Genomic DNA, 57,165 nt, shown 5'->3' with positions numbered 1-57,165 from the left:
GCAGGAATTATTGCAGGATTTCGTCACTGCATGCCCTAATACACTGATTATTAATGTGTATTTATGGGCTTCTATGGGGAAATGGAGCTGGCGAGAGGAATCGAACCCCCGACCGGCTGATTACAAATCAGCTGCTCTACCTACTGAGCTACGCCAGCGTCGCGTGGGGTGCGGAGTGTAGACAAAGGCCGGCCGGACTTCAATAAGTTCGCTTCCAACCGGGTTCGTCGCGAGGGTGGCTCTTGGTGGTTTACTCGGTGCCAAGGGAGGGAGTACCAACAGCCTGGGCGCGGATGACTGAACAAATGAAGTACTCCACGGGCCACGGGCGCCGAATCATATTTTCACCCACTTTGTTACACAGTTGTAACATTCCCGGTCTATATTGCGCCTCGAGGATTAGCATCCGACAGGAGCTTGCGAATAATTATGGATATCATCTCGAACCACGGCATGCTCTTGCTGTCTCTTGCCTGCATCTTTGGTCTGTTCATGGCATGGGGTATCGGCGCCAACGATGTAGCCAATGCAATGGGGACCTCAGTCGGCGCGCGGGCGCTCACGCTCAAGCAGGCAATCCTGGTCGCCGCCATATTCGAGTTTCTCGGTGCTTACCTGGCCGGCGGAGAGGTTACATCGACTATCCGCAAGGGTATCGTCGACCCCTCACTGCTGACCGAAAGCCCGGAGCTCCTGGTGTACGGGATGCTGGCGGCGCTGCTCGCTGCGGCGACCTGGCTCGCCATTGCCAGCGCGCAAGGGTGGCCCGTCTCCACGACCCACTCCATTGTCGGTGCCATCGTTGGCTTTGCCGCTGTGGGCATCTCCGTCGACGCAGTTGCCTGGGGCAAAGTAGGGACGATAGCAGCGAGCTGGGTGGTATCTCCCCTGCTTTCGGGAACCATTGCCTTTTTCCTGTTCATATCGGTCAAACAACTGATTCTTGACCACAAGGATGCGTTTGCCCGAGCGCAGAAATACATACCGATTTACATGTGGCTGGTCGGCTTCATGATCAGCATGGTGACCCTTTTAAAAGGGCTGAAGCATGTGGGCATAGAAGTCGACGCCGGCATGGGCTCCAAGTTTGCCAACGCCGCCCTACTCTCCCTGGTGGCGGGCGCGGTAGTGGCGGTATTCGGTGCCTTCATGCTGCGCCGCGTCAAGGTGCTGCCCGGTGATATCAACAGTACGCAAAACGTTGAGCGTGTATTCGGCATCCTCATGGTGTTCACCGCCTGCGCCATGGCCTTTGCCCACGGATCCAACGATGTAGCCAATGCCGTAGGGCCGCTGGCCGCGATCGTCAGCATTACCCAGTCCGGCGGCGAGGTCATGGCCAAATCGGCGCTGCCCTGGTGGGTGCTGGTCATCGGCGCAGTCGGCATTGTCGCGGGTCTTGCCACCTACGGGTGGCGGGTGATCCAGACGGTGGGTCGCAAGATCACCGAACTCACACCGAGCCGCGGCTTTGCCGCAGAGCTGGCAGCAGCCTCTACCGTGGTGCTGGCCTCCGCCACTGGTCTCCCCATTTCCACCACCCATACATTGGTGGGCGCTGTGCTGGGGGTTGGTCTGGCGCGGGGCGTTGAAGCGGTGCATCTGCCGACGGTAGGCGCCATCGTGACCTCGTGGCTGGTCACTCTGCCAGCGGGTGCAACGCTATCCGTGATATTCTTTTTCATTCTGAGGGCGTTGTTTGGCTGAAGGCCCCTCGAGCGCGTTTAGCGGTGGGAGGCTCAGTGGTTTGGCGTCCAGAGGCTCGGTAGTGTCGTCGTCCTGACTTGGCAATGCACTCCACTTTCGAGCACAACAACAGGGAGCCAAAGAATGGAAGTGAAAACGGCGATAACCGAGGTCATCAGCAGCTCACCCATGCCAATGCTGGAGGAGCACGTAAAGACCTGCGCCCAGTGCGCGGCCAAACTACCCGCATTTTTCGAAGCAGCCCAGGCGGGGAAGTGGAAGCTCGCCGAAAAAATACAGGGCGAAATTGCGGATCTTGAGAGCCTTGCTGACGAACTGAAACGGCATACCCGTAACAGTATGCCTCGAGGTATATGGATGTCCGTGTCTCGCCCCGACATCCTCGAACTCGTCAGGGTACAGGACAAAATCGCCAACAGGGCCAAAGACGTAGTCGGGCTGTCTATTGGCAGAGAACTGGCCTTTCCATCCGCGCTCAGCAAGGCGCTGGCAAAATACATTGACACCATTGTCGCCAGCGTCGATGCCGCGGTCGAAGTGGTTTCAGCAACCCGCGAGTTGTCCCGGACAGCATTCGGGCCGCGGCAGATAAAAGCCATTTCCAGCAAGTCGGCGGCAGTCGAGAAGCTGGAGCGAAAATCCGACGACCTGCAGAGCCGTCTTCGCGCAAAACTGCGGCGACACGAGGACAAACTGTCACCGGTGGATGCGATCTTTCTTTACCAGCTTCTGTCACAGATAGGACAGATCGCCGATAGTGCCGAGGGGGTAGTGCACCGGGCACAGATTATCGCCAACAGTTGAAACGGCCGCCAAGCACACCTAAGCGGTCCCCCATAAATTCCCCCGGAAAATGCTCCAACAAACCGGCTTAGTGCCCTGTCGATGTTCGCAGCTATAGAAAAAAAGGGCCGCGTAAACTAAGGTTGCCGAAAAATTCTAAACGGACACCTGCTGATGACTCACCCATGGCGCATGATCGCCGGCTGGCTGCTTAGCCTCTGCGCGTCACTTTATCTACCTACCGCCTTCGCAGCAGACAAAGAGCTGCTGGACATTCTGCTTGGGAATGGAGTTATCACCGAGGAGCAGCACGCCCGTTTGCTGGGCAAGGCATCGTTAAGCAGTGACGACATATTGACCCCTGCGGAGACGTCTGTCGCCGAAACCAGCGAGCCAGGGATTGTTGTTGTCGTCGAGGAGGAGGTGCTGGACGATAAGATTCGCAGCTCCGTGGATGCAGAGATCGCCCGGGTCATGTCCGAGGAATCGCCTGTGGTGGCTGACTACGGATCTAAAGGCTTTGGCTTTGCGACCCGGGACGGCAATTTCGCCACCAACCTTCAGTGGCGCGCGCAGTTTCGCTACAACACCCCTTTCAACTCGGATCCACGTCAGCTTGACGATTTTACTGATGAAAAGACATCCAGCTTCGAGCCGCGACGCCTGCGGATGAAGATTGGTGGACACGGGTTTCGGCCCTGGATCAAGTACTACTTCGAAGTCGATTTACAGCCTGCACGGGATGTCGATGCCGACGCGATATCATCGGGCGCGCGTGTCATCGACTGGCGTATCGACCTTGCCAAGTGGGAGTGGGGTGGCATTCGTCTGGGACAATGGAAAGTTGACCTCAACCGGGAGCGGGTCGACTCCTCCGGCAGGCAACAATTTGTTGAGCGCTCGATCGTCAATCGCGTCTTTACCATCGACCGCCAGGTGGGATTGCAGCTGCGAGGCCGGCTTTTTAACGGCACAGCTGCAGACCTTAACTACTACGCCGGCGTATTCAATGGCGAAGGCCGCGGCGTCAAAAACAGCAACGAGGATCACCTTTACATGGGACGCCTGCAATGGAATTTCCTCGGTCGCGAACTCGCCTGGCGTCAGACCGACGTCGAGTTTACCGAGCACCCAACCGGATCATTCGCCATTGCGGGCTTTACTAACGAGGGCGCCTGCACCCGCTGGTCATCGTCGGGCTGCGGTAACCTCGATGGATTTTTACAACCCGCCGTCGCCGAACCTGACCAGTATCGAATCAAACAAGGTGTTCAGGAATTTGCCTTTAAATACCGAGGCTTCTCGTTCCAGCAAGAATGGCACCGAAAATTCATCACCGATCGCGTGGAAAAAACGCAAAGTGATCTCACCGGCGCCTATATGCAGGTCGGCTACTTCCCGCACTACCTGATCGATGCATTCCCAGCACCCCTTGAGCTGGCTGCAAGGTACGCCTACGTGGAAGAGCCCAATAAGTCTGATCGGTTGTTCTATAACGAGCGTGAAGAAATCACTCTGGGCGCCAACTGGTTCTTTAACGGGCACCGCAACAAGCTCACCCTGGACGCATCTCACCTCATCGTGGACGATGGTTTGCTGAACGTCAGGGATTCTGAGAATCGAGTGCGGTTGCAGTGGGATGTCTCGTTCTGAGAGTGGACTTGCGATACGAAGAGAGGCAATCGCCAGCAAACTGGCTTGCAAGGCGCGTTGAGCACAGTGTTTGAATGGGGTTAGCGAGAGTAAGCGACCCCGACCGGCTGATTAAAAGCCGGCTGCTCTTCCTATTGAGCTCGGCCGGCGAACTCGGTGATCTCGGTGCTTTGCCACAGCTTCGATTAAAGCCTGAGACCCCGGCGGAGCTGCGCGACAAAAACTGGCCGGCCATTCAGGAAATGACCGAGGCACTCGGCGGCTGAGCCACTTATCCTATTTTACTGACCGCCCAATATTCGAGACCATCGAGCACAAGGTTCTCCCGCAACTCGGCGACAACGCCGAGCGCCATCATGGCCCTGGCGTCACCACCGGTAATCAGCGCCCGATACTCCGGGTAATCCGCAACAACCGCGTTCACTGACGCACAGGCGGCAAGCCAGGCGCCCGATGCAACACAGGCGCCGGTCGCGTCGCCCGGGGCGGTCGAGGGCGCTGGAAGCTGTTCGTAGCGGACCTTGCCCGTTCGCTCGATCAAAGTTTCGCACATCATACGAACACCGGGGAGAATAAAGCCTCCGATATGGAGCCCGTCTCTCGCGACCACGTCTATAGTGATCGCTGAGCCGGCATCGATGACCACTACCGGTGAGCCAACAACCCGCGCGGCGCCAATCATGGCCATCCAGCGATCAACGCCCAGTGACTCCGGCTTCGCATAGGCATTGGTAATCCCCAAGGCTTTTGCCACGCTGCGTGCACAGTACACCGCGATTGAAAAATGGCGCTCCAAAGCCCCTACCAGGGCAGCATCGAAGGCTTCGCCTGCTACGGAAGAGAGAACTATGGCCGACGGCGCAGGCGCGGGTTTCAATGACTCGATCAGCGCATCCGCCTGCGCCGAACATCGATTTACGCCGGTTTCACCGACAAACCGCCATTTGACAGTGGAGTTGCCCACATCGAGCAGCAGGACGGGCGGGCTGCTCATTGACGCCGCACCGAAACATCGCCCGAGTAAACGGTCTTTCGCCCCTGGTGGGTGTCCACCAGGAGGCCACCGGTCTCATCCACCCCGCAAGCCGCTCCCTGTATCTGCATGGCACCCGATACCAGAACCTGGGCATTGCTCAGGTAATCCAATTGGCTCCAGGGGTCACGCCAGCGGGTAAACCCCCCAGTGGGATACTCCGTCAGCAACGGGTCAGCTGAGACAACACGCAAACTGCAAGGTTATTCGCGAAATGATGAACTCACTGTGGCGCTCAAGCGCGGTCCAGTCCTGGGTTATTGCGTTTGATGAAGCCCCTCGCATCGCAACATTAATACCGATACCGATAACGGCTGCGCAAGGACCTGAGGCGTCCCCCGCCGTTTCTATCAGTACCCCGCCCACCTTATGACCGGCGAGGTACACGTCATTGGGCCATTTCAGTGATACATCGACACCGCAACACTCCCTGATACCGCCAGCCACCGCCACACCGACGGCCAGGCTGAGACCGGCCATCGCTTCGACCCCGGCATCAAAACACCAGCCTATGGATAAATAAAGATTTTGCGCCATCGGGCTTACCCAACTACGGCCGCGGCGACCTCGCCCTCCCAGCTGTTGTTCGGCGAGAAAAACCTTGCCATGTATTGTCAAGGGATCGTCCGCCATAAACGCTCGTCGCAGGAGCACTTCGTTGGTACTACCGACCTCGGGTACAACCTCGATACCCAGTGACAGTGAATAGCGCTGCTCGAGTTCGCGTTGGATAGTTTGGGCCGAGAGCAACTCTAGTGGAGCGACGAGGGTGACCTGAGACTTCTCGATACGTATATCAAAGCCCTGCGCCTTGAGCGCGTCGATAGCCTGGTCGATGCAGCTGACATCACATCCGTGCGTATCAGCCAGTGCATCTGCAGACTGAGAGATACCACTACTTAAGGACTCCAGTAATGACAATGGCTTTATAGGCACGGACGACATAGGCTGATGTTCGGGGCAGACCAAAATAGATACAGTTGCAATGGCGACAACCGCTTTTAAATTTTAACGAGTGTATACCACCCGCTCCTCATTATGAGCCACACTCATTCGACGCGCGCTGTAAAAGGAAATTCTCAATCGATGTCGAGAAAGGCTCGAACCGCCGCCACATTATTCGCTCTGCTCGCCGGGGGCCTTCATATTGGGGCACTCTGGTTTGAGCCACTTGCAACACCAACCCTTCTGGGGGCTGGCCGCGGGGTGGTGTTCATACTTCTTTTCCTGGGATTAATGGGCACCTCGAGATTGAGTCTGGTGGCAACCTCATTATTTTGCTGCACGGCTCTGATTGATGCGCTTTCCCTGCAATTTGACTTGGCAACAGGAGTTGAGCTGTGTTTACTGGCGTCCGTATTGATTGCACTTTTACGCAATGACATCACGATTCGCGAGGGATAACGTTGCTAGGTCTGGATCCGCTCATTATTGTCACTGCCCTGCTTTGCGGCATGCTGAGTCGGGCCGCAGGCCTACCCGCTCTGGTGGGATATCTGGCTGCCGGTTTTGTACTCCACGAGTTCAGCCTCGAATCGGGGGCCCTGCTCGAGCATTTGGCCGATGTGGGCATCACCCTGATGCTCTTCACTATCGGCCTCAAACTGGATGCGAGGAAATTGCTGCAAACCAAGGTTTGGGGCACCACAGTCATACATATGGCCGTGACCCATTTGGTAATGCTCGGCCTCCTACTCGGCGCGTCGGCGCTAATTCCAGGGCTACAGATCTCATTGACGGCGGCTTTGGTGATCGCTTTCGCCCTCACCTTCTCCAGTACGGTATTTGTGATCCAAACACTGCAGGAACGGGGAGAGTCGACCTCTGCACACGCCAATCTGGCCATCGGCATTCTTATTGTTCAGGATCTTGTCGCCGTCGTCTTCCTCGCTTTCAGCACTAGCAAAGCCCCCCAGCTCGAAGCCCTCTGGTTACTGCTAATTATCCCGGCGAGACCATTGATACTGAAGCTACTGTCCGTGGCAGGTTACGGTGAACTGCTGACGCTTTCCGGCCTGGCGCTGGCACTGGGCGCGGCACAGTTGTCGGATGCCGTGGGTATCAAAGGAGACCTGGGTGCACTGCTGTTCGGTGCCATCCTCGCCGGCCACCCAAAAGCGAAGGACATGGCCAAAAATCTGATTCAGTTCAAGGATTTGTTCCTGGTCGGCTTTTTTCTCAGTATCGGCCTCGCCGGCTGGCCATCGACTACCCTGATCTTTATTGCCGTTATTCTGGGATTGTTGGCCACGCTCAAGCCGCTGCTGTATTTCCTGCTGATGACACGCTTTCACACCAGCGCTCGCGTCGCAGTACTGGCATCGGGCTCGCTGGCCAATTACAGCGAGTTCGGATTGATTGTGGTCGCTGTAGCGGCCACCGTGGGCTGGGTTGATCCACAGTGGAGCGGCGCAATTTCCATCGCCATTGCTGTCAGTTTTGTCGTCGCTGCACCGCTCTCAACCGCAAGCCATCGTTTTTACCAGACCTACCGCGATCGATTATTCCGGTTTCAGTCAGACGAGCTGATGGCAAGTATGGAGCCCATCAGTGATACCCGCATCATCATTCTCGGCATGGGCCGCGTAGGTACCGGTGCCTACGAATCGTTGGCACCCAGGTTTGGCCCTTCGGTACTCGGTGTCGAGAGCGGAGCCGCCCAGGTAGCCGTTCACAAGTCGGAAAACAGGCGCGTGATACGTGCTGACGCGTCTGATCCTGATTTCTGGCAACGTATTGATATAAATAATGTCCAACTTGTCATGCTCGCACTCACCAACCACCCCGAAAACATGCTGGTGGCAGGATTGCTGCGCTCCCTTAACTACAGTGGCGAGCTCGCCGCGGTGGTGCGCTACGCAGACCATGAGGTCGAAATGTCCGAACACGGCATTTCGGCATTCAACCTCTACGGACAAGCGGGGGCCGGTTTCGCGGCGCATGCTTCCGAATTGATCAACGGATCTGCAGAGACGACCGCTTGAGCCCCACAAACTCAAGTTCACTCGAGACGCCGCTGGGCCCCCTCGTGATCGAAGCCACGGATGAAAGCGTTATTGCCATCCACTGGCCCGATCCAGACCGAATTCTTCGCAACACGACCTACCCCGAAGACCACTGCCTCCCTCAGGCACTGCGCGAGCTGGCCCGGTATTTCTCGGGAAAACCCATTGCGTTTGAAGTACCACTGCAGCCCGAGGGCACCCCCTTCCAGCGCGAGGTCTGGGCCGCGCTACTGACCATCAGGCGCGGAGAGACTCGCAGCTACGCCGATATTGCGGCTCAGATCGGACGTGTCAATGCAGCGCGGGCCGTGGGCCTTGCGATTGCGAAAAACCCTATCCCGATTATGATTCCCTGCCACCGGGTAGTGGGCAGCAATGGCAAGCTAACCGGTTTCTCAGGGGGGCTGGATCGAAAGCAATGGTTATTGGAACTGGAGCAGGATTCAGGCGTTTAGGCGTTTAGGCGTTTAGGCGTTTAGGCGTTTAGGCGTTTAGGCGTTTAGGCGTTTAGGCGTTTAGGTCCGGAATCATTTCATCCTTGAGCCGCTCGATCTCATCCTTGAGCTTTAATTTTTCTTTTTTTAGACGCTGGATCAGCAGCTGATTCTGGTAGGGATGGGACTGGATCTCAATAATCTTGATGTCCAGTGCCTTGTGACGGGATTGGAGACTCGTCAGGCGCATCCCGGGTGTCATCGGCTCATTGGCAGCACGCCTGTCGTTATTTGGCTCGATGTCACTCATGACCAATTTCCCTGAAGTCAGTCCGCAATCTACTCTCCGGACTTCGGGCTGACAAGCCGGTTGCCGTGCTCATCGGCCAACACAGAAAGATAGTCGACTGTAGGGTCCGCCACGGCGATAAAGTCATCGACCAACAACGTATCGCGACAGTTGTAACGCAGTGGTTCACCCGCATAGGTGGTGACCGCCCCCCCCGCCGCCGAGACCAGCGCGTCACCGGCAGCAACATCCCATTCATAGCAGGGCGAGGTCCTTGGGTAGACATCGCCGTCTCCGTCGAGCATACGGCAAAACTTCAATGCGCTGCCGGCGTTTTCCCGGCTGACTGGGGTACCGAGGGGCTCCAGCTGGGTCATCATCAGCGACACACGACCAGGATGGTGTCGGGCACTTGCCAATAAGGTAACTCCCGAATTCGAGCCAAAGTCTGTCAACTTCAGGGTGGTCGGATTGCGAAGGCCCTCCGCCGATCGGAACCGCCAGGCGCCAACACCCGGGATACCGAGATACCACAAGCGCTGCATGGGTACTGAAATCAGCCCCAGCACAGGGCGCTCCTCGTCGACCAGGGCCAGATTGATCGTGAACTCACCGGTTCTGGCAATAAACTCCTTGGTCCCATCCAAGGGATCGAGCACCCATAAACGTTGCCACTGCCGTCGCTGCTCCAGTTCTGCAGCGGTGGACTCCTCAGAGAGCACCGGTATCGATGGGGTCAAGGCCGCCAATGCCTCCACCCAACACTCATGGGAGGCATGATCGGCCGCCGTTACCGGACTGTCGTCCGCCTTCTGCGACACATCCACAGCGTCGGGGTTGCTATAGTAGGATCGCAGCAGTTCGTCGGCGCGATGGCACGTATCAAACACCTTTTCAACGAAAGCGTCGATTGAGGCTAAGTCCGTTGTGTCACTGACCAGCTCAGCCAGGCGATGGGCGCTGTAACTATTATTGTCCAACATGGTTGAGAGGTTACCACTTGTATGTCGTTAGCAGTCGAACCCTGTCGCTCGGTATCCGCGGTGTTCTGGGACAGCATCGAGACCGTTCTGCTCGATATGGATGGCACCTTGCTGGATCTGAGCTTCGACAATGACTTCTGGGGTCGAGCGATTCCTGAGCACTACGCAACAATCCATCACATCAGCCACGAGGAAGCGGCAAGCCGACTAAACTCTATTTTTGCCGCCGAATCGGGAAGACTCAACTGGTACTGTCTCGACTTCTGGTCTGCCACCCTGGGTTTTGATGTCGCTCAGCTGAAACGAACACTGGCACACGGCATCGCCTGGCGGCCCGAGGCCGAACGGTTTCTCAAGCAGCTAAGCGCCAGTCACTGCGACGTCGTTCTCATTACCAACGCCCATCCAGAGACGCTGAAGATCAAGCTGGAGCGAGTCATGCTGACCCCCTGGTTTGACCGCGTCGTCAGTTCGCATGAGTATGGTGTTCCCAAGGAAAACAATGTGTTCTGGCAGCGGCTTCAGGAAAATCATGCCTTTAATCCCACCAAAACCCTCTTTATCGACGACTCCGAGCCCGTGCTGGACGCGGCCCATGATTACGGCATCCAACACCTGATCAGCTTGCGGCAACCGGACAGTCGGCAGCCACCGAAGACCGACACCCGATACCCCGCCATTCTGCATTTTGACGAAATCAGCAAGGGGCTGCCCGCACTGTGAGACTATTCGCGCATGGATAAACTCCGCCTCGACAAATGGCTCTGGGCTGCACGCTTTTTTAAAACCCGGTCACTGGCAAAAACCGCTATCGAAGCGGGTAAGGTTCATATTGATGGCCAGCGAGTCAAGGTATCGAAGGAAATCGATGTGGGTACCGAGCTCGACGTTCGGCAAGGCTGGGATGAGCGCACGGTTGTCGTCAAAAAACTCAGCGATCAACGCCAGGGGGCACCCATGGCACAAACCCTTTACGAAGAAACCGAAGATAGTGTGGCCCGTCGGCTGCGGGCCATGGAAGCGCGGCGGGCCGCCGGAGCCCTGGCACGGCCCACCCACAAACCGGACAAGCACCAGCGCCGGCAGCTCGATAAGCTACGCAAACAGTTTGAGGAATCCTGAGCCGAGTTGATCAGGGGACATAGGTAGACAGGCTAATCGCATTACGCCCCCGCTGCTTGCTCTCGTATAGCGCTTTATCCACCGCAGAGATCAACGCCTCCCCCCGCGTCTCGAGATTCGGCACGCAGGAGAGAACCCCCTGGCTAACGGTAACAAACTCGGCGGTTAACGATGTCTTGTGGGGGATCTGAAGTGCGTTGAATCGCTCGCGGATCATTTCAGCACTATTCAACGCCTTGTTTTGTGTTGAACCCGGCAGCACCAGAATAAACTCTTCGCCACCCATTCTCGCCGCCATTTCACCCGCTCGGGACGTCACTGACATCAACACCTCGGCAAGCTGCTGCAGCACCTCATCGCCATCGGGATGACCATAGGTGTCGTTGTATAACTTGAAGTGGTCAACATCGATCATAACCAGTCCGATTGGCACGCCTGAACGTTTTGAACGCGCAAGCTCAACATCCAGAAGTCGATTGACCGCGCGTCGGTTACGCAACCCGGTAAGTTCGTCAACCGTCGCCATCTCCGAGAGCTGCTTTCGGGCTTCCTGCAACTGGAGGTTGCGAACCCTGAGGCTCGCCGTCAGATCCGAGAGATCCTGTGCCATTGCAGTTCGCTCGAGATTAACCTTGACCAATTCGGCAAAAGATCGACTCATCCACCCGCCGATAAGAGAGAGAATAACCGCCAGCCCGGTCATGACGGCGGCGATTATCAGGTTGTAAGGCCGTGCGTCGTAGTGAAAGGCGAGCCAGGACGCCATGGGCACCAGCGTCGAGAATAGGTAGGCCAGATAAAGCTGAAGAACGATCGTCATCACGGAAACCGCCACTATGGCGATGAAGGCGGCGATGAGGACAGCAACGTAAAACCATTGGTCGGGTAAGTAGCCGTCCAACCAGAATATCGCCCCGCTCCACAGCATTCCGGTAACCAGCGCCCCGACGGTCATCTCCCACAACAGGCGCACCGGATACCTGTGAGCCCAGTCCTTGTGCTGAGCCTGGGTCATACGCAGGGTCCGGACCAGCAGCACCGCCACCATCGTACCGGCAGCCGTCAGAATCAGATTCTGGGGCAACTGGAACCAGAGCAGCGCCATCATGGCGGCCACACCGATCAAATGCACGCCGACCGACGAAAAGCGTGCGTTTCTTACCTGAAGATCGAGCTTTGCCGCCAGAAGCGCTTTATCTTCAATTTTTCGCTGATATAGCATGATGCTAATGTAACCCAGTGGCGGGGAATTGGGACAATACGTTGTGCGCCAAGGCGAAAAAATGCGGGGTGATCGACGGTTTTTTACTCCGGTATGGCCTATGCTTGCACCATTAGCAGCTACCCAAGACACCGCCTAGCCATGCCCAAGAACAGCCCGCTACTGCTGCTGACCTTATTCTGTATTGTGCTGATTCCCCTGCTTTTTTTCCTGCGCGCCGATATGCTGCTTCGACCCTCCTTGAACGACAGTTGTGACCCACTTCGAAATGCGCTGGAGCGGAGTGACAACGGCGAGCACATCAAACCCGACTCCACGCTGGTTCTGGGCGCGAATGCCGCGATTCGCTGGCGTAGGCCTCCAGACTCCGTCAACGGTGTGGCGCTTTTGATTCGCGGTATAGCGGGGCTCCATCCCCAGCAGATAGGCCTGTGTTATGCGCGCCTGATTGCTCATTACCACCCCCAAAATGTGGTCATTCTTACCGATCCGCGGTGGGCAGATGACCGCATCGACACTATGGCTAATGCCCTCGAGGGGATTGTCGCCGCGCGGGATTCCCTGGGCCGTTCAGACCGGATTTTTGCCCTGTCGTTTCTACTTACCCCCGCCAATCAGCAGGATGATCAACGAATTCAAACTCAAAATGTGGCGCTAAATCACGTTGCTGACGCATCCACGGGGGTGGAAATACTGGACATTAATGATTCGCTCCGAGGTTCAGGGGGCAATCCGGCGCCGCGGTTTTTCTGGCCCGATGGCCAGACTCTCAATAAGGCGGGTTACGAGTACCTGAGCGCTGCCATCGAAAACGCAATTTCTGCAGCGCCAATGCCACCGAATGAGTTATCATCTTCCCATGCAAGACCAGCTTCCAACGACAACACCTGACACGCCGCTGCTCGAAGCCCTGGAATCCCAGCAGTTGGATATACGCCAACTGACGGAGCCTCAGCTTTTGTCTCTGGCCGATGAAGTAAGGCGATTCCTTCTCTTCACAGTCAGTCAAACCGGCGGTCACTTTGGCGCAGGACTAGGGGTCGTAGAACTCACGATAGCCCTGCACCATGTCTTGAATACTCCCCACGACCGGATCGTCTGGGACGTGGGGCATCAAACCTATCCACACAAAATTCTCACCGGGCGGCGTGCTCAGATGCATACCATGCGCCAGGCTGGGGGTTTGTCGGGGTTTCCCAAGCGCAGTGAAAGCCCGTTCGATACGTTTGGAGTCGGCCATTCATCAACCAGCGTCTCCGCCGGTATGGGTATGGCGCTTGCCGCCACGCAGCAGGGGATCAAACGACGCACGGTAGCTGTGATCGGTGATGGTGCGATTACCGGCGGGATGGCCTTTGAAGCCCTGGCACACGCCGGGCACGTTCGCCCCAACCTGCTGATTGTGCTCAACGACAACCAGATGTCGATCGGTCACAATACCGGCGGTCTGGCGACCTACTTCGCCAAGATATGGGCCAGTCGAGCGTATATTTCCTTGCGCGAGGGCTCCAAGAAGCTGCTCGAAAATGTCCGTACCGCATGGGAAGTCGCCAAGCGAACCGAGGAACACATGAAGAGCATGGTGGCACCCGGGACGCTATTCGAAGAACTGGGTTTCAATTACATCGGGCCACTGGATGGCCACGACCTGCCCCAGCTGGTTCAGGCGCTGGGCAATATGACCGAGCTTTCCGGTCCGCAGCTTCTGCATATCCGCACGGTCAAGGGCAAGGGGTACTCCCCCGCCGAGGCAGATCCGGTCGGTTATCACGCGTTGAACAAGCTTGAGAAATCCGATCCTTCGGTGCCACCGAAACCACCGATGCCCAAACCACCCAAGTATCAGGACGTGTTTGGTCAGTGGCTCTGTGATATAGCCGCTGTTGATCCCCTGTTAATCGGCATTACCCCGGCCATGTGCGAGGGGTCCGGCATGGTGACATTTGCTCGCGACTTCCCCGACCGTTACTACGATGTAGCCATTGCCGAACAGCACGCAGTAACACTCGCTGCGGGAATGGCCTGTGATGGGCTCAAGCCGGTAGTCGCGATTTACTCTACGTTTCTTCAGCGCGCCTATGATCAACTGATTCACGATGTCGCCTTGCAGGAGCTCGATGTCACCTTTGCGCTGGACAGGGCGGGACTTGTTGGTCAGGACGGCGCCACGCATCACGGCGTGTTCGACTTAAGCTACCTGCGGTGTGTTCCCAATATGATCATTGCCGCACCCGCCGATGAAAATGAATGCCGACAGCTGCTGTATACCGCCTACCAGCATCCCGGAGCCGCTGCCGTACGTTATCCTCGTGGCAACGGTATTGGCGTGCCGATTGAATCAGAAATGAGTGTCTTACCGGTGGGTAAGGGTCGTCGTGTCCGCGAGGGCGAAGCTATCGCGATCGTCAATTTTGGCGTCTTGCTGCCCGAGGCCTTAGTCGCGGCCGAACAACTGAATGCAACCGTAGTCGATATGCGCTGGGTCAAACCATTGGACGAAGCGCTTCTTGAAGCGCTGGCCTCGACGCATGAATTACTGATTACGGTTGAGGAAAATATGATTGCGGGCGGTGCTGGAAGCGGCGTCGCCGAATGGCTCGCCGCCAACGGATTACAATGCCGAATAAAACATGTTGGCATCGGCGACGAATTTATCGAACAGGCCAGTCAACAGCAGAACCGCGATATGGCCGGGCTTAATGCAGCGGCAATCCTCGACGCCGCGGCACCAACTGCCCCGGTGGCGGCAGCGGCTGACAACCCGTCGCTGCAGGCTATCCATTAATCAGACGCCATTGTCATGACCCGCAAAAGCAAAGATCCGGCACCCACCTCGATGCCCCTGCAGGAACAGATGGACCAGCTATCGACGCTTGTCGAGAAACTCGAGGACCCGTCGTTGCCACTGGAGGACGCGCTGGCGCTGTATGAGCAGGGCGTGAAAATGGCCAACGAGGCCCAAACCGCTCTCGAAGCAGCCGAGCAGCGAATCGCCGTAATCAGCAACGATGACCAGGTGCAACCACTGGAAGAATGAGCGCCGGCGAACCTCACTCAATACCGTGCCCTGATCCCCAACTCGCAGCCGCCGCGGAATATGTGCTCGCCAATCCGGGCAAGCAATTGCGTGCGAAGTTGGTCAGGGAAACAGCGGCGATGCTGGGTAGCGCCGATCCGAACTGCGGCGTCGAAACCGTGGCAACCGCCATCGAGCTCCTGCACAGCTATTCACTGGTCCACGACGACCTCCCGGCGATGGATAATGATGACCTGCGTCGAGGCCGCCCCACCGTCCATCGCGCATTTGATGAAGCGACAGCCATTCTGGTGGGCGACGGGTTTCAGGCGCGCGCTTTTGAGATCATCGCCCGCGACAGTTCGCTTTCTGCCGAGCAACGGGTGGAGCTGTTTGCCCTGCTGAGTCAGGCCGTGGGCTTTGAAGGCATGGTTGGTGGGCAGGCGCTGGATATGGCCGCCGAGCATCAGCAGTGCGGCATCGCCGAGCTCACCCGACTGCACCGTCTGAAGACTGGCGCGCTGATACAAGCCGCAGTTGTCGGCGGCGCAATTGTCGCTGGCGCCAATAGAGAGACCCTCGATCGACTCGCGACCTTTGCGATGAATCTCGGACTCGCGTTTCAGGTGATTGACGATGTGCTCGACGTGACGGCCTGCAGCGACGACCTGGGTAAAACGGCAGGGAAAGACGCTATTTCGGGCAAGTCAACCTATGTCACTTGCCTCGGGATTGATGGCGCGAAAGCGGAAGCCGCGCGATTACTCAATGAAGCCGTAGACGCTCTGGAGCCCTTTGGTGAAAGCGCACTGGCGCTGCGCGATGTAGCGCTGAGCATGGTCGAACGCTCAAAGTAATATCAAACGCAGCAAGCCATAGTATCAATGGCTTAGCACCACCAACGGAATCCCCACTGCGGTCAACAGCGCGCCCGCCATCAGGCCGGCGGCGACATCATCAAGCATGACGCCCCATCCGCCTTTCAGGTGTCGATCGAGCCAACCCACCGGCCATGGCTTGGCGATATCAAACAGTCGAAACGCGAGCAGCCCACCCAGAATAATCACGGGTACTGGCAAACCGCCCTGTAACAGGTACCAGGGCAGCCCCAGCGCAATCCATTGCCCGACAAACTCATCGAAAACAATAGCGCCGTGATCGGATACACCCAATCGCTGGCCCGCCTGCTGGCACCACCAGACACCCAGCAGGGAGGCAATCAGGATAAACACGCAAAAGCTGGCTGCATCGGACTGGATCAGAAACCAGCCCGGTAGCAGTGCCACCACACTGCCCACCGTCCCCGGTGCGACCGGCGACAGACCAGAACCAAAGCCGATTGCCATAAACAGGGACGGCGAACGAAATACTTCAGCGGGTATTACACCCGTGGCGTCAATTGAAGTGTGCATAGCCACCCGCACCCGACGTGGGGCGATCTATCTGCACGCCCTGGCCCACAACCACCTCACCGATCACTGCCAGCCCATCGGGTATCTGACAGCCCGCGGGGACCGTGCACAACAACTCGTAATCATCACCTCCCCCGAGGGCCCATTCAAATAGGCGGGCCTCCGACGGCGCGGCGCGGCGAAGGGCATCAGACAAGGGAATCGCCGTTGAATCAATCGTTAAGGCCACTCCGCTGGCAGCGGCAATATGCTCGGCATCAGCAAGCAGTCCATCGGAGATATCAATCGCGGCCGAGCCATGGGCGCGCAAAAATGACAGCCACTCAAAGCGCGCGATGGGCCGATTAAACCGCGACAACAGCCACTCGACATCCTCGGCTTCCGGGAGCCGGTCTCCGGACAATTCACCGCGTTGTAATGCGAGGGCGGCCGCCGCATCCCCAAGCGTACCCGTGACGCACAATCGATCGCCGGGACGCGCGCCCCCGCGGGTAACCGCGGCATCGCGTGGGACGCTGCCATGTACCGTTATGGTTATCGTCAATGGTCCCTGAGTTGTATCTCCGCCCATAAGCGGAAGGGCGAGATCGCGAACTGCGGCAGCCAGGCCCTGGGAAAATCCGTGCAACCAGAGCTCATCCGCCTCGGGAAGCGTCAGCGCCAGCGTCATTCCCAGCGGACTTGCGCCCATGGCAGCGAGGTCGCTGGCAGCCGCAGCAACCGCGCGATAGGCAATGTCTTCGGGTAGTGTCTCTGGAAAGAAGTGAACATACTCTACCTGTGTGTCAGTGGATACCACACACTGCTCACCCTCGGGAACATCGAACACGGCGGCATCATCGCCGATGCCGAGGGCAATCCGATCCCCCCCACCCAGCGACGCGAAGTACCGACCAATCAGCTCAAATTCGGCCGTCGCCATTAATGCTCTGCAGCAATCTCGATGGAGCGCAGGTCCTGCGCCAACTTATCGAGCACGCCATTGACGTAGCGGAAACTGTCGGTAGCACCAAATTTTTTCGCCAGTGCTACCGCTTCGTTGATAGCAACCTTGTAGGGGACGTCGATACGGTCGCGAAGCTCAAAGGCGCCGAGTCGAAGCAGGTTGCGTTCTACTGGATCGAGCTCGCTGATCGAGCGATCGAGTAACGGCACCAGCGACTCATCCAGTGAGTCGGCGGTGCGCACGATGCCGGTCAATAATTCGTGGAAGTATTCGCCGTCGACATGGCTGAAGTCGTTGTCGACGCGAAATTCCGCCTCAATTTCTGTGAGGTCGTTCCGATTCATTGTCCACTGGTAAAGCGCTTGCAGCGCATAATGTCGCGCTTTTCTGCGCCGTGCTGCCAGGGTATTGATCGGATTCGGCATGCCTCAAGCCTTTAACGAGGTCATAAGGTTGACCATTTCCAGCGCCGTAGTCGCCGCTTCGGCTCCCTTGTTTCCTGCCTTGGTGCCCGAGCGCTCTACCGCTTGCTCAATGGAGTCCACCGTGAGAACGCCAAATGCAATGGGCTTCCCGGTATCCATGGATACCTGCGCCACGCCCTTGGTGCATTCACCGGCGACGTATTCGAAATGGGGAGTGCCTCCACGAATCACGGCGCCAAGTGCAATGATGGCATCGCAATCAATATGGGCCGCCGCCTGTTGGCAGGCCATGGGAATTTCAAACGCACCGGGCACCCGGATAATGTGCATCTGGGAATCACTGATGCCGTGGCGGCGCAGGGTGTCGATGGCACCGTCGAGAAGGTGCTCCACGACAAAGCTGTTCCACCGTGCAACCACAATGGCATAGTTGCCGCCGTTACCCTGAAGTGTACCTTCCGTCGTTTTAATTCCTTCGCTGCTCATCAAAGCCTCCTCGCAATAACTAGTGATCCATGCCGGGATTGACGAAATCCACGACCTCAAGACCAAATCCGGACAGCGCATTGTACTTGACCGGGGCGCTCAGTAGTTGAATCTGACCAACACCGAGATCACGGAGGATTTGTGCGCCGAGTCCCACCGAGGCATAGCCATCCGCCGACTGCAGTTGGTCCCCGCCTCCATTACCCAGCAGTCGATCGACACCTGCCAATAGCTCATCAGGGGTTTCTGGCCGACTGATCAACACCAGAACCGCCCGCTCAGCACCGGCCAGCTTTTGCAAACTGTCGTCGAACCGCCACGATGCCCGATCGCTCAGGGTGGTGCCCACCAGATCGCGCAGGGTGGAGGTCACGTGCACACGCACCACGGTGGGATCCTGTTCACGGATCTCACCCCGACTGAGGGCCAAATGCACCCGGCCCTGGGTATGTTCGCGGTATACCGTGAGCTGCATGGCGCCGTGGGCGGTGTCAATGCTGCCCTCGCGGATTCTCTCAACGGTGCATTCATTGGCGAGCCGAAAATGCACCAGATCAGAGACCCGGCCGACCTTGAGCCCGTGCTCACTCGCGAAATCCAGCAATGTATTACCCTCAGCGACCTCCCCCCGGGGATCGAGTACCTCAGCGAACACGGCTGCAGGCATCAAACCCGCGCAGGCCGCAAGATCGGTGGTCGCCTCCGCGCTGTCGACCCGATTCAGCACGCCGCCCTCGACCGCCGCGATGGGGAAAATATGCCCCGGCTGAACCAGATCGGATGGGGTCGCATCCTGCGCGACTGCCACGCGCACAGTGCGTGCACGATCGACTGCCGATATGCCCGTATCAATGCCAGTGGACGCCTCGATAGAGAGCGTAAAGGGCTGGGCTTCCTCATCCCCCTCAACCATCAGGGGAAGACTGAGCTGCTGACACCGAGCTGCTGTGAGTCCGAGACAAACAAGGCCCCTGGCCTTGCGCGCCATAAAGGTGATGTGTTCGGGAGTGCACAACTCTGCCGCAGCGACCACCAAACCCTTTGCGCTACCGGCGCTATTATCGATCTGCAATAAAACCGGGCGACCGTAGCGCAGCTCACTGAAAAGCTCCTCTGACGAAACAATACGTGAGTCATTCATTCAGATAACCCGCCTCTTTGAGTGATGAAAGGGACAATCCTTGCGTCACGGGGGTATCACGATCCATCAGAAGTCGTTCCAGATAACGCGCGATCACATCGACTTCGAGGTTAACGCGGCTGCCCGGTTGATACTCACCAAACACCGTTTCCTGCAGTGTCTGCGGGATAATATTGAGCTCAAAGCGGCCCCCGTGGACGGCATTGACCGTCAAGCTGGTGCCATCGACACAAATGCTGCCCTTGTGGGCGATATACCGAGCCAGATCGGGTGGCGCTTCAACCGAGTAACGCCAGGAGCGCGCATCCTGATCCACAGCGACGACCTCGCCAACGCCATCCACATGGCCACTGACAATATGTCCGCCCAGCCGTGACGCCGGGGTCAGGGAGCGCTCCAGATTCACCCGATTTCCGGGCTTCTTATCGCCGAGGGTGGTGAAATTCAGCGTCTCTACCGAGACATCGGCCCAATAACCATCTCCGGGCAATTCGGTGACCGTAAGACAGGTCCCGCTGGTGCAAATACTGTCGCCCAACTGCACATCAGACAGATCCAGCTTACCCGTGCGGATACGCAACCGAAGGTCGCCGCCCCTCGGTTCCATCGCCGCAATCTCGCCTACCGCCTCTATAATTCCTGTAAACACGTTGTCTCCATTAACTGATCACCCGCGCCGTAATGCGAAGGTCATTACCGACGGGGGTAACATCCTGGTACTCAAGCGCCACCGCCTCGGCCAACCGATCGATAGACAGCGCCGCAAGCGGCCGTGCGGTGTCACCAAGCAGCTTTGGCGCCTGATAGAGAACCACTTCGTCAACCAGCCCTGCTTTGAGAAAAGCCGCCGCCAATGTGGGCCCCACTTCCAGGAGCACTTCATTGATACCGCGCGCACCCAGTTGCATCAGAACTGCCGATAGGTCCAGGCGACCGTCGTGCCCAGTGGCGTTACTCGCGACCTCAACCTCCCCGGCATAGTCCGGGGCATCGACATCGGGAGCAGTAATAATCAGGGTCGGAGCTCCCGTTGACGTGATGCGCGCGTCCCCGGGAGTTCGGCCGGCACTATCGAGCACGACACGCAGTGGCGGCTTGACCACCGCCCGCCGACGCGCATCCTCGTCCAGAGAAAGTGACTCCGACCGCACCGTCAACGCACAGTCGTCGGCCAGTACGGTACCGATTCCCGTGACAATGGCACAACTCTCTGCCCGAAGACGCTGAACGTCAGAGCGCGCCTCAACGCCCGTGATCCACTGGCTCTCGCCGGAGGCCATGGCGGTTCGACCATCGAGGGAAGCCGCCATTTTGAGCCTTACCCTCCCCCAGCCGCGCTGCATGCGCATCAAAAACCCCGCCATCAGGTCGCTGGCCTGTACCGCCAGAACACCGACAGAAACCTCAATACCCGCCGCGCGTAGCCGATCAATACCCCGCCCATCCACCGCGGGATAAGGGTCGCCTACCGCGACCACCACGCGGGTAAGACCCGCATCGATAAGCGCATCCGCACAGGGGCCGGTTCGCCCGGTGTGAGCACAGGGCTCCAGGGTCACATAGGCGGTAGCGCCGCTGGGATCGGCAGTCGCATGCTCAAGGGCTTCAATTTCCGCATGATTTCCGCCCGCAGGCTGGGTAAAGCCTTCACCGATAACCTTACCCTCATGCACCAGTACACAACCCACATGCGGGTTTGGTGTTGCCCAGAAGCGCGCCTCACCGGCGAGCGCCAGTGCACGCGCCATGTAAATCTCGTCGGCACTGGTGTTCACGGGTTGTCGGTTTCTGCAGGCTCGGATTCGAGCCGCTCGATGGCGTCGCGAAATTCAGACAGGTCCTGAAAGCTGCGATAAACCGATGCAAAGCGGACATAGGCCACCTGATCAAGACGCTTCAGCGCCGACATCACCAACTCACCGAGCTCACGGGATGGAATTTCCCGCTCCCCGGTTGCGCGCAGTTCATGCTTGATCTGATCGATCCGGGCTTCGATTTCTTCAACCGGCACCGGCCGCTTTTCCAGCGCGCGGGCAAATCCTGATCGCAGCTTGACCTCGTCAAAAGGCTCGCGAATACCGTTTTGCTTAATAACCCGAGGCATTACCAGCTCGGCTAGTTCGTAGGTTGTGAATCGCTCCTTACAACCGAGGCATTCGCGCCGGCGACGCACCTGGCCGCCCTCGGCAACCAGACGCGAATCGATAACCTTGGTGTCATCAGCCGAGCAGAAGGGACAATGCATGGCAGTCTACCGCTCGAACCGGACCTCAGGCACCGTAAACCGGGAAGCGACTACAGACCTCGAGTACCTTTCCCTGAACCTCGGCGATCACTGTTTCTGCGTTGCCTTCCTCGAGTGCTGCCAAGACATCGCACATCCAGTGGGTGAGTGCAGCAGTCTCGACCTCACCGAACCCACGGGTGGTAATGGCCGGCGTGCCCAATCGCAGACCCGAGGTCACAAAGGGCGATCGCGGATCATTGGGAACGGCGTTTTTATTCACAGTGATATTGGCATGACCGAGAGCCGCATCGGCATCTTTGCCAGTGTAAGGCTTGCCAATCAGGTCGAGAAGCATCAGATGGTTATCGGTGCCGCCGGAAACAATCCGATGCCCCCGCTCGATAAAGGTAGCTGCCATTACCCGCGCGTTATCGATGACCTGCTTTTGGTAATCGACGAACTCGGGCTCCATGGCCTCCTTGAACGCCACCGCCTTACCGGCTATCGCGTGCATTAACGGACCGCCCTGGGCTCCCGGAAATATCGCTGAATTAAACTTCTTCTCCAGCGCCTCGTTGGCTCGAGCGAGGATTATGCCGGAGCGCGGACCGCGAAGGGTTTTATGGGTCGTGGAGGTGACCACATCGGCATGGGGCACCGGATTCGGATAAACACCAGCAGCCACCAAACCGGCGACATGAGCCATATCCACCAGTAAATAAGCGCCCACCGAATCGGCGATAGCTCGGAAGCGCGCCCAGTCCATGACCCGGCTGTAGGCTGAAAACCCGCCAATGAGCAGCTTGGGCTGATGTTCTTTGGCCATGGCAGCCAGTACGTCATAGTCGACTTCACCGGTCTCATGATCGATCCCGTACTGAACGGCATGATAGATCTTTCCCGAAAAATTGACGCTTGCACCATGGGTGAGATGGCCCCCATCGGCGAGACTCATTCCCATCACCGTATCACCGGGCTCGAGTAAGGCCTGAAAAACCGCCAGGTTGGCCGACGATCCTGAGTGGGGTTGGACATTGGCATAATCGGCGCCGAACAGCTTTTTGGCACGTTCGATGGCCAGCATCTCGGCGATATCAACAAATTCGCAGCCACCGTAATAGCGCTTGCCCGGATAGCCCTCGGCATATTTGTTGGTCAACACCGACCCCTGTGCTTCCAGCACTCTCGGGCTCGCGTAGTTTTCCGAGGCTATCAATTCCACATGCTCTTCCTGACGACGCGCCTCAGCACTCATTGCCGCCCAGAGTTCCGGGTCGAACGCTTCGATGGTCTGCTGCTCAGTGTTCAAAAAGCTGGTCAGGGACGTAGCGAGTTGGTTCATGACTGTACCTTGCGGTTACCGAGAAGACGCGCGCCCGCGCGACCCGACTCGTAATGGATTTAAGGGGCTGTATTTTACTCGAATGGCCGCCGATCCGTAACCACTGACTGTGTCAAATACCGGGCAGCTCATTTATAGTGTGCCCGCGACTATTTACGTGTATTCACCCCAAAATCGAGCGACCACAATGAAAATCAGTATTTTCGGCAGCGGCTACGTCGGGCTGGTCCAGTCCGCCATCTTCGCTGACGTGGGACATCGTGTGACCTGTATGGATGTGGACGCAGACCGTATTGAGCGACTGCGTCGGGGCGACATTCCCTTCTTTGAGCCTGGCCTCGAGGCTAAGGTCATCAGCGGTGTAGAGCAGGGGCTACTGTCATTCACCGCCGATGCGGCAGAAGCGGTCGGCGCCAGTGATTATCTGTTTATCTGCGTTGGAACGCCTGCCGGGAGCGACGGCAGCGCCGATCTCCGCTATGTGATGTCGGTCGCGGATTCCATTGCCCAACACATGGAGGGGCGCAAGGTCGTGGTTAACAAATCGACGGTGCCCGTGGGAACGGCGGACGCGGTGGAGGCCAGAATTAGCGAGGGTTTGACAGCCCGGGGGGTGAGCCTGCCCTTTGAAGTGTGCTCAAACCCAGAGTTTCTCAAAGAGGGCGCCGCCGTCACTGACGCCATGAGCCCCGATCGAATCATTGTCGGCGCGCGCTCAAAGGCTACGATTGATGAGTTCAGGCAAATGTACCGGGCCTTCAACCGCAACCACGAGAAACTGATGTTTATGGATCCACGGAGTGCCGAACTGACCAAGTATGCCGCCAACGCGATGCTGGCTACAAAGATCAGCTTCATCAACGAGATTGCCACGATTGCCGAGGCGGTGGGCGCGGATGTCGAATCGATTCGCAAGGGAATCGGCGCCGATCCGCGGATCGGTTATCAGTTTATCTACCCGGGAGCGGGTTATGGCGGGTCCTGTTTCCCGAAGGACGTGCTGGCGCTGCGGCACCTCGCTGAAGCACAGGGTTGCCCGGCACAGATCCTGTCTGCGGTTAACGACACCAACCAGCGCCAAAAACAGAAACTGGGGCAGCGATTGATCGCGTGTCTGGGCGAAGATCTTTCGGATTGCACAGTCGCGGTGTGGGGGCTGTCCTTCAAGCCCAATACCGACGATATGCGCGAAGCGCCGAGCCGCACCCTGATGGAAACCATCTGGGCGCACGGTGGAAAGGTTCAGGCGCACGATCCGCAGTCGATGGCGGCGTGTCAGGCTATCTACGGTGATCGCGACGATCTGATTTACTGCGAGAACAAAGACGATGCGCTTGCCAACGCCGACTGCCTCGTGGTGTGTACCGAATGGAAGACCTTTTGGTCCCCCGACTTTGACACCATAAAGCGCACGCTGAAGCACCCCATTATTATCGATGGTCGCAACCTGTATGACCCGGGTCAGCTGGAGGCTCTGGGCATACACTACTATGCGATCGGCCGCGGCAGATCGGTGGTGCAGCACTGATGGCTGAGCGACGGGTTATTGGCTGGCGGGAATGGGTCGGGCTTCCTGATCTCGGCATATCGGCAATCAAGGCAAAGGTTGACACTGGTGCTCGAACCAGCTGTATCCACGCCTTCTATACCGAGCGCTTTGAAAAGCAGGGCGCTGAGTGGGTACGCTTTGGTGTGCATCCGGACCAGGGCAGTGGCGATCTCGAAATCCATTGTGAAGCCCCGCTTCTGGACCACCGTGAAGTCACGGACTCAGGGGGCCATCGGGAGAAGCGGCTGGTGGTCGAATCCCGGGTCGTTATTGGCGCGCTCACCAAAACCATCGAGCTTACCCTCACCGACCGGGATACCATGCGTTTCCGCATGCTGCTGGGACGGACGGCGATCCGACGCGGCTTTTATGTCTCGCCAGGACAATCCTTTCTACTGGGTGGGAAATCTAAAACACCCCCGGATTTTTTATCGTGACCGGTTCCAGGGCAAAGCCCAGCGTTGGCCCGCTGACCATCGGCAATACCGAGATACAGCCCGGTGAAACGCAAACCGTCCAGATTGGTCTACCACCCACGTTTTCCAGTGACGACCTGTCGATGGATGTACACGTCACCCGCGGCGTCAGAGAGGGGCCGACCCTGTTCGTCTGTGCGGCGATTCATGGGGATGAGATCAACGGTATCGAGATCGTTCGCCGGGTACTCCGCCATATCGATCCGCGGCGACTCAGCGGCACCCTGCTGGTGATACCGATTGTCAATCTTTACGGCTTCAACAACCAGACCCGGTACCTGCCCGATGGCCGGGATCTGAACCGTTCTTTCCCGGGCTCTCCCAACGGCTCGCTTACTGCGCGACTGGCCGATACCTTTCTGAACGAGGTCGTCAGCAAGTGCACCCATGGTATCGACCTGCATACCGGGGGACGCCACCGATCGAACTTCCCGCAAATCCGCGCCCAGCTGGACAACGAGGTGGTGCGAGGTATGACACGAGCCTTCGGCGCCCCGCTTGTCATCAATTCTCAGGAACGGGACGGATCCCTGCGACAGTGCGCAACAGCAATGGGGGTTCCTGTGATTCTCTACGAAAGCTGCGAAGCGCTGCGCTTTGATGAAGTGTATATTCGAGCGGGCGAAAAAGGCGTACTCGATGTCATGCGTCATCTCGGCATGTTGCGAAAAACTCGCTCCAAAGCCAAACAGGCGCCTATCGTATCCAAGGAGTCACGGTGGGTACGCGCGCCGAGTAGCGGCGTACACCGCGTATTGGTGGCACTTGGCGCTCAGGTCGAACGCGACCAGGTGATCGGTGTCGTCGCGGAGCCCCTGGGGGAGAATGAGGTCGAAGTTCGCGCTCCGGTGGCAGGGATTATTATTGGACGGTCCAACCTGCCTTTGGTCTACTCTGGCGACGCGCTGTTCCACATCGCCCGGGTAAGCTCCAGCACCGAGTTCGAGTACGAGGATTATCATGAGGACTTGCTGTCCTCGGATTACAATCACCCGGAAGACGAGCCCTCTTCAGCCCCCATTGTTGGTTGAATGCAGCCCGTGATGGCCATCGCCCCCGCCTATCAGTGGGCCTTACGGCTGGTACACCAGCTTTGCTATTCTCCCACTCCCGCAAACAGTTAATCAGGAAGTAGTTTTCATGGCGCAATACGTCTACACGATGAACCGCGTCGGCAAGGTTGTGCCGCCGAAGCGTGAAATCCTCAAGGACATCTCGCTGTCATTTTTCCCGGGGGCCAAAATCGGGGTGCTGGGGCTTAACGGCGCGGGCAAATCGACGCTGCTCAAGATCATGGCCGGACTGGATACCGACATTCAGGGTGAGGCGCGACCACAGCCGGGGATCAATATCGGCTATCTGCCGCAGGAACCCCAACTCAATCCCGACAAAGATGTGCGGGGTAATGTAGAGGAGGGGTTACAAACCGCCCTCGATGCACTGGCCGGCCTCGAAAAGGTCTATGCCGACTACGCCGAGCCCGATGCCGATTTCGACGCTCTCGCCAAAGAGCAGGCGCGACTTGAGGACATTATTCAGGCCACTGACGCCCACAACATAGAGACCCGACTCGACATTGCCGCGGATGCGTTGCGTCTACCCCCCTGGAATGCGGACGTGACCAGGCTGTCCGGGGGTGAAAAGCGGCGGGTTGCCCTATGCCGATTGTTGTTGTCGGAGCCCGACATGCTACTTATCGACGAGCCCACCAACCATCTCGATGCCGAATCCGTCGCCTGGCTGGAACGATTTCTTGAAAGCTTCCCGGGCACAGTGGTCGCCATTACCCACGACCGTTACTTTTTGGACAACGTTGCCGGGTGGATCCTCGAACTCGATCGCGGTCATGGCATTCCCTATGAGGGCAACTACTCGACGTGGCTCGAAGCGAAGGATGCACGACTCGCACAGGAGTCCCGTCAGGAGGCCTCTCGCCAGAAAGCCATCAAGGCGGAGCTCGACTGGGTACGCAGCAATCCCAAAGGTCGTCAGGCCAAGAACAAGGCGCGCCTGCAACGATTTGAGGAGCTGCAGTCCCAGGAATTCCAGAGCCGTAATGAAACCAATGAGATTTACATCCCACCGGGTCAGCGACTCGGCGAAAAGGTCATTGAAGTCAGCGGGTTACGCAAGACTTTTGGTGATCGTCTGCTCTTCGACAATGTCAGCTTCGTGGTTCCCAAAGGCAGTATCGTTGGCATTATCGGCGCCAATGGCATGGGTAAGTCCACCCTGTTCAAGTTACTGATGGGCGATGAGCAACCCGATGGCGGCGAGATTGTGATTGGTGAAACCGTCGACCTCGGCTACGTCGATCAATCCCGCGACCATCTCGATGGGAGCAAGACGGTGTGGGAGGAAGTCTCGGATGGCCAGGATATTATGCGTATCGGCAGCTATGAGGTTCCCTCGCGCTCCTATGTCGGGCGCTTTAATTTCAAGGGTTCTGACCAGCAGAAGTTCGTCAAGGATCTGTCGGGTGGTGAACGCAACCGCCTGCATCTGGCCAAACTCCTGAAACAGGGCGCCAACGTGCTGCTGCTCGACGAACCCACCAACGATCTGGACATAGAGACATTGAGGGCGCTGGAAGAGGCGCTGCTCACCTTCCCGGGCTCTGCGATGGTGATCTCACACGACCGCTGGTTCCTCGATCGTATCGCGACCCATATCCTCGCCTATGAGGATGATGGATCGGTGATTTTCCATGAGGGCAACTTCACCGATTACGAGGAAGATCGGCACCAGCGACTGGGCGCTGCCGCCGACGTTCCGAGCAGGGTCAAACACCGCAAACTGATGTAACCGGTAGTCAGACCACACCAAAATCGAGCATGGCGTCGGCGACCTTGATGAAGCCGCCAATATTGGCGCCTTTGACGTAGTCGACGTGATCTTTTTCCTGCCCGTACTCGACACACTCGCTGTGGACCTTGCACATGGTCTTGCGCAGTCGGTCCTCGAGGTCTTCTCGAGTCCACGCCATTCGCATGCTGTTCTGGGACATCTCAAAACCTGATACTGCAACGCCCCCGGCGTTGGCCGCCTTACCCGGTCCGTAACTGATTTTAGCCTCGCGAAACAGTCGGATCGCACCTTTGGTGCTGGGCATGTTGGCGCCTTCGGCGACCCCGATGCAACCATTCTGCAAAAGGCACTCGGCATCATCCTCACTGAGCTCGTTTTGCGTGGCGCAGGGAAAGGCCAGATCGCAGGTCACCGTCCAGGGCGGGGAATCGGGATAAAAATGGGCATCCGGGAATTCCTCACAGTAGGCTTCAATGCGTCCCCGGCGTCGGAATTTCAGATCCTTGAGCCACGCCAGTTTGTGGGCATCGATACCGTCCGAGTCGTGTATGAAGCCCGAGGAATCCGACAGGGTAATCACGTGGGCACCCAGCGAAATGAGCTTCTCAGCGCAGTACAATGCGACATTGCCACTGCCCGAAATGACGCAGGTTTTCCCCTCAACCGAGTCACCGCGATGCTCCAGCATCTCCTGCATGAAGTAGGCGCATCCATATCCGGTGGCCTCGGTGCGTATGAGGCTGCCGCCAAAGGAGAGCTCCTTACCCGTCAATACACCGGCAAACTCCTGTGACATACGCTTGTATTGACCAAACAGATAACTGATCTCACGGGTGCCCACACCGATGTCCCCGGCGGGAATGTCACGATTGGGACCGATATGATGAGACAGCTCGGTCATAAACGCCTGGCAGAAGCGCATGACCTCCCGGTCAGACTTGCCCTTGGGATCAAAATCAGCGCCACCCTTGGCAGCACCCAGCGGCAGCGTGGTCAGACTGTTCTTCAGAACCTGCTCGAAGCCAAGAAACTTGAGAATGCTCAAATTGACCGAGGGGTGGAAGCGCAATCCGCCCTTATAGGGTCCGATCGCGTTATTGAATTGAACGCGATAACCGCGATTAACGTGGACTTCACCGCGATCATCCTCCCAGGTCACGCGAAAGATAACCGCCCTGTCAGGCTCTGTCAGGCGGGTGATTACCGAGGATTCAAGGTATTCAGGATTGGCCTGGGCAAAAGGAATAACCACTTCGGCCACCTCCTCCACCGCCTGGTGAAATTCAGTCTCCCCGGGATTCCGACGGATGAGATCGGACATAAACGATTCCAGGGTTAATTTTTCCGCCATGATTTACTCCGTTGATAAATGGGGCTCAGTCGAGCACAGCAGCCAGCGCCTCATCGAGCCGGGTTACCGGAACGACCTCGATACCGGCGACCGCATTCTTTGGCGCATTGGCGCGGGGTACGATAGCGCGTTTGAAGCCGTGTTTGGCTGCTTCCGCCAATCGTTCTTGCCCGCTCGGTACCGGCCGGATTTCACCCGACAGGCCCACCTCACCAAAGACCACCAGATCCCTCGACAGCACTCGATTCCTGAGACTGGAAACAATGGCGATCAGTAATGCCAGATCTGCACTGGTCTCGAGCACGCGCACCCCACCGACCACATTCGCAAAAACATCCTGGTCACCCACCTGAATGCCACCGTGACGATGCAGCACCGCAAGCAGCATGGCCAATCGATTCTGTTCAAACCCCACCGCGACGCGACGAGGATTACCCAGAGAGCTGTCATCGACCAGGGCCTGAATCTCGACCAGCAGCGGCCGGGTTCCCTCCCAGACCACCATGACCGTGGTACCGGGTGCAGCCTCCTCTGAGCGGTCGAGGAAAATAGCCGAGGGATTTTTGACCTCGCGCAGGCCGGTATCCGTCATGGCAAATATGCCCAGTTCATTCACGGCACCAAAACGATTTTTGTGTCCCCGCAGAATGCGAAACCGGGAGTCCTGTTCTCCTTCGAGCATGATTGAACAATCAATCATATGCTCAAGTACCTTGGGACCTGCCAGACTGCCTTCCTTGGTCACGTGGCCGACCAGTATCAGTACCGTGCCGGTTTGCTTGGCCAAACGAGTCAGCATTGCAGCGCATTCGCGAACCTGCGACACACTTCCCGGGGCCGAGGTGACCTCTGCACTGTGGACCACCTGTATCGAATCAACCACCAGCAATTCGGGCTTGTGCTGCTCGGCGGCCCCCATTATCGCGTCGATATCGGTCTCGGCCATCAACTGCAGCGACTCGGCCGGCAACCCCAAACGCACGGCGCGCATCGCGATCTGCTGCGGCGACTCTTCGCCGGTGACGTACAGGGCGGAGCGGCTTCGCGCCAGGTGACACAAGGTCTGCAGTAACAGTGTGCTTTTACCGGCTCCCGGATGACCACCAATCAAAATCGCCGACCCCGGTACCAGGCCCCCGCCGAGCACGCGATCAAGCTCGTCGAATCCACTGGAGAACCGTGGCAACGCAACCAGATCAATATCCTGCAGACGCTGCACCGCGGCGGTCGATCCAGCAAATCCTCCGCGCGCCGTCGTCGCCTTGCGCTGGCTGGAGGAGGTAGCAGCGCCAATCCGAATCTCGGCCAGGGTATTCCAGGCGCGACATTCCTGACACTGCCCCTGCCACTTGCTGTAGTCAGCGCCACAATCGTTACAAACGAACGCTGTTTTGGCCTTGGCCATGGAATCTCCCCGTTTTTTAGCGAGCCCGGTGCGAAGTCTCTACAATGCAGCGGACAAGGCCGGTATGCTAGCAGACCGAGCAACCGCGATAGGCAAACAATGAGTACCAGTTCAGTCATTCCTGACCGACAAGCGACTTTTTCGCCCGATCTGGCCGCGACGATTGGCCTCGAAGAGGCCGTTCTGTTGCAGGCGCTGGGTAACCGCTTGCCTCGAGAAGGCGGACGCTGGCATGCGCTGGTACTCTCGGCACTGGTTCGGGAGTATCCGTTTTGGAGTGCCGGCCAGATTCGCAGACTGCTGCAACGCCTTGCGGACCTGGGCATTATTACCCTGCTTGCCGGCGATGATGGAAACAGTGTTCGCATCAGTATCACCCCCGCCGCAAGCGATGGTGGTGCCGGACACGCCCCTTCCAGCCCGCCTACACCGCCAACGACTACCCATGAAGGCGTTCGCTGGACACCGAGCAACGCACTGCTTGACCTGCTGTCAATCAACCACGGTATCGATCGGGACTTCTCACAGCGCCTGGCTCGCAGTTTTGACCCGGGTGCCGGTGATCATACGACGGACAATCGGTTCAGACAGCATGTCCTCAGCGCCTGGCGAGAGCAACAACCCCACCACAGCGCGTTCCAGATCAAGGAGCCCCCCGCCTTTGACCGCGACTGGCAGCCCAGTGCTGACGCCATGGAAATCATGAGCCGTGCCGATATCGACCCGGAGTTTATCGACTCACTACGGGCTGAATTCATCCTTTACTGGCGTGAGCGCGGCGGCCCGCCCAAAGAGGTCAACAGTAAATTTATCGGCTACGTGCGCCAGCGATGGGCGCGATTCAGCGCAAGCCTGCACCACAGTACCGAACCACGGCCGATGCCCGAGCAATGGCAACCGGACGAAAACGTATATGACATCTTGAGAATGGCGGGGGTAGATCGGGAATTCGCGGTCGCCCTCGTCCCGGAATTTGCACTCTACTGGCGCGACAGCAATGAATTGCATACATCCTGGAACAGCAAATTCCTGCAGCATGTAAAGCATCAGTGGCGCTGGTCACAACAGAGGGGAAACGACCATGGCGGACAGCAAGCCCATCGGCAAGGTGGCCCGGGCGGTCGCACCAAAGACCGGAGTATCGCCGAAGACCTCGAAGACACCACCTGGGCCAACTGAATCAGAACCGGCAGATACCGACAATCGGCGGGAACTTGTTGATGCGATCAATCAGGTCTTTGCACTCTTCCGACTGAACTATCACAACCAGTTTTACGCGGCCTTCCCCGACGCCGAGCAGCTCAAGCAGATCAAGCGGCTCTGGCTAGAGGCCCTCGCTGATCACCCACCGTCAATGATTCTCAGAGGCGCCAAGCATGCGATAGAGAGCTGCGACTACTTGCCGACACTTAACCGCATGTTCGAAGCCTGTATTCAGGGACTGTCAGACGCGGGGCTACCCTCTCCCCGGGAAGCCTATTTCGAAGCCTGCACCGCCGCCTCACCCAAAGCGGATTACCCGTGGAGCCACCCCGCGGTTTACCTTGCCGGGCGTGACAGCGATTGGTTTTTCCTTGGCAACAACCCGGAGCGCACAACCTGGCCCGTATTCCGCAAGCACTATGAGCGCTACGTGCTGAAAGCGCTGCAGGGAGAGATACTCACCGTGCCCGACCGAGCGGCCATCACGGGTCCCGACAGCACCTCATCGATGACGGTTGAGGAGCGCAAAGAAGCACTGGATAAACTCCGGCGGGAGACGGGGTTATAGCCGGCCTGGGGCCCATTGAATCTCGAACGGTAAGTGCCGCGAAGCACTAATAATCGCTGTAATCCGAGCGCGCCAGGTTATCGAACCGGGTGAATTCACCCTGAAACGCCAGCTTGCAGGTACCGATAGGTCCGTTCCGCTGTTTGCCGATGATAATTTCCGCTACCCCCCGATCCGGCGAATCCTCGTGGTACACCTCATCGCGGTAGATGAACATGATCACATCGGCGTCCTGTTCAATCGCTCCGGATTCCCGAAGATCAGAATTCACAGGCCGCTTGTTGGGCCGTTGCTCCAGCGAGCGATTCAATTGCGAAAGGGCCACGACGGGACAGCGAAACTCCTTGGCAATTGCCTTCAGGCTGCGTGAAATTTCAGAGATCTCCGCGGTGCGTCCCTCGGCGGCACCGGCCACCCGCATCAGCTGCAGGTAATCCACCATGATCATACCCAGATCACCATGCTCCCGGGCGATCCTTCGCGCACGCGACCTGAGTTCTGTCGGGGTCAGGGCCGGGGTATCGTCGATATGAACATTGGCGTCCTTCAGTCGGTTCATGGCAGCCGACAACTTGGGCCAGTCCTCCTGCTCCAGCTTCCCGGTGCGGACACGGGTCTGGTTGATTTTGCCCACCGAGGAGAGCATACGGATCACCAGTTGTTCCGCAGGCATCTCCATCGAGAAGACCGCCAGTGGCTTCTCGGTGTGATCCACCGCGTTCTCGATCAGATTCATGGCAAAGCTGGTCTTGCCCATCGAAGGACGACCGGCGACGATGACGAGGTCGCTGTCCTGCAAACCCGAGGTCATGCGATTGAGATCAATGAAACCGGTGGTCAGCCCTGTAATGTCACCACCGGAGTTGAAAAGATCTTCGATCCGCTCGAGTGCTCCTTCCAAAAGCGGTTTCATGCCGCGGGGGCCACCCATTTTGGGCCCTTCCTCGGAAATTTGCATGATGCGCCGCTCGGCCTCATCAACCAGTTCTTCGGCGCTTCGCCCTTCGGGATGGTATCCGGTGGCCGCGATATCCTGCGCCGCGCCAATCAGCTTCCTCAGCACTGCTCGCTGGTGCACGGCCGCGGCGTAGGCACGGATATTGGCAACCGTCGGCGTCTGTTCTGCCAATTCAGTGAGGTACTGGTGGCCGCCTGCGGCCTCCAACTCACCCGTGGCCATCAGCCGATCGGCGACGGTCACGACGTCGACAGGCTCTGAGCGATCGATAAGCTGGGCGATTTGACGAAATATAGCGCGATGTTCGGGTCGGTAAAAATCGCTGGCGGTCACCATCTCAGCGATGGAATCCCAGCCTTCGGCCGACAACAGGAGACTGCCGATAACCGATCGCTCGGCCTCCAGCGAATGGGGCTGCATGCGCAGACGAGCAACATCGGCGTCCTGCCCACGCGAAAACTCTATCGAAGCCCCTGGATCGCTCATAACCGGCTGTAATCCGTGATTACCTGGAAGATGCCCAGACTAGCGGTATTTGCGCCGGGACTGAAGCCCCCGCGGCGAGAAGCGCGCCATGGCCCTTATGCCAGACGCTGAGTTCAGACAACAGGTATGTCTTACTCGGGCACTACCGCGACGGCGATGTTGGCGGCAATGTCGCCGTGGAACTGGATCATGATTTCATACTCGCCCAGATCACGGATCACACCTTCGGGCAACTTGACTTCGGACTTGTCGATTTCGCAGCCCGCCGCTGTGACCGCCTCGGCGATATCGCGGGTTCCTACCGAACCAAACAGCTTGCCTTCTTCACCGGCAGTCGCAGCAATCTCAATACGCTCAATTTTGGCGATAACATCGGCACGCTTTTGCGCTTCAGCGAGGGCCTCCGCAGCCGCCGCTTCCAGCTCTGCGCGTCGCGCCTCGAACTTGGCCACATTGTCCTTGGTCGCCGGGACAGCTTTGCCCTGCGGGATCAAAAAATTACGCCCATAACCTGGCTTCACATCCACCTGATCACCCAGTGAACCCAGGCTACCTACATTTTCCAGCAGAATGACTTCCATCGCTCTCTTTCCTTTTTCGGGCACGCCCGATTATCAACAACAAACTGAAAGGGATTGCCCCTAGGCGCTTCCCCCGCCCGGTGGCATCTGCCATCGGGCTCTGAAATCTATAAACGTGTCAGCAACAACGACCGCCAACAACACCATCTTCGCCGGGTCAATAAGCAACCACAGCATGTAAAACAAAATCAGCCAGGCCTTACCCCGACCCTTGGCATGAGCATTGGCATGCACCAGCGCAAAGCCCCAAAACGTCAACGGCACCGCCGCAAGAACCGCCCACCCTGCGTAGTCTGGGCCCAGAGACCACAGCGCCACAGCCATCGCGGCCAAACCCAATGCCGCCGCCATTGGCAGCCGCAGCGTCCGAAACTCGGTCCCAAACCCTCCCGGGTTGTAAAGAGCCGACTGCCAATACCGGGCCAGCAACAAACTGAGCACCGACATCATCGCGTTACCTGCCGCGAAAATTCCGACCAGCTGCGCCACCGTTGGCGCACGCAGGTTGACCGGCGCCGCTCCAGGCTGCTGCAGGCCGGCCTCGACCTGCTGCAGTAACTCAGCAAACACCGCTGCGATCTGCGCCAGAAAATCGGCGCTGAACAGCAGTAAACTGCCACCGGTTAATAAACCGACGACCACACTGGCCAATACAGCCAGTGCCAAACTCACACTGATGCGAAGCAGCAGTGCCAGCGCAAACGTACCCGTCAGCAGCAGCACATTCCCCGCATCACCCGTGACGTAGGTTGCCACTGCCGCAGGTAGCAGTGCCCAAAACATCAACCAGATCCCGGGTCGAACGCCCTTTCGCAGTGTCACCAGCGCCACTGCAGCAGCGCTGATCCAGCCGAACAACACGCTACCCGCTCCGAGTACCGCGATGGCCAGCGCCTGCCAACGGCCGCGCATAATAAATTCGGCGAGGCCACGCACCGGGTTAACTCAGCTGTGCGAATCCGAATACGGCAACAACGCGAGATAGCGTGCGCGCTTGACTGCAGTAGCCAGCTGACGCTGGTACTTGGCTTTGGTACCGGTGATTCGGCTGGGAACAATCTTGCCGGTTTCAGTCACGTACTGCTTGAGGGTCTCAAGATCCTTGTAATCGATCTCCTTGACGCCCTCAGCGGTGAATCGGCAGAACTTACGTCGTCTAAAAAAGCGTGACATGGCTATTCCTCGCTGGCTTCTGTGGCTGTTTCTTCGCCACTGTCGTCTGACTGGGCATCGTCGCGGGATTCGCGCTTTTCGGTGGCCTGACGCTCCTGATAGCGGCTCTTGCGCTCACGATCTTCTTTTTCCGCTTTCATGATCAGTGACTCTTCAGCCACCGGCTCATCACGACGAATAACCAGATTGCGAATGACGGCGTCATTGAAACGGAAGGTGGTAGTCAGCTCTTCCATGGCCTCATTGGACGCTTCAACGTTCATTAAGACGTAGTGCGCTTTGTGCACTTTATTGATGTGGTAGGAAAGCTGACGGCGTCCCCAGTCCTCGAGCCGGTGCACCGTGCCACCGTCTTTGGTGATGACGTTGGTATAGCGCTCGATCATGCCAGGAACTTGTTCGGATTGGTCTGGATGGACCATGAACACGACTTCGTAGTGTCGCATTGACGTACTCCTCGTGGGTTAGTGTCGCCCGACCACGGGTGGCGGTGCGACAAGGAGAATGAACCGCTCGGCGGCTCTTCTGATTTTCTGAGGCGCGGAGTCTACCTAGGGGTCAGACGTAATGCAATGCTCATTTGTTGCGCCTAATCTACTGCCGACGTGCCGACAGAGCGCTGACGAACCGCTTCAAAAAGGCAGACACCGGTCGCCACAGAGACGTTAAGACTTGAAACCTCGCCCGCCATGGGCAGATACACCAAAAAATCACACTGCTCCTGGGTCAATCGGCGCATCCCCTGCCCTTCCGCGCCCATGACCAGAGCGATTGGCCCCGCGAAGTCCTGGGCGTATAGCGACTGCTCGGCATCACCGGTGGTACCGACCACCCAAACCCCCTCAGCCTGAAGCGCCGCAAGTGTCCGCACCAGATTGGTCACACGCACAAAAGGCACCGCTTCGGCAGCCCCGCAGGCTACTTTGCGGACGGCGGGCGTCAGATCGGCACTGTTGTTTTTGGGCACAATGACTGCCGTCACACCGGCGGCGTCTGCACTGCGCAAACAAGCCCCAAGATTATGGGGGTCGGTCACTCCGTCCAGCACCAACAACAGTGGCGTCGATGTCTCCGCAACTCGTTGCATTAGGCCCGCCTCATCCAACGGTGGGCCATCGGCACCCTGCTCGATCTCAGCCACCACCCCCTGATGACGCCCGTCGACCAAACGGTCGAGTTCCGTTCGCGGGCGGCGCTCGATGGTTACCCCCTGATTTCGGGCCAGGGTTTCGAGCTCCCGCATACGTTTGTCGTCGCGGCCCTTCTGCAGCATGACCCGCAGTAGCGCCTCGGGGCGGTGCTTTAGCGCGCTCTCAACGGCGTGCAGGCCAAAAATACGCTCACTCATAGGTCTTCAGGACCGCTTGCGGGTACCGCGCCTGCCCTTGGCGGGCGATTTTTTGGTGGCTTTTTTAGCTGCAGGCTGAGTCTTCTTCTGTCCCTCCGCTTTTTTCTGGCCTTCCCCTTTCTTTCCCGGCTTGCCAGCGCCGCGTCGGCTCCGCCCTTTGGGCTTGCCTTTCTTGGCGGCAGGCTTCTCGCCTTCAGAGGACACCCCGTCGCTGTCCGGGAATTCAAGATCGATTTTTCGATCGTCGAGATCAACACGCGCCACCTGAACCACCACCGGTGTTCCGAGCTGATAGACACGACGGGTTCGCTCACCGATCAACCGGTGCTTGACCGTGTCGAACTGGTAATAATCTCCCGGCAATGCACTGATATGCACCAGGCCTTCGATATACAAATCGGCCAGCTCAACGAAAATGCCGAAGTTGGTCACCGCTGCGACAACGCCACTGAATACCTCACCCACCTTATCCCGGAGAAACTCGCACTTCAGCCAGGCCTCAACTTCACGGGTGGCTTCGTCGGCTCGACGCTCGCTGGCTGAACACTGCTCCCCCAGTGCCGACATATCGGCGGCCGTGTAGGGGTAGATACTGGACTTTTTCAGGGCCGACACTCCGGGCAGTCGCCTGACCTGCTGCAACGGTATGTCCGAGCGAATCAGGTGGCGTATCAGGCGGTGAACCAGCAAATCCGGATAGCGGCGAATCGGCGATGTAAAGTGGGCGTAAGCATCGTAATGAAGACCGAAGTGACCGCCGTTGTCGGGCTGATAAGCCGCCTGGCTGAGCGACCGCAGCATCATGGTCTGGATGATATGGCCATCCTCGCGATCACCGGTGAGAGCGAGCACCTTTTGATAGTCCTCTGGCGTGGGGGTTTCCCCACCGGGAAGATCCAGCGCCAGCTCACCGAGAAAAGCGCGCAGGTTCTCGAGGCGCTGGGCACTCGGCCCCTCGTGCACCCGAAACAGCGCGGGAATACCGCTGTCATCCAGAAACCGGGCGGTCGCCACATTAGCAATCAGCATGCACTCTTCAATCAGTTTGTGAGCGTCATTACGTGTTACCGGCACGATCGCCTCTATCTTACGCTCGTCGTTAAAGACGATTCGGGTCTCGGTCGTCTCAAAATCTATCGCACCACGGCGATCGCGCGCCGCCCGCAGGATCTTGTAAAGATCATGCAATCGCATCAAGTCAGGAATGTACGCCTGCTTCACATCGGGGTGAGTGCCCTCGGCGAGCACAGTTCCCACCTCGGTGTAGGTCAACCGGGCATGGGAATGGATAACACTCTCATAAAAGACGCTATCCAGCAGCTGGCCATCCGCCCCAATCGACATCTCGCAGACCATGGCCAGTCGATCGACTTTCGGTTTTAACGAACAAAGCCCGTTGGAGAGTACCTCGGGGAACATGGGGACTACCCGCTCCGGGAAGTAAACCGAGTTGCCGCGCTCGGCCGCCTCCTCATCCATGGCCGACCCCACCGCCACGTAATGGGATACATCGGCAATCGCCACCCACAGCCTGAATCCCTGACCCTCGCGCTCACAGTAGACGGCGTCGTCAAAATCTTTCGCGTCTTCACCATCGATGGTAACAAAGGCCTTCTGGCGCAAATCGACCCGGCCCTCTTTATCTTTTGGCGTTGGCTCATCCCGAAGCGATGCCGCTTCCGCGAGCACCTCGTCGGGCCATTCATACGGGATGCCGTGCGAGCGGATCGCGATATCGATTTCAAGACCCGGGTCGAGGTGATCGCCGAGAATCTCGGTAATTTCGCCCTTGGCCCCGAGAATCGCGGTGGGATAGTCGGTGATGGTCGCCGTGACGACCTGTCCGGGCTTGGCCTTCTTTTTACGCTTGGGCGGAATCAGTAAATGAGCGGTGATTCGGTTGTGGTGGGGCACGACATAGCCGATACCACCCTCTTCGACATACCGCCCCACAATTTCAGCGTGGGCGCGTTCAAGCACTTCGACAATCTGGCCCTCCGGTCTGCCCCGTCGATCCTGACCGATAATCGCAGCGAGTACCTTGTCACCATCAAATACGCGCTGCATTTGACGGTTGTTGAGAAACAGGTCATCGCCACCCTCCTCGGGCTTGGCAAATCCATAGCCGTCGCGATGCCCTATCACTCGACAGGTCTGCAGATTCATTCGAGTGGCCAGACCAAACTTGCCACGGCGATTTGCCATCAACTGGCCATCGCGCTGCATCGCCCCGAGGCGACGCTGTAACGCAATACGTGCGTCCTCGTCTTCAAGCTGCAGCGCCGCGGTCAGCTGCTCAAAGCCCATAGGGCCCTCCGCCGCGTCCAGTAAACCGAGAATCACTTCCCGACTCGGAATGGGGTTGTCGTAACGCGCAGCTTCGCGCTCAGCATGGGGGTCAACGACCCCGGATTGCTTTTTACCCCGGGACTTTTTCTTCGGGGTCTCGTTCTTCAGGGTTTCGGTGTTTTTGTCGTGATCTTTGGGCAAAGTAACTTCCAGGGTGACTAAGAGGGCGCGCGACAGGCGCGATTAAAGCGGCTTTGACCTCAGCACGGGCTCCGCAGGGCGTGGCTACAAAACGCTGCGGATAACTCGCGAGGAGGGGCGCCGCCTTGAGGTGGCTCGGCCGTAAGCAGGCCGATACCTTCAGCTTATGTGAAAAGCCGCGCGTTTGCATGTAACTTTTGACGACTCCAGATCAACGGTTAAAAGCGAGCGGCGACATTGAAGGCGTGGGGGGGGGGGAAGCCGTTAATGGGTGTTGCAGGGTGTACCAGAAGTCCCCTGATCGGATTGTGTAACCGTTGACAACCCCATTGCCCGCCGCTAGTCTTCGCAGCCTCTGTTTTTCAGAGTTCTCCCCCTGCCCAGGTGGTGAAATTGGTAGACACGCTAGCTTCAGGTGCTAGTGCTCGCAAGGGCGTGGAGGTTCAAGTCCTCTCCTGGGCACCAATCTTCAATACCCAAGAATGCCCTAAGCCGCACCGGCGGCGTCCGCTACGAGGGCGGTGAGTACCCACGCTCAGTTACCGATCCAGCAGCCCATATCGGACGCTTTCATTACTCCACCACGTGACTTTCACGCGTGTACTGAGATAATGATCACGAGTACTCCGACGCCAAAAATTTAATAATAGAGAGAAAACTATGACATCAGTCCTGCTTTTCACCGGCGCATTTGTTTGGATCATTATTGTTCTGGCGCTCGCAAGTCGCGTGTGGCGCGCCTTTCGCGAAAAGGCAGAGTTGGATGTCGCCGACAAGACCATTGTCGTCACAGGGTGTGATTCGGGTTTTGGGGAGGGCGTCATGCAGCGACTCATTGGGCGAGGCGCTAACGTGGTTGCGCTGACCTACACCGAAGAAGGCGCAGCCGCCGCGCTGGATTCAGGTGCAAAAGCGGCCCTCGCCTGTGATCTGGGCAATCCTGCCGGCCAGCAATGGGCGATAGATTTCATTCATCAGCATGCCGGCGAAGAACTGTGGGGGATCGTCCACAGTGCGGGCATCGCGCTACCGGGTTTTGTGGAGTACCAGCCGCTTGCCAACTATCAGCGCACCCTCGATGTGAATTTCATGGCAATTGTTGCGCTCAACAAGGCAATCATCCCCGCCATCAAGAAAGCAAAAGGCCGTATCGTTATGATTTCAAGCGTTGACGGTATTGTCAGTCTGCCCGGCAACGCACCCTATGACGCGGCAAAATTCGCGCTGGAGGGCTATGCGGATGCATTGCGTATGGAATTATCGTTTTGGGATGTCTCGGTAAGCGTGGTGAATCCATCGACCATGAAAACGCCACTGGTTATGCAGTTTTTTGAGTCACACCGACCGACCTGGGAGGCGCAACAACGCGAGGACCCCAATGGCAGTTGGCAGCAGGCCTATCCCGCCGACTGGCTGAACGAGTATATTGCGGTCAACACACCCAATCTCGAGCGTATTGCCGATGACCCGGCAGTGACCGTCAAAGATCTGGAGCATGCGCTCATCGCCCGCTCGCCGCGACACCGCTACCTCTCCGGGAAATTCGCTAAGACGTTTTTCAGAGCCTTGTGGCTGATGCCAGAGCGATGGGCCCATGCTATCAAACTCAAGACGATCCAGCCCGAGCCGCGGCGTTGATCCCAATCCTTTGAGTCGCGCGTGATACAAAGCGCGTCTCTAGAAGGAACGGTCACCCACATCGGAACCATGCGGCCTTCTGTGCGCCGGGCAGCACTTAACCGTGCACCTTAGACCGGCGCACTTTGGTCTAAAGCCTGGATAGTACCGATCTGGATTCCCAGAGCCCAAAAAGCGTTGGCGCAAAGACCAAGGGGGCAACGCGGTCAAGGGCAGGGCTACACGCTACCCGAACGATTTCTCCGTGCGAGCAGCGTATAAACCGTCGGCACAACGAAGAGCGTGAATAACGTACCCACAGACATACCAAAGAAGATCACAACGCCAATACTGAAGCGTGCCTCCGATCCAGACCCCGTCGCGAGCAACAAGGGAAGTACGCCAAACACCATCGCCGCGGTCGTCATGAGAATCGGGCGCAGGCGAACCGCGGCGGCCTCCTCGACCGCATCGGGGATAGACAGCTGCTTGCTTTCACGCAGCTTGTTCGCGAAATCGACGATAAGAATGCCGTGCTTACTGATCAACCCGATGAGCGTCAGCAGTCCCACCTGGGTATAAATATTGATAGTTCCGTAGCCCATCGCTAGCGGTACCAAACCGCCACAAATCGACAGGGGAACACTGATCAGAACAATCATGGGATCGGTAAAGCTTTCGAATTGCGCGGCAAGCACAAGATAGATGATGAGAAAGGAAAACATAAACGTGAACATCATTTTGTTGCCTTCCTCGATGAACTGCTTGGACTTACCCAAAAACGCGTAGTCAAAGCCCGAAGGCAGTGTCTTCGCTGCAAGGTCTTCGAAGATGGCGATGCCGTCGCCAATCGTAACGCCTGGGGCCATCAAGGCGCTGATGGTTGTAGAGTTGAGTTGTTGGTATTGGGTCAATGCATTGGGAACCACCTCTTCGCGTAAATTCACCACAGTCGACAAGGGCACTGTCATGTTGGACGCCGTGCTGACGTGATAATCCAGCATATCCCTGACGGCATCTCGCTGCTTTGATCCGACCTGAAGGATGATGTCGTAGCTGTCATTGTTGATCGTGAAGGTACCCGAATCGCTCTCGCTCAAAAACGCCGCCAGTACTTCTGTAATGGCCGCCATCGAGATGCCGAGTTGGGAGGCCTTATCACGGTCAATCTCCAGACGAACGCGGGGCATTTCATATTTGAGTGAACTGTCTGCATAGACAAAGGCACCGCTGGTCATGACGCCGCCCACCATCTGTTCGGCGATCTGATTCACCAGTTCATGGGAGCCGGTGCTGGAGAGTACAAATTTAATCGGGAGATCCGGTGCTGCCCCGGGGAAAGACGAAAATGGAAATGCACTGAAGCGCATACCCGGGATCTGGCTGGTTCCCATCATCACCGCCTGTAGGACTTCCTGGATACCCCGCTCGCGTTCCTCTGAATTACTCAGCATTACAAACGACACCAATGTATTCGGGCTTTGAAAGCCGGCGAAAACGAAACTGCTGTCATACTCGGGTAGCTGCTCCAGCTGCGCCTCGAGCTTGGGCAAGTTTTGCATGGTTTCGTCAATCGTACTGTTCGGTGGCCCTGATCCCACTGAAATCAAGACATTCTGATCCTCCGTGGGAGCAAGCTCCTCAGGGATGGCGGTGTAAAGAAAATATAAAGCCACGAAGACAAGACCGACAAAGACCAGTATCGATGCTTTGGCATTGAGCGTTACTTTCAACACGCTGCGATAGCGCTGCTGCAGCCAGTCAAAGTTTTTATCGAGCCAGGCAGCGAGACCGCGTTCTGAGGAGCCGGCTACAAGAATTTTGGAGCACATCATCGGTGACAAGGTCAGCGCGACAATCCCCGAGATAACCACCGCCCCCGCCAGCGCAAACGCGAACTCCGAAAAAAGCGCGCCACTCAATCCTCCAATGAGACCAATCGGTGCGTATACCGCCGCAAGGGTCAAGGTCATCGCAACCACAGGGAATGCGATCTCCCGCGCACCCTCTATTGCCGCCTCCATTGGCTCCTGCCCCTGTTCGATATGGCGCTGGATATTCTCGACCACGACGATGGCGTCATCGACCACGAGGCCAATCGCAAGCACCATCGCCAGCAGCGTGAGTAGATTCAGGGTAAACCCGAGCGCGAAAATGCCGATGCACACACCGATCAAAGACAGCGGTATGGTGACCAGTGGAATCGATACCGCGCGCGGTGATCCGAGAAACAGGAACACCACCACGATCACAATCAAGCTCGCTTCGATAATGGTCTTGATCACTTCATTGATTGAGCTGCGAATCGACTTGGTCGGATCAAATGTAATTTTGACCGACATCCCCTCCGGCAGTTGCTCCTCAATCGACTCGAGCTGCTCGTAAGCACGATCAACCACATCGAGCGGATTGGCACCCAGACTCGCTCCGATACGCACCAGCACCGCAGGCTTGCCCCCCTCCATCATCAGGGAGTCGCTCTGTGCCGGGCCCATCTCTACCGTTGCGACATCCTTCAGCCGGACAATACCGTTATTATCGGTTTTGACGATTAACGACTGGAATTCTTCTACGGTCTCAAGATTAGTCTCTGGTGTGACATTGAATTGGCGGAAGGCGCCCTTAATGCGACCCGCGATCCCCGGGAAGTTATTCTCGCGGATGGCGCGACTGACCTGACCGGCCGTGATATCGAAAGCCGCCATACGATCGGCGTCAAGCCAGATACGCATAGTAAATTCACGATTCCCCGCAAGGGTCGCAGAACTGACTCCGGGCAAGGTACTGAACTGGGGAATGACCACACGCCTGACGTATTCGGTGATTTCTGACTCGGTCAGGCTATCGCCATTGAAAGCCATATAAAGCACGCTATCGAGAAAAGCCGATCCTTTTTCGACAACCGGGTCCTCGGTTCCCAGCGGAAGCTCTGCCCGCATCCTGTCCACTTTGGAGCTGATCTCAAGTAGTGCAGAATCAATACTGTGGTCCGGATAAAGATGCGCAGTAATCGTGGAGATACTGTCATTACTGGTTGATTCGAGGTAATCAATTCCCTCTGCCTTCGCGATTTCAGCCAGCAGTGGTGCCGTAACATTACCCTGAATCACGTCGCCACTGGCACCGGGGTATACCGTGGTGATCGCTACGGTCGGATACTTGATTTCGGGATACTCACGCAGCGTGAGTTCCTGAAAACTCCGGAGCCCGATGATCACCAGCGCCATACTCACGACAATGGAGAGTACCGGGCGGCGTATAAACAGGTCAGTGAAGTTCATTTATTGTTCCGGCGCATCATTGACAATGACTGCTGCCCCGGAGCGCAGTTTGATCTGCCCCTCGACCACAATTTGCTCGCCCACTTCGAGTCCCTCTAGTACCGCGACGTAGTCATTGCGCTCTGCTTCAGACAGTTTGACATAGCGTCGTTCGACGACGAGGCCGCCAGATTCGGGATCTTCGTTCACGACAAACACCGAATTACCGTAAAGGCTGTAACTAATCGCCGTTTGCGGTACGACCGTGGTCTCCTCTGGTTCGCCGGCAATCACCGTGACGTTGGCAAACATGTCAGGCAATAGTTTCGCGTGCGTGCCCTCGACGGTCGCCCGTACCCGAACCGTATGGGTTTGCTGGCTACTCTTGGCATCCAATCCGGTGATGCTGGCAGTGATCGATCCATTGGGGAATGCATCCACCTCACAAAGTACCTTTTGTCCCACCTCCAGTAACGGAAAGAAACGCTCAGGCAATGTGAAGTCAACGTACAGCGTCTCCAGCGCCTGAAGAGTAACCAGCGGTTCACCGGGGTCGATGTACTGGCCGATACTGACCTCGCGAATACCGACTCGTCCGGAGAATGGCGCACGGACCTGCTTTTGCTCAATGAGTGCCCGAGTTCGCTCAACCCGTGCTACGGCATCTTCGTACTCTGCCTCGCTCTGGTCATATCGTGTTTTGGAAATCGAATTCTTTTCCAGCAACTGCTTCTCGCGCTCGAAACTGATCTTCGCCAGACGGAGCTGCGCCTCCTGACTACGTAGATTGGCTTGCTCAACGCTGTCGTTAAGTCGCAGTAGAACTACCCCTTCCGTCACATCCTCGCCAGCTGCGAACAGGATCTCATCGACGATCCCACCAGATTCGGCACTGACGTTAACCCCCTGAACGGCGGTGAAACGTCCTACCGACTCAAGTTCCATCGCCCACTGTTCCCGACCCACGTTCGTCGTTGAGACCAATACCGGCGGCGGGACGTAGCCACCGGCCATGGGTGCGGAGCCACCCAAAAGCCCCTTCACCGGCCCGATACCAAAGAAGGCGCCCACGGTCACCAGCGCGATCACAACGGCAACTGCTATCCACTTCATCATTCGTCTACCCTACGGATCATCTGGATTCTCGGCGGCATCAAGCAAGACCTCATCATGTGTGATATCAAGCGGGCGTTAAAACCCTATCGCTGTCGTATTTGGCATCTAACGGTGCCGATAACACGCCGGCCCATACGCTTAAGCACTTAAGCTCGCCCGCTCCAATGGCTAAGGCAATTGCCAGGGCAGGAGCAGCCTTGTGCGGGGACCCTACAGCCGACGCCGCTGGCAACCTCGCCCGATCCCGAAATAGGCCAGCTGTAAAAAAAAGCCCCAGGATGATCTGAGGCTTTTCTTATTGCTCAACAGAAGTGCGCAGCCTTTCGTGGTTTAGGAGGCGGGCATCTTGATCTCAAGCGGTGGACAGTGCGCGGGCTGCGGCTCTGACTTGCGCTTATCAATCGTGCCAATCAATTCCAGGAATACGCCATCCGGATCGATCAGGTGGACTATCCCAAATTCATCTTCACCGGTGCCTGAGCAACAAGGCGCAACCTCGGAGAGAAACTCCAGGCCCTCGTCTTTCAATATCTTCACAGCGCGATCGAGATGCGCTACGGGCAAGGCAATTCGATCGATACCAATGCGGTTGATCGGCGGCGGATAAGCGGGCTCAGGATTAAAGGGCTCAATCCACTGCACCAGTCGAATCACGTTATTGTCGCCACGACCCAATGAAATATCGGCACCCTTGATCTTAAATGGCTGGTCAAGCCCATAGGCCCGAGCTTCCTCAAGCGTGCCCGTTTCGGGCAGTGGCTTTACGTTGGTGTAACCGAGGCGCTTGTAATAGGCGAGCGATGTATCAAAGTCGCTGACGTTTATACCGAGGTGTGGCATCGCAACAATGTGCATGTCTTCTTCAGGATCACCATGGGGTGGCGCGGTCTCCATCAGCTTATAAAGAATCCCTTCAGGATCACGGAAAAAGGCGAAGCGATCGCCGGGAATGCCGTAAGGCTCATCAGAGAGAAACTCAACACCTTCAGACTTCAGGTACGCCATATCGGCGGCCAGGTCTGTCGTCAGAAATGCGGCGTAAGCCATACCAATATGATTCGGCAGTTCATAGGGTGGCGCATCATCAAACGGAATTTTCCACTGCAACAGATCGATAGCGGCAGAGCTATTGAGGCTGTCGTCCAGCATCAGCACCTCACCCTTGACCAACTCGTACTGGCAGACGTCCATACCCAATGCCTGTGCCATCTGATGGGTATTGGTCAGCGGGAATCCCCCCTGACTGGTGCCGTAACCCAGCTTTCGATAGAACTCGCGGGCCGCGTCAAAATCGGTGGTGCCGGTGGCAAAGTGAAAACGCCCCAGCAGACCAATATCATCCTCAGGAAGCATCTGCACCATGGCACTGAAGTCCGGAAGTGTCATTTCTTCAGGCTCGGGTGCCTCTTCGTGATTATCGGCGAAGGCGTTCACGGATAACGCGAGCGCCAGAGGGTAGAGGATTTTTTTCATGGTTGATTTTCCTTCCAAATTTTTTAACGGTATGTCCACTCTTGGTAGATCCGTCCCGCACCCGGGGGGCGCGGGATAGCACGAGTTCAGCAACCCTTTCCGTTCTCGATAATCGTATCGAATGCGATCTGTGCAAGATCCAGGCTGGTCACCTTCCACACTCCGTCCATCTTTTTGACCTTCATGGAGTAAGTGCCGTTCGCCTGCTGACGACAACGCATGGGTGAGCCCGGCTCACCGTGAATCACATGCACTGACGCCAGATAAGCATTGAGTTGGCCTTTTTCGGCATCCGCCTCAATCTGGACATTGGTCATATTGTGCTGAACAAAGTCGTAACCATCACCACCGCCGGCACCGCTGAACGAGCCATTCACCATTCCTGCAAACGCCTCGCGACCCTCAATCACAATCGCCGGCGGCATGTCACCGGTTCGGTCGGGGAAGCTCAATGAATTAAAAGGCATACCCGCAGGCCATATGCCGAAGGTCGCATCCTCAGCAAAACACTCTTCATAGATCGCAAGCCCTGCCGCCAACGGATCCGATTCTACCTTACCGTTACCGATCGCATCGGCGCCCAGTGCATAGCAATACGCGAGATTTTCAATCTCCAACAGGTCTTTTGCCGTCGCCTCATGACCATCAGCAGACACCATGGACGTCATGCCGATAGTTGCCGCAAGGCTTAAACACGCGGAAGCCAGAATCTTCTTACCCATCATTTTTCTCCTCATTATTAAAAAAGGGCAACGCCGAAGCGAAGCGACCCAAGCCGGCCCGGCTGGGAGGTACTAATCAGAATCCGGCGTGTCGCGCAGCCCCATCACCACCAGTGCATTTCCCGGAATATGGAAGTTGTAGCCGTAGCCTGCGTTGATATAGAGCTGGTTATTCGCAACCAGCACCCCACCACCGCTAAAAGCACCGCCCGTGGCGGTTTCACCGGACACCGACTCGTACTCACCGAGCATGTTTCGCTCCCAAATCACCTCCCCGGAGTCCTTGGCGTGGATGCGCACGCGGCCATCCATATAGCCCACAATCACAGCGCCGGGTATAGCGGTAATCGCCTGGGATACGCCGGGATCACAAAAAGGCAGATCACCGCAGACATCATCGGGGGCCGGTGAAGACCACAGGTACTCACCATTGGCCGCATTAAGGGCAAAGACGCCGGGGTTGGGATCCATCTTGGAATACTCGTAGCGATGATCGTCAGGGAACGGCTTATCGTTAATCGGCACATACAACGTTCCGCCATCCGCCGCCATACCAAAGTGAACGCCACCCTGGGTGCCACCGCGGCCAACACGGGTCTTCCACAAGGTTTCACCCGTATCAGGGTCGACACCGACAGCGTCACCGGATTTCTGACCACCGACGACCACCTGCTTGCCCGACTCCAGCGTAACCAGCGCGGTTCCTGCACCGAAATCAAAATCAGGGCCGTCCTCCTCGGGACAGTTGACGTTAGGAATAGCCCCGCCACCGAAACTGCGGTAACAGGCAACATTCCACGCATCATGGGCCAACTGCTGGCTCACCCAACGCTTCTCGCCGGTTTTCATATCAAACGCCATTATGGCATCCGAATTGCCGTCCGCCGGAGACGTGTAGCTCTGGCCAGTACCGACGTAGACCAGACCACGCGTGGCATCGACTGTAGGGCTGTTCCATACCGGAGCGCCGGAGGGCGCCAGGATATCGACGCCAATAGCGTTTTTTCCCACTGGGGCCGGCGTCTCATCTACCGTGTACGACTTCCAAACCTCCTCACCCGTTTTTGCATCCACGGCAAGCACAGCACCCCGGAAAGAGCAGCACTTATAGGTTGGATTAGCCGCCGATACTACCTCGAGGGACGAGACTGGTATAAACAATGTTCCATCGTGCAGCGTCGGCGTTCCGGTAGACGTTGCATCGCGGTGGCCATCACCCTTGATCTTCCAGACCAGCTCGCCGGTCTTCGCCCGAAGCGCATAGGTATTGGCGATGGTGTCACCGAAGTAAATCATGGGGTCAACGTCGTCATCATCGGCGGACCACTGAGTGATCACCACACCGGTGCGAACCTCCGCCGTGGCGCTGAATTTCCAACGCATGCAACCGGTCTCCGCATCGAGCGCCCAAACCGTTCCATCCTGGCTACCGACGTAGACTGCACCACCACCAAACACAGGCTCGGAGCGGGCCTGCATGGCGCCCGGATAGGCAAATACCCACTTGACCTCGAGCTCATCGACGTTATCCGCGGTAAGCCCACCAGCGGCGGCGGTCTGGAAACGGGTGTTGTGTAAATCCACACCCCAGCCCACAGAGACGGGAGGCTGACTGGCATCAAATTGGTGCTCCGCATCGCAAACCGGAGGTACAATCATCTCCGGCTCATCAGCCAGGGATTTACCCGTCAAATACTCGGCGACGGCGAGTCGCTGATCCGCATCCAACGCGGACGCCTGACTCTGCATCACGCCTTCACCCATCACCCGCACCAGGCTACTGGTGGTCAACTGCGATATAAAGAAACGACTGGGTGCTTTGTAAAACGGCTTGTCGTGGCAGGCCGCGCAATTTTCATTGTAGAGCGCTTCGCCCGGATGGGGTTCAGCGGCTGCCGCCTCGCCCTGATCGGCGCTAACGGGTAGTACTGTTGACAGTGCCATCAGTAAGGACGCCGAAATCAGCTTAGAAAACTTATCTTGCATGCGTGTCTCCGAACTGTTCGAGGTATTGCCTTGAGCAAAACCGAACAGTCAAAAAAAGAAAAGGGCACCTCGATCAAGAGATCGAGGTGCCTGTCAGACGACTAGTACTGCCAGCCAAATTCAACGCCTATCGAGCGCGGTGGGCTGTAGAAGTAATCCTGTCTCAGGTGCGAGATATTGGTCAGATTCGCTTCGTTAGTCAGATTTCGAACCCAGAGTGCCGCGTTCCATGACGTCTCGGAGGTGCTATTGAGGACGACTCGGGCATTGGCCATATGGTAAGCCGGGATCAGACGATTGTCGTCGTTGGCACCATTGGCGTACTGCTCACCTACCCAGGACACATCGCCATGAAGCGTCATATCCATGCCATCGGTCAGACCGAAGGTGTAATCCAGCCCCGTGTTGATGCTGTACTCAGGCGCAAACACCAGCTGGTTACCCGCCAATGCACCTTCCTGAACTTCAGTGTCCTTGACGTCACCACCGAAGCGCCAGAATAGCCCTTCCGTCAGCGACATGCTGAATTCAAATTCAGCACCGATGACTTCGGCATCGCCCAGGTTTTTGTTGTAGCTGTCGTTGGGGAACTGCCTGATCAAGCGGGGATCCTGAAACTCTGAATCAAATCCGTCCATTCGATGTAATACGCCGCTGTTCGGAGTTCTGCGCGACCATCAAATAGCGTGGTCTTCAGACCCAGCTCATAGTTCTTGAGCGTGTCGCCGTCGAACGCTCGTTCGCTGCGTGTGACATCGAGTCGACCGTTAAGATCGGCCAGGTCCGCGGCTCTTTCTTCTTCGCTGATGCCTTCCTGAGCCTGTTTATTGGCGATGTCGTTAATCAGGTCCTGCTCTGCCGTTGCACCGAACAGACGGTTGGTATTTCCCTGCCGGAAGCCCTCTGCATACGTCGCATAGAGCAACAGGTCATCATTCGGTCGCCAGGACAGTTCCACCTTTGGCGTAAAGGGATTGTCTTCGGCCCCCAATTCAGGCTGGTTGCCCAATTCCTGTTGCAGATCGGCATAGCGCCCACCGACAGTCAAGGTCCACTGGGGATTGAAGTCGTAACTGACTTCACCGTAGACCGCCCACTGCTTCATGTTGTCGAGGCCGTTTAGCGCATCGGGATCCTCCGGCGTCAGGATGTCTACCGCTATGGGCTCAACGAACTCCTTACCCGGAAGTCCCGACACCTCGAGATCGAAATCGTAGAGATCATCAGAATCCTTGTAGAAGACACCCGCCGTCCAACGCAGCGAGCCCTCATCATTCGATACCAGACGCAGCTCGTGAACCTGCTGCTCGGAGATCAGCCGGTTGCGGTTGGTTATCGAATTGAGGTTGGGATCTATAAACGGATTATTCCCCGGCCAGCCAGCGTCCTGTTCGTTCAGGAACCAAACGAAGTCGATCAATGTCGTCAAAAACCCGTTGTACTCATGGAAAAATAGCATCTCACGCTCGCTGTAGGCGGTCGATGCCGTCAATGTCGCGAAGCCAAGATCAACATTTGCAACCAGGTTGTATAGCTCGAAATCATCGGTGGATTTTGGCGGACGACCGGGGGTTCGCCCGCTGGTTTGGACATACGGGGTTCCGAAATCTGATCGACTCGCACCGTTGACCGTTTGCTTGGTGTCGTAATACGACCCCTCCAGGGCGAAGCGGTCTGACGCCTGCCAGTTAAAGGAGAGCCGGCCGCCGCGGCTTTCGCTGTCGTTGAAATCTTCCTCTTCCGGCGAGACATTATCGATCCAGCCCGGGCGAGACGTGTCAAAACCCATCGCCCGAATCGCGAAGTTCTCAGTGATCGGGAAGTTCACCATACCGTCGATGCGGTGCCCGTAGTCATCAGACTCGTCAATCATCTGACCACCCACGGTTAACGAGGCATCAAAAGCAGTCGGATCGGCTTTGTTGAACAGGTAACGAATCGTGCCGCCCTGGGACCCCTCACCAAACAACGTACCCTGGGGACCTTTCAGAACCTCGACCCGCTGCACGTCAAAAATCGTGCTGCTCATCTGAACCGCGGGGCCCACGGCCGAAGACACCGGCACGTTATCGAGGTAGACACCAATCGCGGAAGCCGTAATCGAAAGCTGGGATTCACCGGTCTGCGAGCTGATACCGCGGACCACAAAGCGGTTGTTACCGCCCGCTTCCGTAGCCATGTTCAGACCGGGAACCAATTGGAACAAGTCGGCCATATCCTCGGCGCCCTGATTTCTCATGAAGTCCTCGGTCAGCGCGGAAATCGCGCCGGCCGTGTCCATCAGGCTGGTGTCACGGTAGGTCGCACTAACAACCACTTCTTCAAGCCTCAATCCATTGGACTTGTCGTTTTCGAGCACTTCGGTGTCTTGCTCCTGACCAAAGGCCAATCCGGCTGACAATGTCAACAGGGCACTCGTCGTCGCAGTTGCTAACAGCTTCTTCGATAGGTTCATTTGCAGGTCCTTTTTTTTACGTTTTATTGATTATTGATTTGGTCGTCATCTTGATGCACCGCTCGCTTCATAGCAGGAAACCAGAAAAACTCGCGATACGCTCGATGGACTGTTGTCCAAGTTTGCAATCTATTCAACGGTATTATTTCGGATAATCAGCGAAAAATGCTTCGTCACACCAACATCGATGCATCGGATAAGATTATCCCAGTCAGATAGTCCCAGGCGGTCAACCGCTTAAAAAAAACGGCTGGCAAAATCTGATGCTACTTCTTCGCGCTGTTTTCAAAATCAAGCTCCTCTTGCACATCGATATTTTTCTTCGGGAAAAACGATCGCAGTGACGAACTGTCTGAAAAACGAGTTTTATTGTTATTGGAATGATTCCACTTCAATGACTTGTTTGTGTCAAGCAATAAAATTTTAATCTTATTCAAAAGTCCATCGTTTTTAGCTATAAGCGTGCTGTAAGGAATGAATAAAGGCTGAATGGGGCCCGACTGGCCCAACGTTTTGCGGAGTAAAATTAAGCCCGAACCGGTCCACACAACGTTGCCGAATATAGAGTCGGTCTTGCAACGAGTCAGCTTATTGGTATGCCCCTGGCGTGCCATCATAGAGGCACGATCAACCCTACTGAAACCCTGTTATCCTTGGCGGTCTCCACAGGTCTGTATTTATCGTCCGCTCCGCCGTTTTCGTAAACCTGAGCCTCACCGGGATGCCAGTAGTGATGAAAAAATTTCTCCGGGTGATTAAACCGATTGCGATTGTCGTTGTAGCGGTTTTTATTGCCATCCTGATGGTCAAGAGCCGACCACAACTCGAAGCGCGAAGTGTGGAAACACCTCCCCCATTGGTGAAAGTCCAGTCCATCTCGCTCTCCACTGTCGAGGTAACGGTCACTGCCCACGGCAATGTCACGGCAAAACATCGCGTTGAGCTTTCCGCGCGAGTCACCGGTACGATTCTGTGGCGCTCACCGGCATTCGAAACGGGAGCCATGGTGAGCGCAGGCGCACCATTATTGAAACTGGACCCCACTGACTACCAACTGGCGCTGGCGGAGGGGCGTCAGGCACTGGCGAGCGCCAAACTTTCCCTGGCTGATGCCAGGGCCCTTCGACAAACCGCGCGAATCGAGGAGGCTTCCGCTGCGGTCGACGCTGCGGAGGCGCGAATCGATCGCGCCGAGCGCGATCTGGCCAATACGGAAATCAAGCGCCGTTCGACGCCGTCGTAGACACCCGCTCCGTCGAGACCGGCGAATTCGTCACCGTGGGGTCAACGATAGGAACGCTGCTCGGCACCTCAATTGCCGAGGTGCGCCTGCCAATAGCCCCTCAGGATATTGGCTTCATTAACAGTGAGCGCGGGCAAAGCGTCCTGCTCACTGATGAGTCGAGGGCCGATGGCTCCGTCTGGACGGGGACGCTGGCGCGTATCGAAGCGCGTATTGATGACCAGACCCGGGTTTATCCCGCGATCGTCGAAGTACCGACCCCGCTGGAACCAAAGTCAGGGGACTACCCACTGCGATTTGGTATGTTTGTCCGCGCGGAGATCCTGGGCAGCGAGGTCGCCGAGGCGGTGCTTATACCCACGGCCGCTCTGCACGGTGATAACGATGTATTTCTTTTTGAAGACGGCCAATTGGTGCGCCATCCGGTCACCGTGGCGCGCATCAATCGACAGGGCGCCCTGGTGACTTCGGGCCTCGTCAATGGTGATCGCGTCGTCGTCACGCGGCTGGACCTGATGTTTGACGGGCTGGCAGTAGCGATTGCCAATGAATAACGACAATGGCGTAAAACGAACGGGCCCCGTAGCCTGGATGGCCGCCAACCCGGTAGCCGCCAACCTGCTCCTGGTGATCGTTGCCGTGACAGGCCTGTTCGCGATCCAGACCCTGGACAAAGAGGTCTTTCCAACGTTCCCAACCGAGACTTTTACGGTAACAGTGCCCTACCCCGGCAGCTCACCCGAGGAGGTTGAGCGCGGTATTATTCTGCGTATTGAGGAAGCCGTGCGTGACATCATCGGCATCAAGGAAATACGCAGTGAGGCCCGGGAAAGCGTCGGTATCGTCACCGTTCTCATGGAACCGGGCAGCGATATGGCCAAGGCCGTCAACCTCGCCAAGGTTCGGGTAGATGGTATTTCATCTTTCCCCCGGGATGCCGAGGAGCCCATTGTTGAGGAGGTGGAATCCACCAGTCGCGCGATGCGGGTCAGTCTTGCCGGCGATATCGACCCGACAAAACTGAAAGAACTCGGTGAACAGGTGCGCGAGGAAATTCTCGCGCTGGGTGATATATCCGAAATCGATGTATCGGGTGAGCGGGACTACGAGATCTCCATTGAGCTCTCGGACGAGAAACTGCGCCGCTATAACCTGACCTTCGATGACGTGGTCAGGATCATCCAACAGCAATCCCAGGACTTGCCCGGAGGCCAGCTTCGCACCGATGGCGGTTCCATATCGCTGCGATCAAGCTCCCAGGCCTACGTCGGGCGCGACTTTTCACAAATGACCCTGATCAGCCGCACCGATGGCACCAGTCTCCGACTGGGAGATATTGCCGATATCCGCGATGGCTTCACCGACCAGCCGGTGCTGTCGCTGATCAATGGCGAGCCGGGCCTCACCTTTGTTATCGATCGCGTGGGCGACCAGAACGTACTCGATATCACCCGACGGCTGCGCGAATACGTCGCCGAGAAACAGTTACAGCTACCACAGGGTGTGAATATAGAAGCGTGGGGTGACGCTAGTCGAGTATTGCGCGGCCGGATTAACCTGATGTTACGCAATGCGGCACAGGGCGCCGTTCTGGTGATTATTGCGCTGGCCCTGTTCCTCGATCTTGCCCTCGCTTTCTGGGTGGTCATCGGACTGCCTTTCGCCGTTCTCGGCTGTCTTGCCACCATTCAGTTATTGGGACTGCCTGTCTCCATCAATGTGCTGTCGGTGTTCGGATTTATACTTGTACTGGGTTTGTTGGTCGACGATGCCATCGTCACTGCCGAAAGTGTGTATTCGAGTATTGAGCGCGGTGGATCCGGTCTGGACAGTGTCATCGGTGGAGTTCACCGGGTCGCGACCGCCACCATTTTTGGTGCACTGACAACCGCGGTAGCCTTTGGACCCAGTCTGTTTCTCACCGAGGGCTTTGCGCGGATCCTCTCGCAACTGGGCTGGGTGGTCATTCTTTGTGTGTTGTTTTCGCTGGTTGAAACCAAACTGGTACTGCCCGCACACCTGCGTCATATCAAGCTCCACAAGGAACAAAAAAATCCAGGGCGCATCAAGCAGTGGCAGAATGGTATTGCACAAACCATGATTGCCGTCGCTCAGGGCCCCTACCGTCGTTTACTTTCCCTGGCCGTAGGTAATCGCTACACCACGGTGGCACTGTTTCTTGCGGGTCTGATCATCTGCCTGTCGCTGATTCCATCAGGCATTTTACGGGTTACCTTTTTCCCATCAGTACCGTCAGATTTTATTTCGATCTCCCTCGAAATGCCGCAGGGCACCCCTTGGCAGAAAACTCATCGATACGCGCGGGAGATCAGCGATGCCGCCGGTGTCATGAATGAACGCTTTCGCGATCAGGATCCGGAGGGTCGGGATGTCATCAAAACGCTTGCCGTCCTCTCCGAATCCGATACGTCGGCCTCGATCGAGATCGAGCTGATCGTTAGCGAGGAACGGGATATCGACTCGGGCGAGCTGGGACAGTGGCTGCGCGATGCGCTCGGACGTCTTGAGGGTGTGCGGTCTTTTCAGTTGAACGCGGCGGCGGGCCCAGGGGGGACGCCCATTGACATCCAGCTTTCCGGGCGAGATCTCGAACAACTTCGCCAGGCCGCCAGCGAACTGAAGCTGCAACTCGCACAAATCACAGGTGTCCGCGACATCCGCGACAGCTTTAACGCCGGTGGTCGCGAGCTGGATATCAAGGTCACCAACGAAGGTGAGGCTCTTGGCCTGAGCGATGTCGAACTCGCGCGACAGGTACGTCAGGCTTTCTTTGGCGCCGAAGTGCAGCGCGTGCAGCGCGGTCGCGACGAAGTGCGCGTCTACGTGCGCCTTCCTGAAGAGGATCGCAGTCAGGTTGAAACCCTGAACTCCCTGTGGATTAACCTTCCCGATGGACGCCGGGTACCGTTTTCGGTCGTGGGCAACGCGCGCGAGCAGTCGGGGCTCAGTGTCATTAATCGGATCGACCTGTCCCGCGTGGTTAACGTGCGTGCCGATATCGATAAAACACTGACCGCGTCCAGCGAGGTCATGCGCCTTGTCGAAAGCTCGCTGCTGCCGGAGATTCTGAGTCGGCACCCCTCGGTTCGCTACGAAGTTGCCGGCGAGGTCGAAGAACAGCGGGACACCTCCAAAGGCCTGCTTTACGGCGGCATTCTGGTGTTGTTATTGATCTATGCGGCGCTGGCGATTCCACTCAAAAGTTATATCGAGCCCTTGCTGATCATGTCGGTGATTCCTTTCGGTGTCACCGGTGCTTTCCTTGGACATCTGATTCTGGGGATGGACGTAAGCATTCTGTCAGCCATCGGGATCATTGGCTTGGTTGGTGTAGTCGTCAATGACAGCCTTGTCATGGTGGATTTCATTAACCATTACATCGATGAGGGCCATGACTGGAAGTCGGCGGTGCTGGAAGCGGGTCCAACACGTTTCCGCGCAGTGATCCTCACTTCGCTGACCACCTTCATCGGTCTGCTGCCGATACAGCTTGAGACCTCGATTCAGGCGCAGTTCGTCAAGCCCATGGCAACATCGGTCGCGTTTGGAATTTTCTTCTCTACAGCCGTCACCCTGTTCCTGGTCCCCACCCTGTATTACGTCGCGCAGGATATTCGCAAAGCCTTCGTCTTTGCCCGGCGCCACTCGGA

At 57.2% G+C, this 57,165-nt stretch carries 55 protein-coding genes and 2 tRNA genes (1 of these 57 running past the window's edge); 24 read left to right on the top strand and 33 right to left on the bottom strand.

The features are described 5' to 3' along the window. Positions 1-82: 82 nt before the first annotated feature. Positions 83-158 (bottom strand) — tRNA-Thr (locus tag NOR51B_RS07870). 271 nt (positions 159-429) lie between these two features. Between NOR51B_RS07870 and NOR51B_RS07865 the strand changes: the two genes are divergently transcribed. The 4 genes from NOR51B_RS07865 to NOR51B_RS07850 all read left to right on the top strand — a co-directional run bounded on the left by NOR51B_RS07865 (position 430) and on the right by NOR51B_RS07850 (position 4,409). After that, positions 430-1,707 carry an inorganic phosphate transporter gene (locus NOR51B_RS07865; RefSeq protein WP_009020891.1) on the top strand — a complete coding sequence of 426 codons (1,278 nt, stop codon included), beginning with the start codon at positions 430-432 and terminating at the stop codon, positions 1,705-1,707. A 123-nt stretch (positions 1,708-1,830) separates the two neighbouring features. Further along, positions 1,831-2,511, top strand: a complete 681-nt coding sequence (locus NOR51B_RS07860) for a TIGR00153 family protein (RefSeq protein WP_009021398.1) — start codon at positions 1,831-1,833, stop codon at positions 2,509-2,511. Between the two features lie 153 nt (positions 2,512-2,664). Continuing rightward, positions 2,665-4,143 carry a porin gene (locus NOR51B_RS07855; RefSeq protein WP_154647643.1) on the top strand — a complete coding sequence of 493 codons (1,479 nt, stop codon included), beginning with the start codon at positions 2,665-2,667 and terminating at the stop codon, positions 4,141-4,143. Between the two features lie 74 nt (positions 4,144-4,217). Continuing rightward, a complete protein-coding gene (locus NOR51B_RS07850) occupies positions 4,218-4,409 on the top strand; it encodes a hypothetical protein (protein ID WP_009020504.1) in 192 nt (63 codons plus the stop codon). Between the two features lie 5 nt (positions 4,410-4,414). On the opposite strand, the gene NOR51B_RS07845 is transcribed toward NOR51B_RS07850, so the two are convergent. From NOR51B_RS07845 to NOR51B_RS14975, 3 genes are all read right to left on the bottom strand, one after another. Beyond that, on the bottom strand, positions 4,415-5,137 hold the full coding sequence (locus NOR51B_RS07845; protein WP_009018924.1) for a type III pantothenate kinase: 723 nt from the start codon (positions 5,135-5,137) through the stop codon (positions 4,415-4,417). Then, positions 5,134-5,289, bottom strand: coding sequence for a hypothetical protein (locus NOR51B_RS15220; protein WP_081443918.1), 156 nt, complete (start codon positions 5,287-5,289; stop codon positions 5,134-5,136). Before NOR51B_RS15220 ends, NOR51B_RS07845 begins: the two co-directional genes overlap by 4 nt. Positions 5,290-5,350: 61 nt before the next feature. Then, entirely contained in the window at positions 5,351-6,121 is a 771-nt protein-coding gene (locus NOR51B_RS14975) for a biotin--[acetyl-CoA-carboxylase] ligase (protein ID WP_009018905.1), read from the bottom strand. 141 nt (positions 6,122-6,262) lie between these two features. Here NOR51B_RS14975 and NOR51B_RS07835 point away from each other — a divergent pair, with 141 nt between their 5' ends. The 3 genes from NOR51B_RS07835 to NOR51B_RS15785 are packed head-to-tail and all read left to right on the top strand — an operon-like array spanning position 6,263 to position 8,636. Beyond that, positions 6,263-6,580, top strand: coding sequence for a hypothetical protein (locus tag NOR51B_RS07835; protein ID WP_040481929.1), 318 nt, complete (start codon positions 6,263-6,265; stop codon positions 6,578-6,580). Positions 6,581-6,582: 2 nt separating this feature from the next. Then, on the top strand, positions 6,583-8,160 hold the full coding sequence (locus NOR51B_RS07830) for a cation:proton antiporter family protein (protein ID WP_009020513.1): 1,578 nt from the start codon (positions 6,583-6,585) through the stop codon (positions 8,158-8,160). Beyond that, positions 8,157-8,636: a methylated-DNA--[protein]-cysteine S-methyltransferase gene (locus NOR51B_RS15785; RefSeq protein ID WP_040481928.1), complete on the top strand. Its 480-nt coding sequence runs from the start codon at positions 8,157-8,159 to the stop codon at positions 8,634-8,636. The genes NOR51B_RS07830 and NOR51B_RS15785 overlap by 4 nt, the downstream gene beginning before the upstream one ends. Positions 8,637-8,688: 52 nt before the next feature. On the opposite strand, the gene NOR51B_RS07820 is transcribed toward NOR51B_RS15785, so the two are convergent. Together NOR51B_RS07820 and NOR51B_RS07815 are read right to left on the bottom strand one after the other, a co-directional pair. After that, positions 8,689-8,925, bottom strand: a complete 237-nt coding sequence (locus tag NOR51B_RS07820; RefSeq protein ID WP_009021141.1) for a YdcH family protein — start codon at positions 8,923-8,925, stop codon at positions 8,689-8,691. 29 nt (positions 8,926-8,954) lie between these two features. Beyond that, positions 8,955-9,887, bottom strand: coding sequence for a 3'(2'),5'-bisphosphate nucleotidase CysQ family protein (locus NOR51B_RS07815; RefSeq protein WP_009019410.1), 933 nt, complete (start codon positions 9,885-9,887; stop codon positions 8,955-8,957). 21 nt (positions 9,888-9,908) lie between these two features. Here NOR51B_RS07815 and yrfG point away from each other — a divergent pair, with 21 nt between their 5' ends. Beyond that, complete coding sequence (gene yrfG / locus NOR51B_RS07810; protein WP_009021648.1) at positions 9,909-10,610, top strand: GMP/IMP nucleotidase; 702 nt, start codon at positions 9,909-9,911, stop codon at positions 10,608-10,610. A gap of 12 nt (positions 10,611-10,622) precedes the next feature. Then, positions 10,623-11,009 carry an RNA-binding S4 domain-containing protein gene (locus NOR51B_RS07805; RefSeq protein WP_009021195.1) on the top strand — a complete coding sequence of 129 codons (387 nt, stop codon included), beginning with the start codon at positions 10,623-10,625 and terminating at the stop codon, positions 11,007-11,009. A 10-nt stretch (positions 11,010-11,019) separates the two neighbouring features. On the opposite strand, the gene NOR51B_RS07800 is transcribed toward NOR51B_RS07805, so the two are convergent. After that, complete coding sequence (locus tag NOR51B_RS07800) at positions 11,020-12,231, bottom strand: GGDEF domain-containing protein (RefSeq protein WP_009019103.1); 1,212 nt, start codon at positions 12,229-12,231, stop codon at positions 11,020-11,022. Between the two features lie 141 nt (positions 12,232-12,372). Here NOR51B_RS07800 and NOR51B_RS07795 point away from each other — a divergent pair, with 141 nt between their 5' ends. Genes NOR51B_RS07795 through NOR51B_RS07780 form a run of 4 tightly spaced genes read left to right on the top strand, consistent with a single transcriptional unit; the run spans position 12,373 to position 16,104 of the window. Continuing rightward, positions 12,373-13,122: an SGNH/GDSL hydrolase family protein gene (locus NOR51B_RS07795; protein WP_009020486.1), complete on the top strand. Its 750-nt coding sequence runs from the start codon at positions 12,373-12,375 to the stop codon at positions 13,120-13,122. Beyond that, positions 13,091-15,016 carry a 1-deoxy-D-xylulose-5-phosphate synthase gene (gene dxs / locus NOR51B_RS07790; protein WP_009019307.1) on the top strand — a complete coding sequence of 642 codons (1,926 nt, stop codon included), beginning with the start codon at positions 13,091-13,093 and terminating at the stop codon, positions 15,014-15,016. Before NOR51B_RS07795 ends, dxs begins: the two co-directional genes overlap by 32 nt. 15 nt (positions 15,017-15,031) lie before the next feature. Further along, positions 15,032-15,268, top strand: a complete 237-nt coding sequence (gene xseB / locus NOR51B_RS07785) for an exodeoxyribonuclease VII small subunit (RefSeq protein ID WP_009019623.1) — start codon at positions 15,032-15,034, stop codon at positions 15,266-15,268. Then, a complete protein-coding gene (locus tag NOR51B_RS07780) occupies positions 15,265-16,104 on the top strand; it encodes a polyprenyl synthetase family protein (protein ID WP_009019818.1) in 840 nt (279 codons plus the stop codon). The genes xseB and NOR51B_RS07780 overlap by 4 nt, the downstream gene beginning before the upstream one ends. Before the next feature lie 24 nt (positions 16,105-16,128). On the opposite strand, the gene NOR51B_RS07775 is transcribed toward NOR51B_RS07780, so the two are convergent. From NOR51B_RS07775 to glyA, 9 genes are read right to left on the bottom strand one after another with little or no spacing between them, the layout of a single operon-like run. Then, positions 16,129-16,659 (bottom strand): phosphatidylglycerophosphatase A family protein, encoded by a 531-nt coding sequence (locus NOR51B_RS07775; RefSeq protein ID WP_009020537.1) that lies wholly within the window; start codon positions 16,657-16,659, stop codon positions 16,129-16,131. After that, on the bottom strand, positions 16,643-17,581 hold the full coding sequence (gene thiL / locus NOR51B_RS07770) for a thiamine-phosphate kinase (protein ID WP_009021724.1): 939 nt from the start codon (positions 17,579-17,581) through the stop codon (positions 16,643-16,645). Before thiL ends, NOR51B_RS07775 begins: the two co-directional genes overlap by 17 nt. Beyond that, a complete protein-coding gene (nusB, locus tag NOR51B_RS07765; protein ID WP_009020108.1) occupies positions 17,581-18,030 on the bottom strand; it encodes a transcription antitermination factor NusB in 450 nt (149 codons plus the stop codon). The genes thiL and nusB overlap by 1 nt, the downstream gene beginning before the upstream one ends. 3 nt (positions 18,031-18,033) lie before the next feature. Continuing rightward, positions 18,034-18,516, bottom strand: a complete 483-nt coding sequence (gene ribH / locus NOR51B_RS07760) for a 6,7-dimethyl-8-ribityllumazine synthase (RefSeq protein WP_009021419.1) — start codon at positions 18,514-18,516, stop codon at positions 18,034-18,036. 19 nt (positions 18,517-18,535) lie between these two features. Continuing rightward, positions 18,536-19,657, bottom strand: a complete 1,122-nt coding sequence (locus tag NOR51B_RS07755) for a 3,4-dihydroxy-2-butanone-4-phosphate synthase (protein ID WP_009020146.1) — start codon at positions 19,655-19,657, stop codon at positions 18,536-18,538. Continuing rightward, a complete protein-coding gene (locus NOR51B_RS07750; RefSeq protein WP_009019766.1) occupies positions 19,650-20,306 on the bottom strand; it encodes a riboflavin synthase in 657 nt (218 codons plus the stop codon). The genes NOR51B_RS07755 and NOR51B_RS07750 overlap by 8 nt, the downstream gene beginning before the upstream one ends. 10 nt (positions 20,307-20,316) lie before the next feature. Then, positions 20,317-21,432, bottom strand: a complete 1,116-nt coding sequence (gene ribD, locus NOR51B_RS07745) for a bifunctional diaminohydroxyphosphoribosylaminopyrimidine deaminase/5-amino-6-(5-phosphoribosylamino)uracil reductase RibD (protein ID WP_009018821.1) — start codon at positions 21,430-21,432, stop codon at positions 20,317-20,319. After that, positions 21,429-21,902: a transcriptional regulator NrdR gene (gene nrdR / locus NOR51B_RS07740; protein ID WP_009021271.1), complete on the bottom strand. Its 474-nt coding sequence runs from the start codon at positions 21,900-21,902 to the stop codon at positions 21,429-21,431. The genes ribD and nrdR overlap by 4 nt, the downstream gene beginning before the upstream one ends. A gap of 25 nt (positions 21,903-21,927) precedes the next feature. Continuing rightward, positions 21,928-23,226, bottom strand: coding sequence for a serine hydroxymethyltransferase (gene glyA / locus NOR51B_RS07735; RefSeq protein WP_009021551.1), 1,299 nt, complete (start codon positions 23,224-23,226; stop codon positions 21,928-21,930). A gap of 187 nt (positions 23,227-23,413) precedes the next feature. Here glyA and NOR51B_RS07730 point away from each other — a divergent pair, with 187 nt between their 5' ends. The 4 genes from NOR51B_RS07730 (at position 23,414) to ettA (ending at position 28,056) form a co-directional block, all read left to right on the top strand. Beyond that, complete coding sequence (locus NOR51B_RS07730; protein ID WP_040481927.1) at positions 23,414-24,754, top strand: UDP-glucose dehydrogenase family protein; 1,341 nt, start codon at positions 23,414-23,416, stop codon at positions 24,752-24,754. Then, positions 24,754-25,212 carry an ATP-dependent zinc protease family protein gene (locus NOR51B_RS07725; RefSeq protein WP_009021266.1) on the top strand — a complete coding sequence of 153 codons (459 nt, stop codon included), beginning with the start codon at positions 24,754-24,756 and terminating at the stop codon, positions 25,210-25,212. Before NOR51B_RS07730 ends, NOR51B_RS07725 begins: the two co-directional genes overlap by 1 nt. After that, positions 25,209-26,282, top strand: a complete 1,074-nt coding sequence (locus NOR51B_RS07720) for a succinylglutamate desuccinylase/aspartoacylase family protein (protein ID WP_009021249.1) — start codon at positions 25,209-25,211, stop codon at positions 26,280-26,282. The genes NOR51B_RS07725 and NOR51B_RS07720 overlap by 4 nt, the downstream gene beginning before the upstream one ends. 109 nt (positions 26,283-26,391) lie before the next feature. After that, a complete protein-coding gene (gene ettA / locus NOR51B_RS07715) occupies positions 26,392-28,056 on the top strand; it encodes an energy-dependent translational throttle protein EttA (RefSeq protein ID WP_009021265.1) in 1,665 nt (554 codons plus the stop codon). A 7-nt stretch (positions 28,057-28,063) separates the two neighbouring features. Here ettA and gdhA read toward each other — a convergent pair whose 3' ends face one another. Beyond that, on the bottom strand, positions 28,064-29,410 hold the full coding sequence (gene gdhA / locus NOR51B_RS07710) for an NADP-specific glutamate dehydrogenase (RefSeq protein WP_009020195.1): 1,347 nt from the start codon (positions 29,408-29,410) through the stop codon (positions 28,064-28,066). Between the two features lie 25 nt (positions 29,411-29,435). Further along, complete coding sequence (gene radA, locus NOR51B_RS07705) at positions 29,436-30,815, bottom strand: DNA repair protein RadA (RefSeq protein ID WP_009019033.1); 1,380 nt, start codon at positions 30,813-30,815, stop codon at positions 29,436-29,438. A 99-nt stretch (positions 30,816-30,914) separates the two neighbouring features. On the opposite strand from radA, the gene NOR51B_RS07700 reads away from it, so the two are divergent. Beyond that, on the top strand, positions 30,915-31,994 hold the full coding sequence (locus tag NOR51B_RS07700) for a DnaT-like ssDNA-binding domain-containing protein (RefSeq protein WP_009019771.1): 1,080 nt from the start codon (positions 30,915-30,917) through the stop codon (positions 31,992-31,994). Further along, positions 31,897-32,586 (top strand): replication protein P, encoded by a 690-nt coding sequence (locus tag NOR51B_RS07695; RefSeq protein WP_040481926.1) that lies wholly within the window; start codon positions 31,897-31,899, stop codon positions 32,584-32,586. Before NOR51B_RS07700 ends, NOR51B_RS07695 begins: the two co-directional genes overlap by 98 nt. 46 nt (positions 32,587-32,632) lie before the next feature. Here NOR51B_RS07695 and dnaB read toward each other — a convergent pair whose 3' ends face one another. The 7 genes from dnaB to rnr form a co-directional block, all read right to left on the bottom strand. Continuing rightward, positions 32,633-34,030 carry a replicative DNA helicase gene (gene dnaB / locus NOR51B_RS07690; protein WP_009019300.1) on the bottom strand — a complete coding sequence of 466 codons (1,398 nt, stop codon included), beginning with the start codon at positions 34,028-34,030 and terminating at the stop codon, positions 32,633-32,635. A 131-nt stretch (positions 34,031-34,161) separates the two neighbouring features. Further along, positions 34,162-34,611 carry a 50S ribosomal protein L9 gene (gene rplI, locus NOR51B_RS07685; RefSeq protein ID WP_009020775.1) on the bottom strand — a complete coding sequence of 150 codons (450 nt, stop codon included), beginning with the start codon at positions 34,609-34,611 and terminating at the stop codon, positions 34,162-34,164. A 60-nt stretch (positions 34,612-34,671) separates the two neighbouring features. Further along, a complete protein-coding gene (locus NOR51B_RS07680) occupies positions 34,672-35,523 on the bottom strand; it encodes a hypothetical protein (RefSeq protein ID WP_230198427.1) in 852 nt (283 codons plus the stop codon). 33 nt (positions 35,524-35,556) lie between these two features. Then, positions 35,557-35,784, bottom strand: a complete 228-nt coding sequence (gene rpsR / locus NOR51B_RS07675; protein ID WP_009020607.1) for a 30S ribosomal protein S18 — start codon at positions 35,782-35,784, stop codon at positions 35,557-35,559. Between the two features lie 2 nt (positions 35,785-35,786). After that, positions 35,787-36,230: a 30S ribosomal protein S6 gene (rpsF, locus tag NOR51B_RS07670; RefSeq protein ID WP_040481925.1), complete on the bottom strand. Its 444-nt coding sequence runs from the start codon at positions 36,228-36,230 to the stop codon at positions 35,787-35,789. A gap of 143 nt (positions 36,231-36,373) precedes the next feature. After that, the gene (gene rlmB, locus NOR51B_RS07665; RefSeq protein ID WP_009020416.1) at positions 36,374-37,132 is read right to left on the bottom strand and encodes a 23S rRNA (guanosine(2251)-2'-O)-methyltransferase RlmB; all 759 of its coding nucleotides are present in this window, start codon (positions 37,130-37,132) and stop codon (positions 36,374-36,376) included. Positions 37,133-37,138: 6 nt separating this feature from the next. Further along, the gene (rnr, locus tag NOR51B_RS07660) at positions 37,139-39,622 is read right to left on the bottom strand and encodes a ribonuclease R (protein WP_009019333.1); all 2,484 of its coding nucleotides are present in this window, start codon (positions 39,620-39,622) and stop codon (positions 37,139-37,141) included. Positions 39,623-40,000: 378 nt separating this feature from the next. Here rnr and NOR51B_RS07655 point away from each other — a divergent pair. Both NOR51B_RS07655 and NOR51B_RS07650 read left to right on the top strand, forming a co-directional pair. Further along, a tRNA-Leu gene (locus NOR51B_RS07655) sits at positions 40,001-40,087 on the top strand. Positions 40,088-40,282: 195 nt separating this feature from the next. Further along, positions 40,283-41,260, top strand: a complete 978-nt coding sequence (locus tag NOR51B_RS07650; protein ID WP_009019150.1) for an SDR family NAD(P)-dependent oxidoreductase — start codon at positions 40,283-40,285, stop codon at positions 41,258-41,260. A gap of 218 nt (positions 41,261-41,478) precedes the next feature. Here NOR51B_RS07650 and NOR51B_RS07645 read toward each other — a convergent pair whose 3' ends face one another. From NOR51B_RS07645 to NOR51B_RS07610, 8 genes are all read right to left on the bottom strand, one after another. After that, positions 41,479-44,520 (bottom strand): efflux RND transporter permease subunit, encoded by a 3,042-nt coding sequence (locus NOR51B_RS07645; RefSeq protein ID WP_009019164.1) that lies wholly within the window; start codon positions 44,518-44,520, stop codon positions 41,479-41,481. Next, entirely contained in the window at positions 44,521-45,615 is a 1,095-nt protein-coding gene (locus tag NOR51B_RS07640) for an efflux RND transporter periplasmic adaptor subunit (protein ID WP_040481924.1), read from the bottom strand. Positions 45,616-45,945: 330 nt separating this feature from the next. Then, positions 45,946-47,088, bottom strand: a complete 1,143-nt coding sequence (locus NOR51B_RS07635) for a VOC family protein (RefSeq protein ID WP_040481923.1) — start codon at positions 47,086-47,088, stop codon at positions 45,946-45,948. Positions 47,089-47,174: 86 nt separating this feature from the next. After that, positions 47,175-47,810, bottom strand: a complete 636-nt coding sequence (locus tag NOR51B_RS07630) for a nuclear transport factor 2 family protein (RefSeq protein ID WP_195891484.1) — start codon at positions 47,808-47,810, stop codon at positions 47,175-47,177. A 72-nt stretch (positions 47,811-47,882) separates the two neighbouring features. Beyond that, positions 47,883-49,796 carry an outer membrane protein assembly factor BamB family protein gene (locus NOR51B_RS07625; RefSeq protein ID WP_040481922.1) on the bottom strand — a complete coding sequence of 638 codons (1,914 nt, stop codon included), beginning with the start codon at positions 49,794-49,796 and terminating at the stop codon, positions 47,883-47,885. Positions 49,797-49,897: 101 nt separating this feature from the next. After that, on the bottom strand, positions 49,898-50,398 hold the full coding sequence (locus NOR51B_RS15780; protein WP_040481921.1) for a TonB-dependent receptor domain-containing protein: 501 nt from the start codon (positions 50,396-50,398) through the stop codon (positions 49,898-49,900). Further along, positions 50,395-52,251 carry a TonB-dependent receptor gene (locus NOR51B_RS07615; protein WP_009021537.1) on the bottom strand — a complete coding sequence of 619 codons (1,857 nt, stop codon included), beginning with the start codon at positions 52,249-52,251 and terminating at the stop codon, positions 50,395-50,397. Before NOR51B_RS07615 ends, NOR51B_RS15780 begins: the two co-directional genes overlap by 4 nt. Positions 52,252-52,517: 266 nt before the next feature. After that, the gene (locus tag NOR51B_RS07610; protein ID WP_040481920.1) at positions 52,518-52,868 is read right to left on the bottom strand and encodes a hypothetical protein; all 351 of its coding nucleotides are present in this window, start codon (positions 52,866-52,868) and stop codon (positions 52,518-52,520) included. A gap of 116 nt (positions 52,869-52,984) precedes the next feature. Here NOR51B_RS07610 and NOR51B_RS07605 point away from each other — a divergent pair, with 116 nt between their 5' ends. The 3 genes in view from NOR51B_RS07605 to NOR51B_RS07595 are tightly spaced (at most 35 nt apart) and all read left to right on the top strand, a layout consistent with a single transcriptional unit that may run on beyond the window. Further along, positions 52,985-53,494 carry an efflux RND transporter periplasmic adaptor subunit gene (locus NOR51B_RS07605; protein WP_040481919.1) on the top strand — a complete coding sequence of 170 codons (510 nt, stop codon included), beginning with the start codon at positions 52,985-52,987 and terminating at the stop codon, positions 53,492-53,494. Between the two features lie 35 nt (positions 53,495-53,529). Continuing rightward, positions 53,530-54,048: an efflux RND transporter periplasmic adaptor subunit gene (locus tag NOR51B_RS07600; RefSeq protein ID WP_009019897.1), complete on the top strand. Its 519-nt coding sequence runs from the start codon at positions 53,530-53,532 to the stop codon at positions 54,046-54,048. Then, positions 54,041-57,165 carry the 5' portion of an efflux RND transporter permease subunit gene (locus tag NOR51B_RS07595; RefSeq protein ID WP_009019343.1) on the top strand. Its footprint extends 37 nt past the window's final position, so only the first 3,125 of its 3,162 coding nucleotides appear in the window; its start codon is at positions 54,041-54,043; the stop codon falls past the right edge of the window. Before NOR51B_RS07600 ends, NOR51B_RS07595 begins: the two co-directional genes overlap by 8 nt.

It is taken from the genome of Luminiphilus syltensis NOR5-1B, assembly GCF_000158175.1.
In the GTDB taxonomy this organism is placed as follows: Bacteria; Pseudomonadota; Gammaproteobacteria; order Pseudomonadales; family Halieaceae; genus Luminiphilus; species Luminiphilus syltensis.
The sequence above is the reverse complement of the archived record's forward strand: the minus strand, read 5'-3'. Positions and strand labels throughout refer to the sequence as shown.

Excerpts from the sequence above, each read along its gene's own strand:
- NOR51B_RS07865 (WP_009020891.1), top strand. The coding sequence starts at position 430 with ATGGATATCATCTCGAACCACGGCATGCTCTTGCTGTCTCTTGCCTGC.
- NOR51B_RS07860 (WP_009021398.1), top strand. The coding sequence starts at position 1,831 with ATGGAAGTGAAAACGGCGATAACCGAGGTCATCAGCAGCTCACCCATG.
- NOR51B_RS07855 (WP_154647643.1), top strand. The coding sequence starts at position 2,665 with ATGACTCACCCATGGCGCATGATCGCCGGCTGGCTGCTTAGCCTCTGC.
- NOR51B_RS07850 (WP_009020504.1), top strand. The coding sequence starts at position 4,218 with ATGGGGTTAGCGAGAGTAAGCGACCCCGACCGGCTGATTAAAAGCCGG.
- NOR51B_RS07845 (WP_009018924.1), bottom strand. The coding sequence starts at position 5,137 with ATGAGCAGCCCGCCCGTCCTGCTGCTCGATGTGGGCAACTCCACTGTC.
- NOR51B_RS14975 (WP_009018905.1), bottom strand. The coding sequence starts at position 6,121 with ATGTCGTCCGTGCCTATAAAGCCATTGTCATTACTGGAGTCCTTAAGT.
- NOR51B_RS07835 (WP_040481929.1), top strand. The coding sequence starts at position 6,263 with ATGTCGAGAAAGGCTCGAACCGCCGCCACATTATTCGCTCTGCTCGCC.
- NOR51B_RS07820 (WP_009021141.1), bottom strand. The coding sequence starts at position 8,925 with ATGAGTGACATCGAGCCAAATAACGACAGGCGTGCTGCCAATGAGCCG.
- NOR51B_RS07815 (WP_009019410.1), bottom strand. The coding sequence starts at position 9,887 with ATGTTGGACAATAATAGTTACAGCGCCCATCGCCTGGCTGAGCTGGTC.
- yrfG (WP_009021648.1), top strand. The coding sequence starts at position 9,909 with ATGTCGTTAGCAGTCGAACCCTGTCGCTCGGTATCCGCGGTGTTCTGG.
- NOR51B_RS07805 (WP_009021195.1), top strand. The coding sequence starts at position 10,623 with ATGGATAAACTCCGCCTCGACAAATGGCTCTGGGCTGCACGCTTTTTT.
- NOR51B_RS07800 (WP_009019103.1), bottom strand. The coding sequence starts at position 12,231 with ATGCTATATCAGCGAAAAATTGAAGATAAAGCGCTTCTGGCGGCAAAG.
- NOR51B_RS07795 (WP_009020486.1), top strand. The coding sequence starts at position 12,373 with ATGCCCAAGAACAGCCCGCTACTGCTGCTGACCTTATTCTGTATTGTG.
- dxs (WP_009019307.1), top strand. The coding sequence starts at position 13,091 with ATGCAAGACCAGCTTCCAACGACAACACCTGACACGCCGCTGCTCGAA.
- xseB (WP_009019623.1), top strand. The coding sequence starts at position 15,032 with ATGACCCGCAAAAGCAAAGATCCGGCACCCACCTCGATGCCCCTGCAG.
- NOR51B_RS07780 (WP_009019818.1), top strand. The coding sequence starts at position 15,265 with ATGAGCGCCGGCGAACCTCACTCAATACCGTGCCCTGATCCCCAACTC.
- NOR51B_RS07775 (WP_009020537.1), bottom strand. The coding sequence starts at position 16,659 with ATGCACACTTCAATTGACGCCACGGGTGTAATACCCGCTGAAGTATTT.
- thiL (WP_009021724.1), bottom strand. The coding sequence starts at position 17,581 with ATGGCGACGGCCGAATTTGAGCTGATTGGTCGGTACTTCGCGTCGCTG.
- nusB (WP_009020108.1), bottom strand. The coding sequence starts at position 18,030 with ATGCCGAATCCGATCAATACCCTGGCAGCACGGCGCAGAAAAGCGCGA.
- ribH (WP_009021419.1), bottom strand. The coding sequence starts at position 18,516 with ATGAGCAGCGAAGGAATTAAAACGACGGAAGGTACACTTCAGGGTAAC.
- NOR51B_RS07755 (WP_009020146.1), bottom strand. The coding sequence starts at position 19,657 with ATGAATGACTCACGTATTGTTTCGTCAGAGGAGCTTTTCAGTGAGCTG.
- nrdR (WP_009021271.1), bottom strand. The coding sequence starts at position 21,902 with ATGCATTGTCCCTTCTGCTCGGCTGATGACACCAAGGTTATCGATTCG.
- glyA (WP_009021551.1), bottom strand. The coding sequence starts at position 23,226 with ATGAACCAACTCGCTACGTCCCTGACCAGCTTTTTGAACACTGAGCAG.
- NOR51B_RS07730 (WP_040481927.1), top strand. The coding sequence starts at position 23,414 with ATGAAAATCAGTATTTTCGGCAGCGGCTACGTCGGGCTGGTCCAGTCC.
- NOR51B_RS07725 (WP_009021266.1), top strand. The coding sequence starts at position 24,754 with ATGGCTGAGCGACGGGTTATTGGCTGGCGGGAATGGGTCGGGCTTCCT.
- ettA (WP_009021265.1), top strand. The coding sequence starts at position 26,392 with ATGGCGCAATACGTCTACACGATGAACCGCGTCGGCAAGGTTGTGCCG.
- gdhA (WP_009020195.1), bottom strand. The coding sequence starts at position 29,410 with ATGGCGGAAAAATTAACCCTGGAATCGTTTATGTCCGATCTCATCCGT.
- radA (WP_009019033.1), bottom strand. The coding sequence starts at position 30,815 with ATGGCCAAGGCCAAAACAGCGTTCGTTTGTAACGATTGTGGCGCTGAC.
- NOR51B_RS07700 (WP_009019771.1), top strand. The coding sequence starts at position 30,915 with ATGAGTACCAGTTCAGTCATTCCTGACCGACAAGCGACTTTTTCGCCC.
- NOR51B_RS07695 (WP_040481926.1), top strand. The coding sequence starts at position 31,897 with ATGGCGGACAGCAAGCCCATCGGCAAGGTGGCCCGGGCGGTCGCACCA.
- dnaB (WP_009019300.1), bottom strand. The coding sequence starts at position 34,030 with ATGAGCGATCCAGGGGCTTCGATAGAGTTTTCGCGTGGGCAGGACGCC.
- rplI (WP_009020775.1), bottom strand. The coding sequence starts at position 34,611 with ATGGAAGTCATTCTGCTGGAAAATGTAGGTAGCCTGGGTTCACTGGGT.
- NOR51B_RS07680 (WP_230198427.1), bottom strand. The coding sequence starts at position 35,523 with ATGCGCGGCCGTTGGCAGGCGCTGGCCATCGCGGTACTCGGAGCGGGT.
- rpsR (WP_009020607.1), bottom strand. The coding sequence starts at position 35,784 with ATGTCACGCTTTTTTAGACGACGTAAGTTCTGCCGATTCACCGCTGAG.
- rpsF (WP_040481925.1), bottom strand. The coding sequence starts at position 36,230 with ATGCGACACTACGAAGTCGTGTTCATGGTCCATCCAGACCAATCCGAA.
- rlmB (WP_009020416.1), bottom strand. The coding sequence starts at position 37,132 with ATGAGTGAGCGTATTTTTGGCCTGCACGCCGTTGAGAGCGCGCTAAAG.
- NOR51B_RS07650 (WP_009019150.1), top strand. The coding sequence starts at position 40,283 with ATGACATCAGTCCTGCTTTTCACCGGCGCATTTGTTTGGATCATTATT.
- NOR51B_RS07645 (WP_009019164.1), bottom strand. The coding sequence starts at position 44,520 with ATGAACTTCACTGACCTGTTTATACGCCGCCCGGTACTCTCCATTGTC.
- NOR51B_RS07640 (WP_040481924.1), bottom strand. The coding sequence starts at position 45,615 with ATGATGAAGTGGATAGCAGTTGCCGTTGTGATCGCGCTGGTGACCGTG.
- NOR51B_RS07635 (WP_040481923.1), bottom strand. The coding sequence starts at position 47,088 with ATGAAAAAAATCCTCTACCCTCTGGCGCTCGCGTTATCCGTGAACGCC.
- NOR51B_RS07630 (WP_195891484.1), bottom strand. The coding sequence starts at position 47,810 with ATGGGTAAGAAGATTCTGGCTTCCGCGTGTTTAAGCCTTGCGGCAACT.
- NOR51B_RS07625 (WP_040481922.1), bottom strand. The coding sequence starts at position 49,796 with ATGCAAGATAAGTTTTCTAAGCTGATTTCGGCGTCCTTACTGATGGCA.
- NOR51B_RS07615 (WP_009021537.1), bottom strand. The coding sequence starts at position 52,251 with ATGAACCTATCGAAGAAGCTGTTAGCAACTGCGACGACGAGTGCCCTG.
- NOR51B_RS07610 (WP_040481920.1), bottom strand. The coding sequence starts at position 52,868 with ATGATGGCACGCCAGGGGCATACCAATAAGCTGACTCGTTGCAAGACC.
- NOR51B_RS07605 (WP_040481919.1), top strand. The coding sequence starts at position 52,985 with ATGAAAAAATTTCTCCGGGTGATTAAACCGATTGCGATTGTCGTTGTA.